The sequence below is a fragment of the Geminisphaera colitermitum TAV2 genome (assembly GCF_000171235.2).
Taxonomy (GTDB): Bacteria; Verrucomicrobiota; Verrucomicrobiia; order Opitutales; family Opitutaceae; genus Geminisphaera; species Geminisphaera colitermitum.
In genome coordinates, this window is record NZ_ABEA03000080.1 from 1 (window position 1) to 52,983 (window position 52,983).

At 61.3% G+C, this 52,983-nt stretch carries 43 protein-coding genes; 23 read left to right on the forward strand and 20 right to left on the reverse strand.

Annotation, left to right across the window (positions count from 1 at the left end; all coding sequences use genetic code 11):
* The 4 genes from OBACDRAFT_RS30640 to OBACDRAFT_RS25120 all read right to left on the reverse strand — a co-directional run.
* Positions 1–2,574, reverse strand: a 2,574-nt coding sequence (locus OBACDRAFT_RS30640) for an extracellular solute-binding protein (RefSeq protein ID WP_043584583.1), incomplete at its 3' end; no start/stop codon positions are given.
* 61 nt (positions 2,575–2,635) lie between these two features.
* The gene (locus OBACDRAFT_RS08080; RefSeq protein WP_232766843.1) at positions 2,636–5,437 is read right to left on the reverse strand and encodes an endo-1,3-alpha-glucanase family glycosylhydrolase; all 2,802 of its coding nucleotides are present in this window, start codon (positions 5,435–5,437) and stop codon (positions 2,636–2,638) included.
* Positions 5,438–5,439: 2 nt separating this feature from the next.
* Positions 5,440–6,189 (reverse strand): hypothetical protein, encoded by a 750-nt coding sequence (locus OBACDRAFT_RS08085; protein ID WP_043584551.1) that lies wholly within the window; start codon positions 6,187–6,189, stop codon positions 5,440–5,442.
* A 106-nt stretch (positions 6,190–6,295) separates the two neighbouring features.
* Positions 6,296–6,994 (reverse strand): prepilin-type N-terminal cleavage/methylation domain-containing protein, encoded by a 699-nt coding sequence (locus OBACDRAFT_RS25120; protein ID WP_052361467.1) that lies wholly within the window; start codon positions 6,992–6,994, stop codon positions 6,296–6,298.
* Between the two features lie 139 nt (positions 6,995–7,133).
* Between OBACDRAFT_RS25120 and OBACDRAFT_RS08095 the strand changes: the two genes are divergently transcribed.
* The 4 genes from OBACDRAFT_RS08095 to OBACDRAFT_RS08110 all read left to right on the forward strand — a co-directional run bounded on the left by OBACDRAFT_RS08095 (position 7,134) and on the right by OBACDRAFT_RS08110 (position 9,692).
* On the forward strand, positions 7,134–7,367 hold the full coding sequence (locus tag OBACDRAFT_RS08095; protein WP_081721898.1) for a helix-turn-helix domain-containing protein: 234 nt from the start codon (positions 7,134–7,136) through the stop codon (positions 7,365–7,367).
* Positions 7,368–7,474: 107 nt separating this feature from the next.
* Positions 7,475–8,557, forward strand: coding sequence for a LacI family DNA-binding transcriptional regulator (locus tag OBACDRAFT_RS08100; RefSeq protein ID WP_043584553.1), 1,083 nt, complete (start codon positions 7,475–7,477; stop codon positions 8,555–8,557).
* 25 nt (positions 8,558–8,582) lie between these two features.
* Positions 8,583–8,918: a DUF167 domain-containing protein gene (locus OBACDRAFT_RS08105; protein ID WP_052361475.1), complete on the forward strand. Its 336-nt coding sequence runs from the start codon at positions 8,583–8,585 to the stop codon at positions 8,916–8,918.
* A 75-nt stretch (positions 8,919–8,993) separates the two neighbouring features.
* On the forward strand, positions 8,994–9,692 hold the full coding sequence (locus tag OBACDRAFT_RS08110) for a type II secretion system protein (protein WP_052361477.1): 699 nt from the start codon (positions 8,994–8,996) through the stop codon (positions 9,690–9,692).
* A gap of 55 nt (positions 9,693–9,747) precedes the next feature.
* Here the strand turns inward: OBACDRAFT_RS08110 and OBACDRAFT_RS08115 are convergent, their stop codons facing one another.
* Together OBACDRAFT_RS08115 and OBACDRAFT_RS08120 are read right to left on the reverse strand one after the other, a co-directional pair.
* A complete protein-coding gene (locus OBACDRAFT_RS08115; protein ID WP_232766858.1) occupies positions 9,748–10,848 on the reverse strand; it encodes a lactonase family protein in 1,101 nt (366 codons plus the stop codon).
* A 201-nt stretch (positions 10,849–11,049) separates the two neighbouring features.
* Positions 11,050–11,937, reverse strand: coding sequence for a LysR family transcriptional regulator (locus OBACDRAFT_RS08120; RefSeq protein WP_043584594.1), 888 nt, complete (start codon positions 11,935–11,937; stop codon positions 11,050–11,052).
* An 85-nt stretch (positions 11,938–12,022) separates the two neighbouring features.
* On the opposite strand from OBACDRAFT_RS08120, the gene OBACDRAFT_RS25125 reads away from it, so the two are divergent.
* From OBACDRAFT_RS25125 to wrbA, 3 genes are read left to right on the forward strand one after another with little or no spacing between them, the layout of a single operon-like run.
* Positions 12,023–12,340 carry a hypothetical protein gene (locus OBACDRAFT_RS25125; protein WP_052361481.1) on the forward strand — a complete coding sequence of 106 codons (318 nt, stop codon included), beginning with the start codon at positions 12,023–12,025 and terminating at the stop codon, positions 12,338–12,340.
* Positions 12,341–12,366: 26 nt separating this feature from the next.
* Positions 12,367–13,050, forward strand: coding sequence for a YceI family protein (locus OBACDRAFT_RS08125; protein WP_052361487.1), 684 nt, complete (start codon positions 12,367–12,369; stop codon positions 13,048–13,050).
* Between the two features lie 32 nt (positions 13,051–13,082).
* Entirely contained in the window at positions 13,083–13,703 is a 621-nt protein-coding gene (gene wrbA, locus OBACDRAFT_RS08130) for an NAD(P)H:quinone oxidoreductase (RefSeq protein WP_043584555.1), read from the forward strand.
* A 173-nt stretch (positions 13,704–13,876) separates the two neighbouring features.
* Here the strand turns inward: wrbA and OBACDRAFT_RS08135 are convergent, their stop codons facing one another.
* On the reverse strand, positions 13,877–14,449 hold the full coding sequence (locus OBACDRAFT_RS08135) for a peptidylprolyl isomerase (protein ID WP_232766860.1): 573 nt from the start codon (positions 14,447–14,449) through the stop codon (positions 13,877–13,879).
* A gap of 132 nt (positions 14,450–14,581) precedes the next feature.
* Here OBACDRAFT_RS08135 and OBACDRAFT_RS08145 point away from each other — a divergent pair, with 132 nt between their 5' ends.
* Positions 14,582–16,033: a dicarboxylate/amino acid:cation symporter gene (locus tag OBACDRAFT_RS08145; protein WP_232766862.1), complete on the forward strand. Its 1,452-nt coding sequence runs from the start codon at positions 14,582–14,584 to the stop codon at positions 16,031–16,033.
* A 177-nt stretch (positions 16,034–16,210) separates the two neighbouring features.
* On the opposite strand, the gene OBACDRAFT_RS08150 is transcribed toward OBACDRAFT_RS08145, so the two are convergent.
* Both OBACDRAFT_RS08150 and OBACDRAFT_RS08155 read right to left on the reverse strand, forming a co-directional pair.
* Positions 16,211–17,161, reverse strand: a complete 951-nt coding sequence (locus OBACDRAFT_RS08150; protein ID WP_157836912.1) for an IS110 family RNA-guided transposase — start codon at positions 17,159–17,161, stop codon at positions 16,211–16,213.
* 541 nt (positions 17,162–17,702) lie between these two features.
* Complete coding sequence (locus OBACDRAFT_RS08155) at positions 17,703–18,977, reverse strand: ATP-binding protein (protein ID WP_198529863.1); 1,275 nt, start codon at positions 18,975–18,977, stop codon at positions 17,703–17,705.
* A 309-nt stretch (positions 18,978–19,286) separates the two neighbouring features.
* On the opposite strand from OBACDRAFT_RS08155, the gene OBACDRAFT_RS08160 reads away from it, so the two are divergent.
* Positions 19,287–20,369: a hypothetical protein gene (locus OBACDRAFT_RS08160; RefSeq protein WP_043584558.1), complete on the forward strand. Its 1,083-nt coding sequence runs from the start codon at positions 19,287–19,289 to the stop codon at positions 20,367–20,369.
* A gap of 255 nt (positions 20,370–20,624) precedes the next feature.
* Here the strand turns inward: OBACDRAFT_RS08160 and OBACDRAFT_RS26355 are convergent.
* From OBACDRAFT_RS26355 to alr, 4 genes are all read right to left on the reverse strand, one after another.
* Positions 20,625–21,388 (reverse strand): IS5 family transposase gene (locus OBACDRAFT_RS26355; protein ID WP_088179262.1). Its coding sequence is split into 2 segments (ribosomal slippage): positions 20,625–21,016 and positions 21,016–21,388, totalling 765 coding nucleotides; the frame shifts between segments, so codons are not numbered across the junction.
* Positions 21,389–22,114: 726 nt separating this feature from the next.
* Positions 22,115–23,395: a DUF1501 domain-containing protein gene (locus OBACDRAFT_RS08175; protein ID WP_043584560.1), complete on the reverse strand. Its 1,281-nt coding sequence runs from the start codon at positions 23,393–23,395 to the stop codon at positions 22,115–22,117.
* 157 nt (positions 23,396–23,552) lie between these two features.
* Entirely contained in the window at positions 23,553–25,052 is a 1,500-nt protein-coding gene (locus OBACDRAFT_RS08180) for a DUF1800 domain-containing protein (protein WP_043584561.1), read from the reverse strand.
* A gap of 103 nt (positions 25,053–25,155) precedes the next feature.
* Positions 25,156–26,283 carry an alanine racemase gene (alr, locus tag OBACDRAFT_RS08185; protein WP_232766864.1) on the reverse strand — a complete coding sequence of 376 codons (1,128 nt, stop codon included), beginning with the start codon at positions 26,281–26,283 and terminating at the stop codon, positions 25,156–25,158.
* A 179-nt stretch (positions 26,284–26,462) separates the two neighbouring features.
* Here alr and hisH point away from each other — a divergent pair, with 179 nt between their 5' ends.
* The gene (hisH, locus tag OBACDRAFT_RS08190) at positions 26,463–27,134 is read left to right on the forward strand and encodes an imidazole glycerol phosphate synthase subunit HisH (protein ID WP_043584565.1); all 672 of its coding nucleotides are present in this window, start codon (positions 26,463–26,465) and stop codon (positions 27,132–27,134) included.
* A gap of 214 nt (positions 27,135–27,348) precedes the next feature.
* Here hisH and OBACDRAFT_RS08195 read toward each other — a convergent pair whose 3' ends face one another.
* Complete coding sequence (locus tag OBACDRAFT_RS08195) at positions 27,349–28,530, reverse strand: XylR family transcriptional regulator (RefSeq protein ID WP_081721899.1); 1,182 nt, start codon at positions 28,528–28,530, stop codon at positions 27,349–27,351.
* 180 nt (positions 28,531–28,710) lie between these two features.
* On the opposite strand from OBACDRAFT_RS08195, the gene OBACDRAFT_RS08200 reads away from it, so the two are divergent.
* The 4 genes from OBACDRAFT_RS08200 (at position 28,711) to OBACDRAFT_RS27500 (ending at position 36,605) form a co-directional block, all read left to right on the forward strand.
* On the forward strand, positions 28,711–31,470 hold the full coding sequence (locus OBACDRAFT_RS08200) for a hypothetical protein (RefSeq protein WP_157836957.1): 2,760 nt from the start codon (positions 28,711–28,713) through the stop codon (positions 31,468–31,470).
* Positions 31,471–31,515: 45 nt separating this feature from the next.
* Positions 31,516–32,253: a type II secretion system protein gene (locus tag OBACDRAFT_RS08205; protein WP_052361492.1), complete on the forward strand. Its 738-nt coding sequence runs from the start codon at positions 31,516–31,518 to the stop codon at positions 32,251–32,253.
* Between the two features lie 11 nt (positions 32,254–32,264).
* A complete protein-coding gene (locus OBACDRAFT_RS08210; protein WP_043584566.1) occupies positions 32,265–35,744 on the forward strand; it encodes a sugar-binding protein in 3,480 nt (1,159 codons plus the stop codon).
* Positions 35,745–35,882: 138 nt separating this feature from the next.
* Positions 35,883–36,605: a PEP-CTERM sorting domain-containing protein gene (locus tag OBACDRAFT_RS27500; RefSeq protein WP_112787767.1), complete on the forward strand. Its 723-nt coding sequence runs from the start codon at positions 35,883–35,885 to the stop codon at positions 36,603–36,605.
* On the opposite strand, the gene OBACDRAFT_RS08215 is transcribed toward OBACDRAFT_RS27500, so the two are convergent.
* From OBACDRAFT_RS08215 to OBACDRAFT_RS08225, 3 genes are all read right to left on the reverse strand, one after another.
* Positions 36,541–37,113 carry a pre-peptidase C-terminal domain-containing protein gene (locus tag OBACDRAFT_RS08215; RefSeq protein WP_043584567.1) on the reverse strand — a complete coding sequence of 191 codons (573 nt, stop codon included), beginning with the start codon at positions 37,111–37,113 and terminating at the stop codon, positions 36,541–36,543. The two genes, OBACDRAFT_RS27500 and OBACDRAFT_RS08215, sit on opposite strands and share 65 nt — an antisense overlap.
* A 54-nt stretch (positions 37,114–37,167) precedes the next feature.
* Positions 37,168–38,214 carry a phospholipase C/P1 nuclease family protein gene (locus OBACDRAFT_RS08220; RefSeq protein WP_043584569.1) on the reverse strand — a complete coding sequence of 349 codons (1,047 nt, stop codon included), beginning with the start codon at positions 38,212–38,214 and terminating at the stop codon, positions 37,168–37,170.
* Positions 38,215–38,336: 122 nt separating this feature from the next.
* Positions 38,337–39,533 carry a M24 family metallopeptidase gene (locus OBACDRAFT_RS08225; protein ID WP_232766867.1) on the reverse strand — a complete coding sequence of 399 codons (1,197 nt, stop codon included), beginning with the start codon at positions 39,531–39,533 and terminating at the stop codon, positions 38,337–38,339.
* A gap of 83 nt (positions 39,534–39,616) precedes the next feature.
* Between OBACDRAFT_RS08225 and OBACDRAFT_RS08230 the strand changes: the two genes are divergently transcribed.
* The 3 genes from OBACDRAFT_RS08230 to OBACDRAFT_RS25130 all read left to right on the forward strand — a co-directional run bounded on the left by OBACDRAFT_RS08230 (position 39,617) and on the right by OBACDRAFT_RS25130 (position 41,466).
* Complete coding sequence (locus OBACDRAFT_RS08230) at positions 39,617–40,336, forward strand: DUF192 domain-containing protein (protein WP_081721901.1); 720 nt, start codon at positions 39,617–39,619, stop codon at positions 40,334–40,336.
* Complete coding sequence (locus OBACDRAFT_RS08235) at positions 40,311–41,138, forward strand: BRO-N domain-containing protein (protein ID WP_043584571.1); 828 nt, start codon at positions 40,311–40,313, stop codon at positions 41,136–41,138. The genes OBACDRAFT_RS08230 and OBACDRAFT_RS08235 overlap by 26 nt, the downstream gene beginning before the upstream one ends.
* An 88-nt stretch (positions 41,139–41,226) precedes the next feature.
* Positions 41,227–41,466 (forward strand): DUF192 domain-containing protein, encoded by a 240-nt coding sequence (locus OBACDRAFT_RS25130; RefSeq protein ID WP_052361493.1) that lies wholly within the window; start codon positions 41,227–41,229, stop codon positions 41,464–41,466.
* Between the two features lie 47 nt (positions 41,467–41,513).
* Here the strand turns inward: OBACDRAFT_RS25130 and OBACDRAFT_RS08245 are convergent, their stop codons facing one another.
* The gene (locus OBACDRAFT_RS08245) at positions 41,514–42,542 is read right to left on the reverse strand and encodes a PocR ligand-binding domain-containing protein (RefSeq protein WP_081721902.1); all 1,029 of its coding nucleotides are present in this window, start codon (positions 42,540–42,542) and stop codon (positions 41,514–41,516) included.
* 98 nt (positions 42,543–42,640) lie between these two features.
* Between OBACDRAFT_RS08245 and OBACDRAFT_RS25135 the strand changes: the two genes are divergently transcribed.
* The 5 genes from OBACDRAFT_RS25135 to OBACDRAFT_RS08270 are packed head-to-tail and all read left to right on the forward strand — an operon-like array spanning position 42,641 to position 49,073.
* Positions 42,641–43,306, forward strand: coding sequence for a type II secretion system protein (locus OBACDRAFT_RS25135; RefSeq protein WP_081721903.1), 666 nt, complete (start codon positions 42,641–42,643; stop codon positions 43,304–43,306).
* A gap of 55 nt (positions 43,307–43,361) precedes the next feature.
* Positions 43,362–45,242, forward strand: a complete 1,881-nt coding sequence (locus tag OBACDRAFT_RS08255; RefSeq protein ID WP_043584576.1) for a glycosyl hydrolase 115 family protein — start codon at positions 43,362–43,364, stop codon at positions 45,240–45,242.
* A gap of 59 nt (positions 45,243–45,301) precedes the next feature.
* Positions 45,302–47,443: a right-handed parallel beta-helix repeat-containing protein gene (locus OBACDRAFT_RS08260; RefSeq protein WP_043584578.1), complete on the forward strand. Its 2,142-nt coding sequence runs from the start codon at positions 45,302–45,304 to the stop codon at positions 47,441–47,443.
* 43 nt (positions 47,444–47,486) lie between these two features.
* Positions 47,487–48,212 (forward strand): hypothetical protein, encoded by a 726-nt coding sequence (locus tag OBACDRAFT_RS08265; protein WP_043584580.1) that lies wholly within the window; start codon positions 47,487–47,489, stop codon positions 48,210–48,212.
* Between the two features lie 42 nt (positions 48,213–48,254).
* On the forward strand, positions 48,255–49,073 hold the full coding sequence (locus OBACDRAFT_RS08270; RefSeq protein WP_043584582.1) for a hypothetical protein: 819 nt from the start codon (positions 48,255–48,257) through the stop codon (positions 49,071–49,073).
* Here OBACDRAFT_RS08270 and OBACDRAFT_RS08275 read toward each other — a convergent pair.
* Both OBACDRAFT_RS08275 and OBACDRAFT_RS08280 read right to left on the reverse strand, forming a co-directional pair.
* Positions 49,000–50,052, reverse strand: coding sequence for a glycoside hydrolase family 130 protein (locus OBACDRAFT_RS08275; RefSeq protein ID WP_052361499.1), 1,053 nt, complete (start codon positions 50,050–50,052; stop codon positions 49,000–49,002). The two genes, OBACDRAFT_RS08270 and OBACDRAFT_RS08275, sit on opposite strands and share 74 nt — an antisense overlap.
* 132 nt (positions 50,053–50,184) lie before the next feature.
* Positions 50,185–51,771 carry a DUF4034 domain-containing protein gene (locus OBACDRAFT_RS08280; protein ID WP_232766869.1) on the reverse strand — a complete coding sequence of 529 codons (1,587 nt, stop codon included), beginning with the start codon at positions 51,769–51,771 and terminating at the stop codon, positions 50,185–50,187.
* A 344-nt stretch (positions 51,772–52,115) separates the two neighbouring features.
* Here OBACDRAFT_RS08280 and OBACDRAFT_RS08285 point away from each other — a divergent pair.
* The coding region (locus tag OBACDRAFT_RS08285; RefSeq protein ID WP_043584619.1) for a LacI family DNA-binding transcriptional regulator at positions 52,116–52,983 on the forward strand (868 nt) is incomplete at its 3' end.

Genomic DNA, 52,983 nt, shown 5'->3' on the forward strand with positions numbered 1-52,983 from the left:
CCCGCTCCGCATCGCCCGCATCACCGCCGCGCTGCCCACCAGCACCAACGTAAACATGACGACCGCGATGGCCGTGGCCCGCCCGATCTGAAACTCCGTGAACATCGTCGAGACCATCAACGTCCCCAGCGTGTGCGAACCACTCGCCGGGTCCTGCGACGTGAGCAGCCACACCAGTTCAAACGCATTCAAACCGCCGATCACCAAAAACACCGCCGAGATGACCAGCACCTCGCGTATCAGCGGCAACGTTACAGAAAAAAACTGCCGCGCCGTCGAAGCCCCGTCCAGCGCCGCCGCCTCGTAAAGCTCCGCCGGGATCGACTCCATCGCCGCCAGGTAAAGCACCAGATTAAACCCGCACGCCATCCACAGGTAAATCGGGATCAACGCCCCGTACAAATGCCCCTGAGCCAGCCACGCGAAACCCTCGAAACCCAAAAACCACCCCGCCACCCCGTCCGGCGCGCCCGCCGCCGCCAGCCACCGCCCGCACGCCACCAACCCCGCGTTGACGATCCCTCCACGCGGATCGTAGGCCGCCATCCACAGCAACGTCGCCGCCACCCCGCCCAGCAGATTGGGAAACAAAAACACCACGCGAAACACCCCCGCCCCCCACACCCCGCGATGGATCAACACCGCAAAAAACAACGCCGCCGGCACCACCACCAGCGCCGGCACGATCATCAGGTAGAGATTGTTGCGTAGTGCGAACCAGAATACATCGCTCTCCAGCAGCAGCCATTTGAAATTAAAAAGCCCCGCCCACTCGCGCGCCCCAAACCCGTCCCACCGCGACAGCGCCCACCCAAACGACACGATTCCCGGAGCCAGCACAAAACCCGCGAACAACAAAAACGCCGGTCCCACGAACCCCGCCGCGAACCGCGGACGCAGCCGTCCCAGATACCCCGTGGCGCGGGCGTCCCGCCCGCTTCTGGAAAGACTGCGGGCGGGACGCCCGCGCCACCCCACCCACGCCACCAGCCCCGCCACCACCAATAAAAGCCCCGCCGCCGCCCAGCCATGCCGCACCACCACGCGCCCCGGCTCGGCCAGCCGCGCCCGCTCCGTCTCCGCCGCCGCTTCGAGCCGCCGCCCAAACTCCTCCGGCGAAATCCTCCCCGTCATCAACCGGTAACGCGCATCGGTCAGTGCCTGGTTGATCATCGCCTGAAACGCCGCGCTCGTGGCCGGCGCCGCGTCAAAACTCCCCGCGCCCGACTCCGCCGCCCGCCGGATCATCTCCGCCAAATCGCGCATCCACGGCGAATAGTCCTCCGCCCGCGCCGCCCGCAACGCCACCGGCGAATCCACCTCGCGCACAAACCGCCGCGCCACCTCGCGCGACGTCAGGTAACGGAAAAAATCCACCGCCGCCCGTTCCCGTGTCTCATCCCCCGTTTTAAACAAAAAATAATACCCGCTCTGCGCCTGCAACGTATCCGCGCGGTTCGAAAGTGGCGCGGGCGTCCCGCCCGCAGGTAGGGGCGTCGCTTGCGACGCCCGCGCACGCCATTCGATGCCACGTCCTGCATACGCGGGCTTCGCAAGCGAAGCCCCTGCGTGTGGCGCGGGCGTCCCGCCCGCTTTGAAAACGGATGCGGGCGGGACGCCCGCGCCACTTCCCGTATCACCGAACACCGGGAAATTCACCGCCCCCAGTTCGAACCCCGCCGGCAGCCGTCCGCGCATCTCGTTGACGAACCACGAAGCCGACACCGCCATTGCCGCCCGCCCCTCGATGAACTCAAGCTGCGCCGCCGTGTGAGACATCCCCTGCCAGCCGCGCACCAGATGTCGCGTTGCAATTCGCTGCACCACCTCCGCTGCCCGGACAAACCGCGGATCGCTCCGCATCCCCGGCTCCAGTTGCAGGTAATCGCGATACCCCTGCGGCCCCGCGAGATTGTAGTGCGCCGCGCGCAGGAACGCGTCGCCATAGCGCATCACCAACCCCGGCAACGCCACTGGCGCCACCGGCGCTGCGCCTCCTGCCGTCTCTGTCTCGATCCGTTCGCAGAGCGCAAAGAACTCATCCCACGTCCGCGCCGGCTCCCATCCGTGCTCTCGAAACATTCCCTTGTTGTAAAACAGCGTCCACACCGCATGGGCAAACGGCAGACCATAAACTGCTCCCTCCCCCCCCCCCCCCCCTGCCCTGCTCTGAGTCCAACGCTCCAGCACGCCCGGCAAAAACGTATCTCGCCACCGCGCATCGCCCTCCCAGTTGAGGCCATCGAGCCACGGACCGAGATCGAGGATGCGCCCTGCCTTGATCAAATTTGGATACAACAACACCGCATCCGTCGCATCGGGAAAATCGCCCGCCATGACGCGAATCCGCACCTTGTCATTGATCCGCGGATCGCCATGCAACCGCACGCGCACGCCGGGCCGCAACGCCTCAAACTCCCGCGCCACCTGCTCGAAAAACGTCGCACCATATCCAGCCACCAACACCGGAATATCGAGCATGACCTCCGCTTCAGCCTGCGCACGCTCCGCCGACGTGAGGCTCCCCCCCCACGCCAGCATTCCGCAAACGACAGCAACAACCCAACGCAACATGAACGCCGGTTGTGTGCGTTGTTGCCCGTCGCATCAATCACAAGGTGGAGATGATGACAGTTCAATGGCCGGGAAAATTCGCATCGCCGGGGGCAAACGCCGCGCCGCAGACCGTCAGGTCGTCGATTTTCCCCCGGTAATTCGCATAGCCCTCGTAGCGGCCCCCGATGGACCACGTCGAGTTGCCATAGCTGCGCGCAGGCGAAATCGCCTTCTCCGCGTCAAGCTTGCCATCGATGTAAATGCGCAGATGCCGGCTGTCATTGGTGACCCGCACGCGGCTCCATCCGCCAAAGGGCAGCCGGCCACGGGTCGTCAGCGTCTCAACCGGCACCTGTTTGTTCCCGTTGCGCACAACCTCAATCCGCCCATCCGGCAACAGGTTGATGTTGATGCCATCGCTCCATCCTGTCCGCCCGATCACGGATTGCGGCGACGTAACGCCCGGCTCCGGGTTGAGTTGGAAGTCAACCGTCGCATTGCCGATCGGCCAGGTGCGCAGACGCATCTTCAAGGGAGTTTCCCCGTTGAGACGCAAAACACTCCCCCCTCCCCCCCTGTCATCGGGTTCCAGCATGGATGGATCAATGACGACCGGCATGTCGCCAAGAGAGTCGCGTCCGGCATTGCCGGGCGTGTCGAAAGTCCAGCGCCCGGCTCGAATCGATTCCATCGGTATCCTCGCCTCAATTACGGACGGCGTCGCAAACGGGATGTCCTTGCCCAGATATTCGCTTCGGCCCGGCATGCCCGTGCGACCGGATGCTGTCTCCAGATTGACGGATGTTTGTATCAAATTTTTCGCTACAAACCGCTCTTTTGTGGCGAAGGGATAAACGACATCGGACAAGGCAACCCGTCCGCTGGCGGTCTCGTAACGGACGTAAAACGCGTCAGAAACGCGGGGCTCGCGTGTGAGAACCGAAAGTTTGAACGCGCCCTTTTTTGTGCCTGCCGGAAGCGGTTCGTGACTCTGCGCGGCAGGATCGAGAGGCGCCGCTTCGATGGTAAGGTTGCCGGCGCGGATCAGCCCGCGCTCGTTCAACTCGCGTGCGGTAAAGGCAAGCAGACCCTTGCCTGCCACCGTGAGCACCTGGAACCGGGTGTCGGGCGTGACCGCGCATAGCAAGCCGGCTGGCGTCCAGTCTCTCGCATTGCGCGAGACGACTTCCGATTTGCCCCACGTAAAGGCGTCCGAATTTTTCTCCGCGTGACGGCGCACCGCATTCAAGACCTCCCCCCCCTCCACGCGTAGCATCCTGTCCGCGCGCCCGCTGAGCACAAGATTGAGCAGGGTTTTGTTGTTGGTCGCTCCGTTGAACACGGCCAGCGGGCGATCGTTGCGGAACAGGGTGGCGCCCGTGATTTCTTCCCCGGCTTCAAAGGACACCGCAGCCTCTACAATCCCCTCCCCCCCCCCTCCCCGGAAAATCTCAAGTGTATTGGGAAATTCGATATGCGCGTTGACCGGGACTTTTACTGTCACCGCGTTTTGGTGCCAGCCGTTGACCAGAAAAACCGGTGGCAGCTTCGCTGTAGTTGAGAATCCACGACTGCTCACGGTGAGCCGGGGCGTGAGCACGGGCGAACGGGCAAGAGGCGTGGTCGGAATGAGCCATTCCATCCGGGCAAACTCATTCGCGGCCAGCGTCCGGGGTTCGAGCGGGGCGACCGGCTTCCCGTCCCTGTCGAGCAACTCGCCGCGCACGGTCACTGGTCCCTGGGCGAGCGAGGGCAGGTTGAGCGCCTCGATCCGCAGGAGCGTGCCGGGGATTTCCTCGCGGTGATAGGCGAGGCAGATTTCAGGCCGCGTCGCGGTGGGTGCGATGCCCTTGAACGCGTCGCTGTAGGCGCGGGTGATCAGGGGATTGGCCGGGGTGAAAAGCATCGGCAGCACGCTGGTTTCGTCGTGGTCGTTCCACGTTTTGAAATGCATCCAGCGGTCGCGTCCTTTGCGCACCATGAGGAAACAGTCGTGCAACTGGTCGAAACCGCGGTGCGGTTGGTAAAAATCGTTTCGTCCGTTCAACCACGCGCCGTAGTAACCGGGGGAAAAACCGGCCATGTAGTCCTTGCCGTGTCTGCCGGCGGCATCTGCAACGATGTCCGCAGTCTGTTGAAGAGGCACGCCGTCGATTCCCTCGAAGGCAAAACAGTAGGCCATGTCGAAATGCGGGGCGTAGGAATCAAGCCATTCACGATCCTGCTTCGTGTAGTTGCGGTTGAGGTTGGCGATCAGGTAAATGTCGTGCCCCGCTGCGCGGAGTCCGGCGCGGATGGACGCCCATTCCTCCGGTGTCCACGCGCCCCAAGTGTAGGTAGCCACCACGGGTTTTCCGCCGTGTTGCGGGTAGTTGGGATGTTTGCCGAAGAGCGTGAGCATCCGGTCGAGTTCGCGCACCTGACGTTCGACGGTGCTTTTCACGTCGAGACAGAGGGCGATTTGGAAATCGCTGCCTTCGGCGGCTCTCAACATCTGGTGCACGATCTCGGAGTAATTGGTCTGCCCGTTCGTCTTTCCGAACACCACATCGACCATAAAACCATCGAAGCCCTGCGCCTTCGCCTGACGAAACTCCTCCGCCCAGTCCGCCTGGTTATCGCCTGCGGAACGGAACAGCGGATAATTGTAATATTTGGCGGCGAGGATGGAGGCGTCAGTCGGCTTGAACCAGGGCACGTAATGCGCCCACACCATCGGCTTGTCAGCGACTTCGCCGGCCTGCGTCGTCACGGAAATGGCGCAGGCGGCCAGAGCAGCGAGCGTGATTTTTGCGAAGGTGTTTGTCCTCATGATTTGCTGAGATCCAATTTGGTTCGTGATCGAAGGGGGGGGGGGGGGGGGGAGGGGAGATTGTTTCAAGTTCAGCTTTGGTCGCGTGTGCGTGTGTTGGAACGGTGCCAGCGAAGCAGTGCGACAAAAGTCAGGATGCCGCCTGCCAGCGTCAAACCTGCCGTGGCCGGTTCGGGAACAGCGGGGACGGCGACAAGCGCGAAAGTAAAATCCCAGCCGGCACTGACCACCGTTGTCGGGTCGGTGTTGTATGAGGCCTGACTGCCACTTCCGTTGGGGAAGGGATCGTTGCCGCTGTTGGTGGCCACGAAAGACAGGCTGTTGGACGCCACCATGCTCGTCGCCGCGAGTTGGAATTGATAGGCGCGGTCTTTGATAAGCGTCAGTCCGTTGGGAATCGAAAGATACAGGTAATTGCCACCAACAATCGAGGCGGGCGACAGGCTGAATTGGTAAGTCTCCAGTTTTGAGTTCACGGCGCTGCCGTTTGTGACGGCGGCGATTTCAAAAATCCGGAGTTCGAAGTTCTGTGACTCGCTCAGGCTCGCGTCACTGGCGAGTTTTATGGCGATGCCGGCAAGCGCCTGCTCAGTGTTCCATTTGAACGACTGCACATCAGAGCGGATGTTGCCGGCGCTTTGGTAGCGAATCCCGACGGTCCTTTCGGCGATGTCCTGCCGCAGGGTGATCGAGCCGGCGGTGAACGAGTTGAGGTCAGGCAGCAATGCCGGCGTGATGCTGACGGCGGCTTGGAGTTGAGCGGCGGCGAGTCCGATGAGGAGTGCGGGAAGCGACAGCATGCAGTGTAGTTGTTTTTTCATGACGTGTTGAATTTTGGATTATTTCTGAACAGGCGGAGGCTTTCTCCCGGCGGGAATGCCGGGAAATAAATTGGGCGAATTGCGGCGGGGGGGGGGGGGGGAGAGGCTACTTGTTATTGCCCATTTTCACGGAGAACGGGACGACCTTGACGTGCCAGTCGAAGAAGAGGACGGCGCGACCGTCGTCGAAGATCGGTTTTTCGGGACTTTTGGTGCCCACCTGTCCACCAACGTCGGTGAGCAATTCCTGGTCGATTTCCATGATGGCGATGGCGCGCGTGGGGTTGTCCACGGTGTGGAGCGGTTTGGGCGTGCGCTTGTGTTCATCGCCCTTGTCCCAGCCCCAGGGTGACTCGTTCGCCACGCCGCCGCGGTAGACTTTGTGGTTGGTAACGTAGGCGGTGTAGTTCTCCAGATCGGTCCGGGTGCGGCCGTATTGGGAGAAGAAGCGGCTGTGGCCGAGAATCTGAATACGTTCGTTGGTTTTTATGGGGAAGCCCATGTGTTCGGCCAGCCAGTAGGAGAGCTGGGTTTGTTTGCCGTTGCGATAGGCGTATTGCGTGTTGTCCAGCGGGCCGGGCAGTTTGTCCTTGTTGTCGTTGGTGAACAGCGCGACGGCCATGCCAAGCGAACGGAGGTTGGCAATGCTGTCCATGCGTTGCGCCTTCAGGCGCACTTTGGATGTCACCGGAATAAGGATACCCGCCAGTATCCCGATGATGGCGATGACCGTCAGGAGTTCGACAAGGGTAAAAGCACCGCGAAGGGAGCCTCGAAGCGAGAAAGGGGGAAAGGGCGGGAACATGGGTTTCTGGGTTTCGGCTGAAGGTTGTCGTGGGACAGGGGAGCATCTTTTGCGATGTTTGGTCAAGAGAAAATACACATTATTTTGTGTATCATATAATGGGTATATTTTACAGGGCACCATTTGCTAACCTTCTCTTGTGCCTGTCGAACTGCCAGATGCTTTTGGTCAAGTGCTGCGTGATTACCGCACGCGCAAGGGTTGGAGCCAGATGAAGCTGGCGATGGAAGCGGGGATGCATCTGAACGCCCTCGGGAATCTGGAGCGCGGATTGCACAACCCCAGCCTGCAAACCATCTTCTTGCTCTGCCAGGCGCTCGAAGTCTCCATGACAAAGTTCATGGCCTCCGTGGAAGCTCGTATCAGACGTTGAATCTGTGGCGCGCCTGAATCGACGGGTAAAGCGGCGGGTAGTCATACGAGGACGCAATTTGGCAGACAGGCTTGCGGACGGAGAGCTTTTCGTTGTTTTAGCCTAAAATGAAAAAGTCCTCTGGCACGCCCTCCCGCGCCTCCTCGCGCACCACGATGGCCGCGGTGGCGGAGCGCGCCGGAGTCAGCCAGATGACCGTCTCGCTTTCGTTGCGTGACGATCCGCGGATTTCGCCGGGCACGCGGCAGCGCATCAAGCGTCTCGCCGCGCAACTCGGCTACCGCCCGGACCCGGCGGTGTCGCAGCTCATGAGCCGCCTGCGGCACAGTCGCGTTTCCGGCCCCGTCCCGGTGGCGTGGCTCACCACGTATCCGACACCGTCGGACTGGCGGGGGAACGCGGCCAATCGCGCCTTTTTCGAGGGAGCGACGCGGCGGGCGGAAGAACTCGGATTCCGGCTCGATGAATTTTGGTTGCACGAACCTGAAATGAACACGCACAGGCTGAGTGACATCCTGCTGGCGCGTGGCATTCACGGCGTATTGGTCGCGCCATTATTTGAACCGGGAATAATTTCCGGTCTCCAATGGGACCAACTGGCGGCGGTGGCGTGCGGCAGCTACTCTTTGACGGAACCCAATCTGCACCGCGCCTGCACGCACCATGCTCATGCGGTGAAGGTGGCGTGGGAGGGACTGACGCGACTCGGTTACCGGCGCATCGGTCTGGTGATCGCGGACCATCACAACCGGCGCACGGGGGGCCAATGGCTGGCGGGTTTGCTGTTGCAGCAACACACGCTCCCGCCGGGTTCGCCAGACCGGATCGAGCCCTTCATCGCGCAGGAAAACGAATACAATGCGGCGGCGATGATGCGCTGGTATCGGAAGCAGCGTCCCGACGTAGTGCTCTCGTTTGGACAGGCTAGGGAATGGTTGATGGAAAATGGAGTGTCGGTCCCTGAACAATGCGGTTTTGCGCGGCTGGACCGTGTGGAGCCAGGCATGGCGTGCGTGGACGAGCATCGCCCAACGGTGGGAGCGGCGGCATTCGACCTCGTGGTGGAACAGCTCAACAACCACCAGTTCGGATTACCCGTGCAGCCGAAAACCGTGTTGATCGAATGCAGTTGGCACGATGGCCCGACCGCACCGGGACCGCGCCAAACAAGAAAAACATCCAGACGCTGAATCTCATAACATCATAACAAAAAACATGCGCCAGCCACCCACCACCCGTTCCGCAACCACATCCGCCGCTGTCCCGGCCACCTGCATTTTGTCGATCAAGGCCATCCCCAACGCATCGCGCAACGCCATCGCCGGCTGGCTCGGCGACGCGCTCAAGGTCAAAGTCAGTGCCCCCGCGCTGGAAGGCCGCGCCAACGAGCAACTCTGCGATTTCTTAGCCGAAACCCTCGGCATCCCGCGCCGCGCCGTGACCGTGGCCGGCGGCGAAAAATCTCGTCAGAAACGCATTCAAATCATCGGCCTCGACCTCCCCGCCGTCCGCGCCCGTCTCAACGCCACCTTGGGAACGCCAATCTCCTGATCGGCTCCCCCCCCCCCCCCCCCGATTCTGCGCACTCGCCACACCGCCAAATCACGTTTCAATCACCGCCCTGTCATGACCCGCTCACGCCAATACCCGCGTCCCCGCGCCGCCTTCACCTTGGTCGAACTCCTCACCGTTATCGCCATCATCGGAGTGCTCTCCGCCCTTGTCATCGCCGGTATCAGCCATGTCCGCCACCAAGCGCGCATTACCGCCTGCCGCTCCAACCTCCGCCAGGCCGGCGTCGCCATGCTCAACTACGCCGCCGACTCCCGCGACCGACTCCCAGGCCCCCTCTGGCGTGGCCAGGGACCATTCTACAACTCCGACGGTACCGGCAATTTCAATACCAACAGCGGCAACCTCGCCGACTTTATCGTCCCTTATTTCGGTCTCCAGCCCCCGCCGCAATTACCCGACCCCGGCACCCGCGCCGACGCCCTTTCCTGCCCCGCATGGCTCAACTCCGAACGCGCGCCCAACACTTACATCTGTTATTATTCCACCGGCGAGATTGGTGCGGACGATGGCACCGGTTCGTTTCCCTTTGGCCGCTACAACAGCGACGCGCAAAGCGCCATCCCGCCCATGCAAATCTCCCAGCTTCCCGAGCCTGCCACCACCCTCGCGCTGCGCGAATTTGACCGCCGCCAGTTGCCCGAAGACTCCACCTCGCACTACGCCACCGACCCCCGCGTTCCCCCCGGCCCCGTCCACGGCGAAACGCGCAACGCCCTCTACTTCGACGGCCACGTCGGCGCCATCCCCTGACGCCGCGAGGCCGCGGTTCCGCCCCCCCCCCCCCCCCCGCCGCCTTGCCGTCGCGTCACCGGAACTTCACGCATACCGGCGCGCCCACCACTGCGTCCGCGCCGTCCAGCTTTGTCAGCGCGCCATCCGCGCCCACGCGAAACACCGCGAGGTTGTTGCTGTTCTGGTTGGCGGCCACCAGCCAGCGCGCATCGGGCGTCAACGTGAAATGGCGCGGCCCGCGGCCCCCGCTCGATACATGATCGACCGGCGACAACCGCCCGCTCTCCGGATCACGCCGAAAACGCGCCAGCGAATCGTGACCGCGGTTGGACCCGTAAAGCGTCAGCCCGTCCGGCGTCAACGCCAGTTCCGCCGTCGTGCTCTCACCCGTGAATGTGCCGGGTAGAGTCGTGATGTGCTCGATGGAAATAAACGTCCCCTCCGCCGCATTGTATCCAAAAACGCTGACCGTGTTGGCCAGTTCGTTGATCACATAAAAATGCCGGCCGTCCGGAGAAAACACCCCATGACGCGGCCCGCTGCCGCCCGGCAGTTCGATCCACGGCGCAGACTCGTGCGGTGTGAGAACGGACGTAGCCGCGTCATGCCGGAAAACATACACGCGGTCGCCGCCCAGGTCGGGCACGAGCAGCAGACGATTGTCCGGCGAGAATGTCACCCCGTGCGCATGCGGTGTCGCCTGACGCTTCGCATGGGCCTTGCTGGCATGTGTGTTTTGAAAAAACGCCGTCTCCGCCCCAACGCGCCCGTCGTCCTCAATACGCCACGCCGTAATGCTGCCGGCGGAGTAGTTGGCAACGGCGAGCGTGCGCCCCGTGACATCGACTGCCACATCGCACGGACCCGCCCCGCGCGTCGGTGCGTCGTTGAGCGCAACGAGCGCCCCCGTGTCCGCCTCCACCCCGGCAAACGCATGCACCGCCTGCGACGCCTCGCTCACCACATACAACGTCCGCCGGTCGGGCCGGATCGCGACAAACGACGGATTCGTCAACTCCGCCACCAACTCCGGTTGCGAAAACGCCCCGCTCGTAGTATCGAACCGGATACGATAAACCCCGCGACTGTCGGAGTTCCTGGTGTAAGTGCCGACGTAGGCGGTCAGCAAAGATTTGGCACTGGCGGAGGGAGCGGAGGTGTTGGAGGCGGACATGGTGATGGCAGTGGTGATGGAAAAAAAGGACGGCAGACAGGCGAACCGGCAAAAGCGTAGAAACATGCGGGGCATGGATGTGGGAAGATGCAAACAAGTGTGAATGAAAAACGCCGCGCACGCTGTCCCACCCGCCGCACCAGCGCAAGAAGCACGTTTTTCAAATGAGCGAAAAGGGAATGCCCTCCCCCCCCCCCCCCACTACCCCGGCACCGACGTCGGCAACGCATCCAGAAACGCCCGCAACGGCGCCGTTGCCCGCCCCCGTTGCCATGCCACGAACATTTCCCACACCGCCCCCTTGTCGCTCAACGGCACGAAAACCACACCCGGCGACCGCGTGTGCCTCACGTGGTCGGATTGCAACATCACCGCCCCCTCCGTGACGACCACCGCCAGCCCCTCGCCCAAGCTCTCTGACACCTCGGTGAAACGAGGCCGAAAACGCGCCCGCCGGCAAAGCTGCTCCACCCAACGATTGTAGCCCGGCATATCTTCCTCGTTCGCGCTCACGAACAACTCGCCCCGCAACTCCGCCATGCTCACCCCATCCCGCGCCGCCAGCGGATGCCCCGCCGCCAGCGCCGCCACCACCGGCAGCGACACGAGCCGGCGCGTGTGAAACTCCTTCGTCAAAAACGCCCCCGCCTGCCCCAGCAACGCCACGTCAATCTCCCCCTTGCGCAACGCCGCGATCTGCGCCCCCGGCGCCAAGTCCAGCAACCGGACCTTCACCTGCGGATACCCGCTCCGCAACGCCGCCAGCGCCGGGTTCAGGAAATCCACCGCCGACGACAAATACCCCACGCGCAACGACGCGCTCTGCCCCCGCGCCAGCCCGCGCACCTCCTGCCACACGCCATCCAGTTGCGCCAGCACCGGCCGCATCCCCTCGATCAACGCATGCCCTGCCGCCGTCGGTGCCACGCCGCCCGACGTGCGCTCCAGCAACCGCCCGCCCACCTCGCCCTCCAGCGCCTGCACCTGCCGCGTCAACGTCGATTGCGACACGCGCAACCGCTCCGCCGCCCGGTTGAGGCTGCCCATCTCCACCACCACGAAAAACGCGCGCAATACATCCAGATTCACCCCCCGAGGGTTATGCTCCGGGCGCATAGCCGCAAGCGCATCCTCGCATTAGTCAATCCGCGCAACCGGTGCTATTGTCTCACGCATGTCCACCAGTCCACGCCGCCTTCCCTCGATCCTGCGGATCACCGCCCTGGCCATTTTTCTCGTCACCCTCGGACTTTGGGCCGCCACCGGCGCACGTATCGGATGGACCATTACCAACATCGCCGAAATGCACCACGACGAGATCACCGGCATTGATTATCCCGTGCGCAAAAACACCTTCATCGCCGGCGTTGAAATCCCCCTCCTCGGCCTCTCCGCCGCCCTCGCCCTCGGCGGCCTCGGCTTCTTCCTCTCCCGCACATCCGCTCCCGCCAGCCCCGCCGCCACTTCCCGTCAGTCAACATCCAACAACTAACCACACACCCGCCGCATCACATCCGCATGAAAACAAACCTCCATTCCAGCACCCGCTCCCAACAACGCTCCGTCCGACTCCTCCTCAACCTGGCCGCACTTACCACTGCCGCTCTCCTCGCCGCAACCCTCGCGCCCGTCAGCAGCACCGCCGCGCCCCTCTCATTCGACTTCAAGGACCCGAAGGGCGTCAACAACGTGCAATTCAAACTCGACGCCCCGCTCGAATCCATCACCGGCACTGCCACCGGCATCAGCGGCCAGATCACCTTCGATCCCGATGCGCCCGCCGCCACCACCGGACGTATTGTACTTTCCACGACAACCCTCACCGTCGGCAATCCCATGATGGCCGAGCACCTCCACAGCGCCAACTGGCTCGACGTCGCCCAATATCCCGAGATCGTTTTCGAAGCCGTCAAACTCGACAGCGTCACCACCGACGGCGCCAAAACCACTGCCAACGTCTCCGGCAAACTCACCATTAAAGGCATCACCAAGGACATCGTTGTCCCCGTCACCCTCACCCACCTGCCCGACAAACTCGGCGCCCGCCTCGGCAACGCCAAGCTCAAGGGCGACCTCCTCGTCCTGCGCGCCAATTTCGAAATCAACCGCAGCGACTACAACATCCAGCCCGGCCAGAACACCGACAAAGTCGCCGAGACCATCCACCTCTCCCTCAGCATCGCCGGTGCCGCGCAAAAATAACCACACCCTCAATCCATAAACCCGCACCCACCATGAGCACCAAAATCAAAATCATCTTCCACAGCCTTTACGGTCACGTCTATCGCCTCGCCGAAGCCATTGCCGAGGGCGCCCGCTCCGTGCCCGGCACCGAGGTCGAACTCCTGCAAGTCCGTGAAACCCTGCCCGACACCGTCCTCGAAAAAATGGGCGCGCTCGAAGCCAAAAAAACCTTTGCGCACATCCCCATTGCCGACCCGCGCACGATCAACGAAGCCGACGCCCTCCTCTTTGGCAGCGGCACCCGCTTCGGCAGCGCCTCCGCCCAGTTGCAGGCATTTTTCGACGCCACCGGCGGCCAGTGGGCCAAGGGCGCGCTCGTCGGCAAACCCGGCGGCGTGTTCACCTCGACCGGCACGCAGCACGGCGGACAGGAGACGACGCTCATCAGCATGCACACCTTCCTCCTGCACCACGGCATGGTGGTGGTCGGCGTGCCCTACGCGGCGGCGGGCCTTTCCAACACCGCCGAAATCACCGGCGGCACGCCCTATGGTTCCTCGACCATCGCAGGCTCCAGTGGCGAACGCACGCCAACCGAAAACGAACTCTCCGTCGCCCGTTTCCAAGGCAAACACACCGCCGAAATCGCCGCCAAACTCGCGTTGAAATAACAACGGAGGGCGGGTCTCCTGACCCGCCAGACGCGGCGCAGCCGCGCCCATCCGTATCGTTAATTCTGTATTCGGATGGGCGAGGCTCGCTGATGCGAGCCTCGTCGGCGGGTCAGGAGACCCGCCCTCCGCCACTAGCACTGTCCCTCCCCCCCCCCCCGCCACGAGGAAACTTACTTCTGCTCCACGATCTTGACGCTCTTCACCTCGACGCGCTCGCGCGGGGTGCTGCGCTCCGGTCCGCTGGTTGGGACATTGGCGATCTTGTCGAGCACATCATCGCCCGCGATCAATTGGCCGAAAGCCGTGTACTGGCGGTCGAGGAATTTCGCATCGCCATGACAGATGAAAAACTGGCTGCCCGCCGAATTCGGATCGCTGCTGCGCGCCATCGAAATCACTCCGCGCACATGCGAACGCGAATTGAACTCCGCCTTGATCTTGTAACCCGCGTCGCCCGTGCCGGGGATGCCGGGCGCGTCTTTCTTCGAGTTGGGACAACCACCCTGAATCATGAAGCCCTTGATGATGCGGTGAAACGCCGTGCCATCATAAAAACCCTCGCGGGCTAATTGTTTAAAATTCTCCACCGTCTTCGGTGCCACCTCCGGCCAGAACGCGATGGTCATGTCGCCCACCGTGGTCGAGATGATGGCCACCTCCTTGCCTGCGGCGGTCGCGGCATCCTTGGACGGCGCAGCGCCGCCAGACGCTTGCGAAAACGCGATGCTGGCCGAAGCGAGCATCGCAAAAACAACAGTCAACAGTCGGGATTTTAGGTTCATGCGCCCCGCAACGTGGCAGAGGCGCGCGGCTGGCGACAGCGAAAAATTCGCGTGGTTTGGACGGGTTCGACTTCAAAACTTCAAAACTCCAAAATGCCCGAAAAACTTCCCGCGCGACTGGCCGGAAACGTGCTTCCCCTTCATCGTGCAAATCGCAATTCTGCCCGCAATCATCCTGCCCGCAACGTTCACCCTCCGTCCTCAGAAAAGCTGATGCGTTTTCGCCCGCCCTGGAAATGGCAGTCCGCCAACCAAATCATCACCGGCCTGGTTGTCGGTCTCGCCCTCGGCCTCGTTGCCGAATGGCTCCTCACCTCGCCCGCCGCCCTTGACCGCCTGCAATGGTGGCTCGCCCAAGTCATCCAGCCGGTCGGCAAGCTGTTTATCCGGATCATTTTCATGATCGTGATCCCGCTCATCTTTTCCGCGATTGTGCTCGGCATCGTGGAAATGGGCGACGTGCGCAAACTCGGGCGCGTCGGCGTCAAATGCGTGCTCTACACCTTCGTCCTTGCCGGCACCAGCGTCCTCCTCGGCCTCGTGCTGGTGAACACCCTCGCCCCCGGCCGTCATCTGGCGGAGGAGACGCGCGTGGAACTCGCCGCGCGCTACGGTGGCGACGCCGCCGCCAAAGTTGCGCAAGGCACGCAACAATCCCCCCCCCTCGCCGAGACCATCCTCAACCTCATCCCGCAAAACCCGCTGACCGAAGCCGTCAACGCCTTCACGCCCAACTACACCGGCGGCGGCCTCATCGCCGTGATGGTGTTCAGCCTCTTCTTCGGCGTGGCGCTGGCCATGATCCCCAAGGAAAAAAGCGCCGGGCTGACCACGCTCTTTCAAGGCATTTTCGAGGTCTGCATGATTATCATCGGCTTCGCCATGAAGCTCGCGCCGATCGGCGTGGCGTGCCTCGGCTTCAGCCTCACGGCCACGCTCGGCGCGGGCGTCGTCAAAAGCCTCGGCTTCTACGCGGGCGTCGTTGTATTGGGACTGGCGCTACACCAGTTCGGCACCTACTCGCTGTTCCTCGTGCTGGCGGGGCGGAAGTCGCCGCTGCGCTTTTTCCGCGAAATCCGCGAGGTGATGGTGACGGCGTTCAGCACCTCGTCGAGCAACGCGACGCTGCCCGTCTCGATCCGTGTGGCGGAGGAAAACCTGAAACTCCCGCGCCAGATCAGCCGTTTCGTGCTGACCGTGGGCGCGAGCGCCAACCAGAACGGCACGGCGCTTTACGAAGGAGTCACGGTGTTGTTTCTCGCGCAAGTCTTCGGCGTGGATCTCACGCTCGGCCAGCAGATCATCGTGGCGCTGATGTGCATCATGGCGGGTTTTGGCACGGCTGGCGTACCCGGAGGCTCACTACCATTGGTGGTCGGCGTGCTGGTGACGATAGGAGTGCCGGGCGAGGCGATTGCGATCATTCTGGGCATCGACCGCCTTCTCGACATGTGCCGCACCACGCTCAACGTCACCGGCGACCTCGTCTGCGCCGTCCTCGTCTCGCGCGGCGAGACGGACATGGCGGAGGGGAACTCCTCATAACAGCTGAAGTTACGCGACGGAGGATTGGCAAAAAAAGTGGCGCCGGGCGTCCCGCCCGCAGGTAGCAACTATCTTGGAGAGTGATTTTTTATGAGCTTGAGAAGTATGAGGGAGAGGCAAAGCAGTGGCATCGGAGGAAGGGGAGTCCACCGAGAGAGAAGAGCCTTGAACCGTCAATCAGGACGGGAGGGCAGCGGCGTAGGCCGGACGCAGCAGAGAGTTAAGGAAGATGAGGAGTTTTCTGGCGATGGCGACATAGGCTACGGTGGGAGGTTTGCCGCGAGCGCGCAGTTGTTGGTAGTGGAGACGGGAAGGCTCATGCCAGCGAGCGGCGACCATGGCGCACTGGTAGAGGACGCGGCGAGCGGGAGCGCGGCCACCTTGGATGATGCGAAGACCCTTGAGTTTGCCGGAGTCCCAGGGAAGGGGGGCAAGGCCGGCGAGCTTGGCGATCTGTCTGCGGTTCAGGGAGCCGAGTTCGGGCAGGTAGGCGATAAGGGAAAGGGCGCTGAGGATGCCCACACCCGGAGCGAAGCACAGGGTGTGGATACGCTCGAGCCAAGGCGCCGCCTGTTCGCTGTAGAGCCAAGCCTGCAGATCAAGTTCGAGAGCGAGGCGGTGGGAGCGCAGGGCGCGCACAACGCGCTTGAGTTGAAGAGCGCTCCGAGCACTGAGCAGGTTGTTGCGCATGTCGAAGGCGCTGATCTGTTCGACGATGGCATGGCGAGCCATGAGCAGGTCGCCCAGACGCCGCAGGGCGTCCGAGGGCACGGGCGAGGGCGCGGGGTGACCTTCGATGCCCAAACGCAAGAGAACACGAGCATCGATCGGATCGGTTTTTTCGAGTGTGCCGAGCGACTTGGCGAAGGCGCGGACTTGTGCCGGGTTCAGGCAGGTCAGGGCAATGGCGTTGAGGGCGCAGCGTTGTTGCAACAAACGGTGATGACGTCCGGTGGCCTCGCAGAGCAAATGGACGCCGGCTGGCAGGCCGGCCAGCCAGGAGTCCATCGCTTGCGGGCAATTGGGGACGTTGACGACTTTGGCAGCAAGAGTGCTGCAGACCGCGAGCGAGTCTTTGGCGACATCGACACCGACGTAATCAGTTGCGGGCAGAGGATACATGCTCATCCTTGTTTTGTCGGACTCGCCGGAGCAATTGCTTCGGTGGTCCATTCAACGGTTCGAGCGATTAACCAAAAGGTCGCCTGCGGTTCATGCTACCAGCGCTCTGATCCGAACGGATCAAGCAGGGGCGTCGACGAACTCGCAGGCGGCCGAGCCGTGAGGGCCTGCAGGCCCTCACGGCTCATCCGCCCGAGGCCTCCCCCCGTCGAACCAACTTGCGGGGGCAGTCCTCGACTGAACTCCCTCATCTTACCACATCTCCAAACAACAAGGGGCGTCGCTTGCGACGCCCGCGCACGCCATCCGATGCCACATCCTGCAAACGCGGGCTTCGCAAGCGAAGCCCCTACGCGTGGCGTGGGCGTCCCGCCCGCTTCTGCTGGAGGTGCCTCTCAGCCTTGTCTCAGGGCGACGCTCCGCGTAACATCAGATAACAGGCACAATCATCCGACTATTGGAGACAAACCACATTCCTTCCGGCGAATAGGCGGTTTGCGAAAAGAGCATCACGATGTCTTTTCTTCAAAGATGCCCCTCTCTTTGATCAACATTCCAGCAACCATGCCGCCGCGGTCTGCCACCCGATCCCCGTCGGCAAACCCGGCGGTCGCTGTGTGTCCATGCTGACAAGCAGCGGCGTGGCCCGCGGATATTCCGCAGCGGCCTCTTCCAAGGCTCGCGCCTCGCGGCCCAGTGTTTCCGGCGATCCTGTATCCGTGCACACCTGGATCAACCACACCTCCCCGTCAGGCAGACGCGCGTGGAAATCCACCTCGTTACCACCGGACGTTTTCAGATACCCGATTTCCGCTCCCCGCCGTTCCAGTTCCACGAACACGGCGGTTTCGAGCGCATGGCCCAGGTTTTCCCTCCCCGTCCGCTCGTAGAACGGGATAAACCCGGGATCCACCGGATACGCCTTGCGCGGATTGGCCATGCGTTGGCGCTCCGATGCCGTGTGCAAGGTCAGCGTGCGAATGATGAATGCGTCCTCCACATACCCCAGATACGCATGCACGGTATCTTTCGCGACGGGAATTCCTTGCGAACGCAAGGCATCGCTAAACTTGTTCACGCTGAAAGGCGCGGCGGGATTCGCCAGAAAATGACGCAACATCCAGCGCAACGCCGCGGGATTTGACACGCCATGACGCTCGATCACATCGCGCAACAAGGCCACGTCAGCGTAACTCCTCAGCACATCGCGCCGATCGCGCGCGTCGCGCGACTGCGCCTCCGGAAATCCTCCCTCCGCCAAATACGCGCGCAACTGTTTCTCGATGCCCGAGCGGATTCCCTTTGGCAGAGCATTCCACGATTTGCCTCTCGCAGGTTCGGAGCCGTTGTGCCGCAACGCCTCGCGGAAACTGAAAGGATGCACCAGCACCTCAAGCGCCCGTCCGCGCATGCTCGTCGCCACCTCCCTGCTCAACAACCGGGCCGACGAACCCGAGATAAAAATCTGCACGCGCTCGGTATCCATGAGACGCCGCAAGAACACCTCCCATCCGCTTACCAGTTGGATCTCGTCAAAGAAAAACGTAACCCCGTGCCCCCCCCCCCCCCCCCCCTGTTGATCGCGCCACTCCGGATGCCTCCGGAAATACTCCTCGACCACCAAGTGCAGGCGGGAGGCATCAAGCCCGTCGAGCCGCTCGTCCTCGAAATTGAAATACAACAACGCTTCACGCGGAATCCCCGCCGCCACCCGGTCGGCGAGACACTGCCAGAGAAACGATGTTTTGCCCGCGCGCCTCATGCCGATCACCGCCAGCGCCTTTCCCGGCACCGCAGGCAAGCGGACATCCCGGCGGGTCAAGGCGGGAACGGAAAACGTGAGTCCATCCGTGATTTTTCGTGCGATTATCTCCTCAATCTGTCCTTCCATGAAGGACAGATTGACCAAATCTTGTCCTTTTTAGAAGGACAGAATTTCCAAAATCCCAACCGGGGGACAAAGTCATCGCACGCGTTATGTGCCGCCACATTCTCAATCCGGCCAGCCCATCAATTCATTGGGTGTCGTTTTGAGCACCGTGCAAATTCGGGAGGACCAGACAGATCTTGACCCAGGAGAGAGGCAAGGAAGAGAGAGGGCAAAACCCACGCCAACAGCATCCCCCTCTACTTGGCCCCCGATTCCTCCCAAAAGGAAACAGAGCAGCAAAAACAAACCATCGTCCGCGATTTCTGGAAAAACTTCACGAAAGCCAACCCCAGCCTCTCAATCCCGTTGGGCGACGATGGATTGCCTCGCAACGACAGCGCCACCATCGAAGCCGCCTACCAGGCGGTTTTTAATACTCGCAACACGGGTGCTCTCAATACCCCCGCCCTCGCCCGCGCCTACCTCCGCTCCATCATGCCAAAAGGCGACACCATCCAGCTCAACGGCGCCCACTTTTACCTCGCCTCCCTCCTCTCCCTCCAACACTCCACGGCCACCACCACCGACGGCAAACCTCACTACACTGGCAAATGCCCCTTCGCCCAAACCATCTTCACCACCAATTTCGACCCCATCCTTCAAATTTCCCTCCAGCTCTTCAACGTCCTCTATTACATGACCGACATGCCCGGAGGGCTTCCTCCCGACATTTTTAACGGTATAGACGACACCAGCCTTCATCTCTTCTACGCCCACGGCAGTTTCTATCGCGCCTTTCAAGCCAACAGCACGGGAGATATTGAGAAAATCCGCAAAAAAAACGCCGACATCATTCGCCCCGAACTAAAAAAACGCGGTGTCATTGTCCTCGGCCATTCCGGCTGGAACGACTGCCTCATTAGTGCCCTTTCAGACATAGAAACATTTGACGGCAACCCCTACTGGCTCGCCCGTGACGAAACCCGCATTTCACAAGCCACACGCAACATCCTCGACACGTGCTCAAACGCCTACTTCGTCCAAATCACCGACGCCAACAACTGGATGGCCAAGCTCCATAGACACCTCTGCCCCGGAATGCCCTTCACCCGACTCCTGCAAGAGCCGATTCCCCTCCTCCGCGAACAAATCAAAGAAATCAACCTGCAAGACATCACGCGCTCCAAAGACGAATCCGAAGCCACCGCATCCTCGGCAAAAGAACCCTCTGTCAATACAATCCCCCCCGACTCCATCCTTCCCGAGAACTTTAAAAAAACACCCTCATCCAACTCGACGAAGCCGAAGTCGCCTTTAACAAATCCGAAACGCTCGCTTCCCTGAAAAATCGTGCTTCCACTGCCTACAAAAAAGACAACTGGCCTGAGGCAATAGCCCTCTACTCAGAAATAATCAGCCACCCAAAAGCATCATCCTTCGATAAAACTGAAGCCCACTTCCAACGCGGCGTCGCCCACGGCAAATCCGGTAACACCGATGCCGCAATCGCCGATTTCTCCGCCGTCATCGCCATGCCGGACGCCCCTCCTAAACTAAAAGCAAAGGCCCAGAAATTTCTGGATAAACTAGAGCGTGTAGTCACGAGATTGAAGCCCAGAGGATGGCACACCTGAATTGGACGGCAGCGAGGAAAGAGGAGGCTCGTTTTGCGTATCGGGTTGCGATGCCGCGCCATTGCTTGAGTCGTAGGAATGCATTTTCTACCAGATGCCTGATCCGATAAAGATAAGGGTCATATTCGCGTTGTTCTATGCGATTGGTCTTTGGAGGAATCTGCGGGCAGATGCCTGCGGCCTGCGCCATTTCGATGATGGCGTTGGTGTCATATCCCTTGTCGGCGATCAGATGGTCTGCGGCAATGCCTTCAATCAACCTGCCAGCCTGTGTGCAATCAGCCGTGGAACCCGCTGTAACAATGACTCGCACCGGCATACCATGCGCATCCACGGCCAAATGTAGTTTGGTGTTTCGCCCCCTTTTGTCAGACCGATCGCCTCGTTTCCACCTCTGGCTCCCGCCGCATGCGGATGGATTTTGACATGACTGGCATCAATCATCAGCCACTCAAAATCGGGCTCGTTCATCAGTTCCGACAACAGGCGCTCCCAATGCCCCTTGTCTCTCCAGCGACAAAAACGCCTGTGCGTGTTGCTCCACCCTCCGTAATCCTCTGGAAGATCCCTCCAAGGCGCACCAGTGCGTAAAATCCACAGAACCGCGTTGAGGAACTTGCGGTTGTCCTCCGCCACCCCTCCCCACGCTCCTTTCCTTCCAGGTAGCAGCGGCTCCAGAACGCTCCAAACTCGGTCCGAAATGTCGTGACGGTGTTGATCTTTCGCCATGCTGACATTCTCCATCACGAAAAAAAACAGTCAACCTTATCTCGTGACTACACGCTCTAGAAAATAAATAACCTTACCCAGATGATGTTACGCAGAGTGGGAAGAGGGTGCTGTTTTGAAGCACTGTTCATTTTTATTTTTTTAGACAGAATTTACAGAATTACCGAAAATTAGGAGAGAAACATCTTTTTCTAAATTCCGTTAATTCAGCAAATTCCGTTAATTCTGTCTAAAAAACTGCTGTTCCATGGTTGGCTGCGTAACATCAGTTACCCAGCATTATCCACTTGGAAAAGCTGCTGGTCACTGGCTACTGGCAACATCTGCCTCAGGAAAGACATAGGCCAAATTAGAGCAGTTTCATTTAAACTGTAGCCATTTGATACCTGGTAGGGAGGCCTCTCCGAGGCCTCCGCCGTGCGTAGTGTGAGAATGCGAAATTCATAGGTAATTGGAGCGTGGTTTCGGAGGCCTCGGAGAGGCCTCCCTACCGCCAAGACAACGGACACAACTCAACTGAAAATGCTCTAGAAACCTCACGCGGAGGCGCGGGGGGGGGGGGGGAGAAGTTCGGACGCCCCAAGCATTCCGATTTACGAGCAATACGCGCAAGACCCGGCGCGCTTCGACTGGGTGCCCAATCCCGAAATAAGCGCCACGCGCTGGACTCATTTTTCTCCCTGACCAACACACCACGAAATTGAGCCGGCAAGGTTGCCTGATGCACTATACAAATGCCATCGGTTCGTAGTCGGCGCCGAGAATGGACTTGGCGGGACAGGCGAGCCAGCGGTCAAGAACCGTGGCGTAAATCTGGCGGAAATCGGTGCTGAACTTGAGATCGTCGCGGCGCTCGATGTCGAGCGAGGCCGCCGTGCCGTGCATCGTTCCCTGTAGTTTGGAACCCATGACAAAAAGCGGGGCGGCGGTGCCGTGATCGGTGCCCTTGCTTTCGTTTTCGGCGGGACGCCGTCCGAATTCGGAGAAGGTCATGGTGAGGACTTGGTCGGCAAGCCCCTTGGATTCGAGGTCCTTCTGGAAGGCGGCCAGACCTTCGGAGAGGTTGCGCAGAAGGTTGGCGTGCTGCGGAGCCTGATTGTTGTGGGTGTCGAATCCTCCGAGCGAAACGAAATAAACGCGGGTCGAGAAACCGGATGCAATGAGCGCGGCGACGTTGCGCAGGGAATTGGCGAATCCGTTTCCCGGATACGTGGAGCCGGCTTTATAGGCGCCGAGGACGCGCTGCACTTTTTTTTCCGTAACGAGGGCATCCATCATGGTGGCCTGGAGAAAAGAGCCGTTGGAGTGATCGTGGCCGGGATCATCATGGCCGCTGTGGCTGATGAGGTTTTCGAGAAGCTGCACGGAGGATTTGTTATCGCGCCCTCCACGCCCGGCCAGACTGAGGCCGAAGGTCGAGTGCGGGTTTTGGGAGCCAAAGGATTGCGGCACCTCGGCGCTCATGTGCACAGCCTCGGGGTCGCGTTCGGTAACGGCGGTGGCGGCGGGCGCGGGTGCGCCGGCGCAAGCGTTGTCGAGGAAGCGACCGATCCAGCCGGTGGCGAGCGACTGGTCGCTGCCGGAGGCGGTCTCCCAAATTTCCATCGAGCGGAAGTGGCTGCGATTGGGGTTGGGGTAGCCGACGTTTTGAATGACACCGAGTTTTCCGTCTTTGAACATCTCGTGCATGGCGGCGCACGAAGGGTGCAGGCCAACGCTGCCGTCGAGGTCGAGGAGTGTATCTTTTTTCAGGGAAATGGTGGGACGGAGTTTGTAGTAGTTGTCGTTCTGATACGGGACGACGGTGTTGAGTCCGTCGTTGCCACCGGCGAGTTGCACGAGGACGAGGATGGTGCGGTCCCTTTCGGGCGCGGGCGTCTGCGCAAGGGTGGATTGGACGAGAAAGGAGGGTGCAAAGCGGGCAAAGGCGAGCAGTCCGATGCCTTGCGCGCTGTAGCGCAGAAATTCGCGCCGGGTGGTGGGGAGAATCGGATGCGGATTGTTCATTTTAGAGCAGTTTCATTTAAGCTGTAACCATTTGTTACCTGGTAGGGAGGCCTCTCCGAGGCCTCCGCCGTGCGTAGTGTGAGAATGCGAAATTCATAGGTGGTTGGAGCGTGGTTTCGGAGGCCTCGGAGAGGCCTCCCTACCGTTAAGGCAATGTTTAGCAGAGTTGGTATTCGGGGGTTTGGAGGACAACGATGGCGGCTTGGCGGACACGACCAAGGTTGAGTTTTTCTTTGCCGGCGGGTGCGTCGCCCTGGAGAAATTCACGGAGCGCGGCGCGATAGTCGGCATTGACGGGAACAGGCAGAAAATAGTCCACAAAACGCTCCACGATCCTGTCTGCGCCCAAGGTGGAAAATTCGCGGAGGCGTTCGTCATCGACGGCAAATTTTTTCGCGCCGGATGTACGCGCGATTTCGAGCGCGACTTTGTCGTCGGCGTTGAGTTTGGCTTCGTTGAAGGGAGTGAAAAGCGTGGCGGCGAGCTGGCGGCGGGCGGCGAGTGTGGAGGCGTTGATCCAGGTGCGGCCACCGACCCAGCCACGGACATTGGGTGGGTTGAAAATCATCTGTCCCATCTGGCGCAGGGGGATGAGCGTGGTGCGGGGGAAGGGCGTGACATCAAGTTGCAGGTCTTGCAGGAGACCAAGGTAGTATTGGACGGGGCTCTTGATGTAGTTGGCTCGAAATTGCGCATGATAAAACACCTGCGAGCCGAAGAAGCGGTGGCAGAGTTTTTGGAGGTTGAAGTCGGTGGTGCGCCACCAGGCGCCGAGCGGTTCGAAATAGGCGGTGTCAATGGGCTGCTCGGTGAGATAAAATTTTGCCATTTCGCACGGCAGAAAGGTGGCGGCGGCGGGCTGCCGGTAAATAAGGTCAATGACGTCGTCGCCGTCATAGCGGCCGGTCTGGCCGAAGATAGTTTTCGGCGTGGCGTCGTGCTGGCGGCGGACGAAGCGGAACTCGCCGTCGGTGTGACGGTAGCCGGTAAAGGCGCGCGCGGCCTCCTTGATGTCGGCCTCGGTGTAATGGCCTTCGCCGAGCGTGAAGAGTTCCATCAACTCGCGGGCGAAGTTTTCATTGGGCGACTTCAACTGACTGCCCTGAAGGTCGAGGTAGATGAGCATCGCGGGGGAGCGTGACACGGCCTTGGTCAGCGCGGGGGCGGTGCCTGCGGAACCCTGGCGCAGAACCGCCCAATGCAGAAAAATGAGTCCTGGGTTTTCAACTTTGTCGGTGGCGGTGACGTAGGTGTTGGAAAGAAAGAGTATCCATTTTTCGGATGCAGAGACTTCGGGCCGGGCTGCCTGCTGGAGCCAGCGGATGGCGAGTTCGTTGCGGTATTGCGCCTGGAGTTCGCGCGCGTCGCGTTCGAACTGGCGGCGTTGTTCGACATCGGGTGCTTCGCGGGCGCGCTGGCGAAGTTCCTGCACGCGACGCATTCCGTCGGCGAGGAGGGGCGGCGGGGTGAAGGGGGGCGGGTTGGGGGGAAAGAGGCGGGTGAGCGTGGCGGACAGGCCGTCTTTCGTGGCGCGCTCGACTTCGGGCGGGGTGGCCGTCCAGCCGGCGCGGCGCAGCAGATGGCGGGCGTGGTCGGGGGTCCATTGGCCGGCAGGCAAGGGCTGCCAGGCTTGGTCGGGTGAAAGCGTGGGCGTCATGGCGAAAATCGGGTCGGTCGGCGACGGAAGTCGTTTGCGGCAGCGCCGGTGGATACTGAGGACGCCGCCGCAGACCGTGAGTTTCGCCAGTTTTCGGCAAAAATCAAAACCCGAGCGGAGTTCGATAAATGCGGGCGACGCGCTTGGTCACGGAACAGAGGGTTTCCCAGGGAATCGTGTCGCCCCAGCGACTGAATTCGGTGAGGGCGATTTCAGCGCCGTTTTGGCGCCCCACGAGCACGACTTCCTCGCCGGGGCCGGTGTCGGCGGGCAGGTCGGTGACGTCGATGATGGTCTGGTCCATCGTCACGCGGCCCAGGACCGGGCAACGGCGTCCACGCACGAGGACGCAGGCGCGGTTGCTGGCATGACGCGGGATGCCGTCGCCGTAACCGCCGGTGAGGATGGCCACGCGCGAGTCGCGGCTTAGCGTATGGGTGCGCCCGTAGCTGATGTCGGTGCCGGCCGGCAGTGGTTTGACGAGGCCGATGCGTGTCCGAAAACTGAATACAGGCTCGGTACGCACTTGCGCGAGGAGGGAGCCGGCGTGGGGCAGCACGCCGAATTGCAGGAGGCCGATGCGCGCGGCGTTAAAGGGGCCGGCGGTCTCGATGGTTTCGAGGCCGGCGCTGTTGTCCGCATGAACGAAGATTTTTGCAGGGTCGAGTCCGCGGCAGCGTCCGATCGCGGCCACGAAGCGACGGCGTTGCTCGGCGGTGAAGGCGGCGTCTTCGTCGGGCGAGGAGAAGTGGGTGAACACGCCTTCGAGGCGCAAGCCGGGCGCGTCGCGAAGGTTTTGGTAAATGGTTTCCGCCTGCTCGTGCCACACACCGAGGCGGCCCATGCCGGTGTCGATCTTGAGGTGGACGGCGATGGGGCGTCCGGCGGCGCGTGCGGCGGCGGAGAAGCGCGCGACTTCGTCGGTCGTGGAAACGGTGACGGCGACGTTGTAGTCAGCGATATGGCGGTCTTCCTCGGGGAGCACGGGACCAAGGGAGAGGACGGGCCAGTCGGGTCCGATCTCGCGGAGCGCGGCGGCCTCCGCGATGCTCGCCACGGCAAAGAGGTCGGCGCCCGCGTGCATGAGCCGGGCGGCGGTTTGCGGGAGGCCGTGCCCGTAGGCGTCGGCCTTGACGACGGCGACGTAGCGGATGTGCGCGGGCAGCGAGGCACGAATGAGGCGGAGGTTGCGTTCGAGCGCGGCGAGATCGATCTCGGCCCAGCAACGCATGGGAAGTGAGGAGGCGGACGGCATCGCGCATAAAAAATCCCAAAAGAACAAACGATCAAATCCCAAAGGACGCTGGGGCACGGGAGCACGGAGGCACAGGGGCACGGAGGCACGGGATTCCCCAATCTGTTCTTTTTGGGATTTGATCGTTTGTTCTTTTGGGATTTTCCCTTTGAGCCATGCCAATCATCGCCGTCATCGACAACGGAATCTGCAACCTGCGCAGCGTCACCAAGGCGCTCGAAGCCGTGGGGGCCGACGTGCGCGTGATTCATACGCCCGTCGAACTGCGCGCCGCACACGCCTCCGGGCTGGTGCTGCCGGGCGTGGGCGCGCTGGGCGATTGCGTGGCGTCGCTGCGCGCCTCCGGCATCGACGATGCCGTGCGCGGCTGGATCGGCGAAAACCGCCCGTTCCTCGGCGTGTGCCTGGGAATGCAGGCCTTGTTCGAACACTCGGAGGAAGGGGGGGGGGGGGGAGGCAACGCCAGTCGTGGCGGTGGTGTGAACGGGCTGGGTGTGTTTCCGGGCCGCGTGGTGCGCTTTGCCCACACGCCCGAATCGGGCCTTAAAATTCCGCACATGGGCTGGAACACCATTCGCTTCACGCAACCCAACTCACCCTTGCAGACAGGGCTGCGCGAGGAGGGCGAATCGGTGTATTTCGTGCATAGCTACCACTGCGTGCCCGCCGACCCTGCGCTGGTGCTGGCGACTTGCAACTACGGTGGCGACTTCACGGCGGCAATCGCGCGCGGACGCTGTTTCGCCACGCAGTTTCACCCGGAAAAAAGCCAGGAGCGCGGCCTGCAAATCTATCGCAATTTCGCCAGCGTCGCGGCGGCGGCGTAAGAATGGCGGCAACGGGAAACGTCCTCGCCGGTGGCGTCTGACACCCTTTTCCAGTCAGAAATGTCTCACGCGGAGCAACGGTGTCATTGAGCAAGCTGGAAGTTTGGATATTTAAAATCGCCCGTTGCTGTGTCCGCCACGCGTTTGGACGGCTCACGCTCACGTAAACCAACGCCGCCCGACTCCGCATCACGCACGCCACGGCCAGCCACCCTTACCCGCGTTTCCGGTTTTGCTGGCGGTATTCCATCGGCGTGACGCCGAGCACTCGCTTGAAAACGCGGCCCATGCGATCGTCATTGGGAAAACCGCATTCGAGCGCGATGTCGTAGGCCTTCTTCGCTGTTCCCGCCAGCAACTCGCGCGCCTTCTCCATGCGCTTGTGCGTAATTTCGTTGGCGATGGTGCGGCCCACGTTTTTCAAAAACGCCGCGTGCAACCGCTGATAGGACAATGGCACCAACGCCGCCACCGTCTTCGCGTTGATCGCCCGCGTGTAGTTCTGCCAGATATGGTGCAGCACCGTGGCCACGTGCGGATGCTTGATCGCCATCATGTCGGTGCTCAACCGCGTCACCACGCCTGCCGGCGGGATGAGCACCGGCTCCGCGGGCGGCGTCTCCCCGTGCAGTATCCTGTCCAGCAATACAGCCGCTTCGTAGCCCATCACCTCATGGTTGCTGTCGATGCTCGACAACGGCACCGGCGCGAACTCGCAGCGCAGCGGATCGTTGTTCACGCCGAGCACCGCCACCTGCTCCGGGATTGGAATTGAAAACTGGATGCACGCATGGATCACCTCGATTGCGTGCTCGTCGTGCTCCGCCATGATCGCCAGCGGCTTGGGCAGCGCCGTCACCGACTCGCCCAGCCATTCGACCAACGCCGCCTCCGAATACTGCACGCGCCCCCCGCTGTGCCTGAGCCAGTTCATCAAATGCGCCCGCGCCCCCAATTCCTCCGCCCGTGCCCGAAACGCCCGCCACCGCTCGCGCGCCGCCGGCGCATGCGATTTCAGAAAAAACGCCATGTCGCGAAAACCCCGCTCGAAAAAATAGTCCGCCGCCATGACTCCGATCTTGCGCACATCCGGCTTCACCGTCGGCACCCCCGGCTGCTTGCCGTTGCCGATGTTCACGACTGGCTTGTCCGTTTTTTTGATGAACTCATACAGCGCCGAATCCGCGTGCAGATAGGAAATGATTCCGTCCTCCCGCCACAGCGGAAAGTGGTTTTTGTAACGCTCCACCGCCGCGTCCAGAATCCACCCCGCCTCCCGCGCATGGCGGATGATCCCGCGATGCACCGCCGGTGAATACCACGCCAGCGCCAGCAGGATGCTCGTGCGTTTTTGCGAATACGATTTGGACAAGCGGGATGGGGAAACGGAAGTCATGGCGGGAAACGAAAACCGGCGGCGGGGAACAACCACGCGAACCAGCACCCCCCAAGCGAAACAACCCACCCCCGTCACCACGCAAGCCCTGAAGCGCGCACCGTTAGTTTTCGACGAAAGAAAGATGATTAAAACCGCTTTAAACACGCCTGCATCTGCGTCCCATTTTGGATCACGCCCATGTCGTCTGCCACGCTCTCACCGCCACCACCCGCCCCCGTCGTCCGTCCGCCATCCCGTGGCATGGGCGTCCCTCTTGGGAACCCCGTTCTCCTGAATGGCTCCTCCCGGGAAAAGTCGATCAGGCGACCGGCGTTCCCACATAACGCGGTCGTCCCGCCCGTCATCCGCAACCTCACTTTCGAAATCTCCCTCAAACCCTTCTATGCCCTCGATGACGACGCCACCCTTGCCACCTGCGCCGCCGCCATCCGCCAGTGGGAACACCTCGCGCGCCACGCCACCACCCTCTCGATTCTCCTCTGGGCCTCCGACGGCTCCGAAATCCTTGAATACACTGGCGACCTCGACGCCCCCATGGAATGGGCCCGCTATCTCGGCAACAGCAACCCTCACAGCGAAGTCCCCAACGACCCCGAAAAACGCAGCCTCCACTCCCGCAACTACCTCTACCGCCCCGACGCCCGCCCCATCACCTACCGACGCCTCGCCGACATCGTCCGTGCCTGGCGCCTGGCCGCCGCCGACAACCCCGCCACCAAAAACAAAACCCTCCGCATCGGCCTGCCCTTCGACCCCGGCGGCGAATTCGCCCCCTCCGATTTCAAATACAAACGCCACCGCGAAATCTGCCTCGCCAACACCATGGGCGCCGCCAGCTTTGTCTGCTGCTATGGTATCCTAAATTCAGATACGCACCGCTACGCTGCTTATCCGCGCGGCATCCCGCAAAACACCGGCATCGGCACCTTTATCGGACGCCAATTCCGCCACCTCGCCGCCGACATCGGCCTCGACTACCTCTGGCTCTCCAACGGTTTCGGTTTCGGCCTGGAAACCTGGCATACCACCGGTCCCCTCTTCGAGGGCCAAACCTTTTCGCCGGAAAACGCCCCCGCCCTCCGCGACCGCATCCTCGGCTTCTGGCGCGACCTCCGTGCCGAACTCCCGCCCGCCATCGGCATCGAGACCCGCGGCACCAACCTCGGCACCGCCACCGACCTCGCCAGCGACGCCACCCCGCTGCGCGAGCTTTACGAAGGCGGCTTCGACTTCGCCCCGCCCGTCAATTCCCCCTGGGCCGCCCTCGACGGCGACTTCGGCATCGAGCTCGCCGGTTACATGACCCGCATCGCCGAGCTCCCGCCCGGCCGCGGCATCCCGTTTCGTTATTACCTGCACGACCCCTGGTGGTACAACTCCCCCTGGCTCGACCGCTACGAAGGCCAGCCCCACGACATTTATCTGCCCCTCGCCACCGCCAGCATCGACGCCGCCGGCAACACCCGCGCCGCCGAAACCCTCAGCCTTCTCACTCTCGACGACTCCTACGGGCGCATGCCCGACACCGTTCCCAGCCAGGCCACCCCGCATCTCCTCCGCGCCTGGACCGAACGCCCCGATGCCGCCGGCCCCCTCGTGTGGCTTTATCCCTTCGATGAAGTCCACGACGCCATGTTTGGCCCCGCGCCCGCCCCCGAGCGCCTCTTCCACACCGACTGGTTTGCGCGCGAAATCATCAACGACGGCCTCCCCCTCAACACCGTCGTCAGCACCCGTGCCTTCGCCGCGCTCCTCGATTCCGGGCGCGCCCAAGACGTCCTCGGCGGCCGCGTCCTCATCACCCCCGCGCCCTTCGACGCCGCCACCGAACGACGCCTCCTCGCCTGGGCCGACGCCGGCGGCGCGCTCCTCGTTTACGGCCCCCTCGGCACCGCCCCCGCCCTTCGCGGCCGCCTCGGCCTCGCCGCCGCCGCCCCGCTTTCCGGTAGCATGATCGTGGATACGGCTCCGCCGGCCATCGACGCCCACGAAGACGGTCCTCCCCGCCCGGCCATTTTCGAGCACAGCCCCATCATGTCCGGCGGCGCGCTTTGCGAAGCCCCCTCCCCTCTCCCCCGCCATGCCGCGCACATCGCCGCCTGCGTTCCCGGTGGCGCGGGCGTCCCGCCCGCATGGAGCGGCGACGTCCTCGTCGCCGGACGGGACGACAGTCCCGCCAAAACCGGGCGCGCTGACGCGCGTCGGGCGACGGGGACGTCGCCCCTCCATGCCGCGGGCGTCCCGCCTGCCACAACCCCTCTCCTCCGCGTCCTCGCCGCCCATTGCGCGACCTCCGCCGGCGGACGCATCGCCTGGCTTCGCGCCCCGCTGACCATGCGCATGATTCCCAGACAAAAACTTCCCGTCCCCGACGCGTCCGACACCACCTGGTCCCTGGCGCAGCTCGTTCGTCACGTCCTCTCCGAAGCGCACGGCTGGCACTTTTCCTTCAACACCACAACCTCCACCGGACGCCACCCCGTCCTCACGCTCCACCGTCACGCCAACGCGTGGTTGTTTTCCGGATACATTCCCGACACCACCGCCGAAATCCATCTCCACACCCCGTTGGGCGCGCCCATTTTTCTCGGAACAGAAACCCGCCTCCGCGACGGCCACGCCACCCACCGACTGCCCCGCGCCTGCCGCCACGAATGCCGGATATTCCTCCACGGCCAGACCGACGGCGTCATTGGCTGCATCGAACGTCATCCCGCCCAAATTGGCGTCACCCGCCGCATCCTTGTTAGCGGACTGCGCGAAGCCACTCTCCGCTTTTTCCCTCCACACGACGCCGGTCCCGTGACAGCTTGGCACAACATGCCCTGGCCCCATATCACCGGCGACACCATCGCCCTGCGCGAACACCACACCCCGCACGGCCTCATGCTCGAAACCACCTCACCCGTCACCGGAGAAATCCGCCTCTCTTGGTAACGTCCCCCCCCCCTCCCCCCGACCACACCCGTATCCAAAAACACCATGCATTCGCCCACCTCAAACTTCCGCCCGGCCCTCGTCGTCCATGTCAGCTCCGCCGCCTTCACGCTTATCGAGTTGCTCACGGTCATCGCCATCATCGGCATCCTTGCCGCCATCATCATACCCACAGCAGGCCGCGTCCGGGAATCCGCCCGCGACGCCCAATGCAAAAGCAACCTCCGGCAAATCGGCGTCGCCGTCACGCTCTACGTCAACGACAACCGCGTCTGGCCCTACGGCAACAGTCCGACACTCGTTCAGGAACTCGCCCCCTATCTCAATCCCAACGCAACGACACCATGGAGCGGCACCAAAATCGATGAATGCCCCTCCCGCAAAATCATCGTCAACGACGGCACTATCAACCGCTCCTACGGTGCCAACCCCTTCGTCTTTGTGGATGGCGGCACCGCCACCCCCAAAAAAACTCGTACGCCACCCGGAAAAGTCACCCGCCACTCTGAGACCATTCTCTGCATGGACGCCTGCCAGCGTGACACCGGCAGCGCCCACAGCCGCATGGCCAACCTCGAACCGTCATCCGTAGTCAGCCAGAACCCCTCCGATGCCGACAACCTCGTCCCCCCCGTCTCCGGCGAAGACGTGGACGGCACCAGCATCGCCATCTACCGCTTCCGCCATTCCGGCCAGAAAACCAATGCCGTCCGCGCCGACGCCTCCATTGCCACCTACGCCAAAGGCACCCTGAAAAACCGCCATTTCGCCATCGAATACTGATCTACGCTCCCATGCCTTTGCGCACTCTTCACCTTCCGCTTGCCGTTCTACTGCTCCCGCTGCTTGCCGCGCTGGCTCCCACGCCTGTCGTCGCCGCTACAATCTCGCACACCGAGCCCACTTACAAAGAAAGCCGGATCACTATGGACCCGATCCCGCCCGGACCGTATTCGGAAAATAATACAATCGCGATCACACTCCGTTACCACCTCTCCCCCCGCGACGCCGCCGCCGGCGACACCCGCCTCGTCCTTGTCCCGCTTGGTCCCCGAAACGCACCCGGTGCCACTCCCTTGCACCGCTCTTATCCCGGAATGGTTGCGCAATCCATTCCCGTTTCCCCCGGCATCGGCACGCACACCTTCCGCTTTTGCGTGACGAAAATCTTCCCCCGCAACGACCTCAACTTCGCCGCCCACTTCACGACCAACGGACGCCGCTGGCCACTCAACTGGTCCTACGACGCACGCAGCGACGAACCCCTTCGCGACTCCATTCGACTCGAACCACAGCATCCATTTTACACCATCGACACCGACCGCCCCGCCAACCTCTTCACCTACGACGAACCCGTGCGCCTCCGCGTCACCTTCCGCAAAAACGTCACCCCCGGCCAACGCCGCCTCCTCCACTACCGACTCCACGACGCCCGCGGCGACACCCTCACCGGCGCCCTCACCGTCACCACCGCCGCGTCCGGCCAACACACCACACTCACACTCCCTATCCCTCCCGAACGCCGCGGCATCTTCGCCCTCGAAACCAACATCGCCGAATGGGGCGAACGCGAACTCGTCTTCGCTCGCATCCCTGACGTCCGCGCCCTCACCCGCGACGCCCTCACGCCCTTCGGCGGAACCGAAATCCAGACCGAAGCCCAAAACATCATCGCCCGCCAACTCGGCCTCACCCACACCCGACACCACAACTTCCACTGGGCCAAAGCCCAGCCCGCGCCCGGCCAATGGGAAACCGCGACTTGGGATCGCATCCTCGACACCAACCACCGCCACGGCATCCAAGCCTCCATCATCGTGGTCAACCCACCTCTCTGGATCATGCCCGATGGAACCCACGGCGCAGGATTCCAACCCTTCCCTTTCGATCACGAAGCATGGCGCGAAAGTATCCGGCACTTGACTACACGCTGGAAAAACAAACTCCACTCCATCGAATGGCTCAACGAAATCACCCCCGGCGTCCAAACCCCCGACCCCGTTGGCGACTATCTCGCTTTTTGTCGCATCGGCACCGAAACCGTGCGTGAAATCGCCCCCCGCCTCCAAACTCAACTCGCCGGCGGACTCTGGCCGCGCAACTTCCGCCAAGACGTTCTCCGCGCTGGCATCGCCCGCCAAATCGACATTCTCCCCGTCCACTACGGCGACGAAAACAGTGTGCTCGACGCACGCGACGACCTCCTCGCTGCCGGAGAGACCATAGCGCCCCAAGGCCGGGTCATCCTCTGGGACAACGAATCCGCCCATCCCGTCTGGGTGCCCCTCGACATGCCTTGGAGCGAAGCCATTCGCGACCGCAGCCAGTCCGAATGGGTGCTTCGCCGCTGGCCCGGCGAACTCGTGGCAGGCGCGCAACGCATCCTCTATTTCGGCGGTTTTCGCAGCCTCGCCGCTGGCGGGTGGAACTACCTCATCGACGCCGACAAACCCCGCCCCGTTGCCGTCACCCTCGCCGTGCAATCTGCCAAACTCGGCACCGCTCGCCCCCTAGGCCGCATCCCTCTGGGCGAACTCGGCATCGCTTACCTCTTTGAAAACGCCGGAAAACCCATCGCCATCCTCTCCACGCAAAATACAAACGGCGAAACCATCACCCTCGACCTTGGCCCTGCAAACGCCTCCGTAACACCCCCTCCCCCCACTGCTCTCATCACCGACTACCAAGGCAACGAAACCCGCCTCCCCCTGACCCCCTCCGGCCAGCTCACTCTGAAACTCGATACCCTTCCTGTCTTTGTCGAAGCCGGTTCGCTCGACGCTTGGCGCAGTCACGCCGGCCTGCGCGTGGGCGATGGACGCGGTCAAGCACGCTTCGTCCGACCGCGTGGTGCCAACCTGCACGCGCCCGTTGAAATCACAAACTCGTTTGAGTACCCCCTCTCCGTCACGCTCGCCCTACGCGTCCCCTATGGATGGCCCCAGCCCGCCCCTATTCCGGTAACGATTCCCGTCGGAGAAACCCGCCGCCTCACCCTCCCCCTTGTCATCCCGCCAACAGCCCCGACAGGACGTATCTCTCTTGAAGCCACGGCCACGTTTTCCACCACGAAGATCACCGCCCACCAGCAAGTCACGCTCGATGTCATCGACCCGTCCATGCTCGGCAATCTCCTCCAAAATCCTGGCTTCGAAAACCCCGGCAATCGCTCCGAACGCGCCGCCCACTGGAGCACCGATCCACAAACCCGGCGCGAAACCGCGCCCCCCTCCTCCCTCATCCCCGGCCTAGGCAACCATCTGCTCTCCATCAGCGGAGTATCCAAAAAATGGGGACACGCCAGCCAGCAACTTCCGGTGCTTCCTGGGCAATCCTACCTGTATTCCCTCTGGGTGCGCACAGAGGACATTGCCGCCGGTAGCAACGTCTCGCTGTGTCTCAAGGACGGCAGCACGCGCACCCTTCACATCAACCGCATATTCCGCGCTCCGCGCACCTCGCCATGGTGCTTCAAACACGTCCGCCTCGACATGCCGCCCGACGTGGAAACCATCACCGTCACGCCCGTTGCCAACGGTCCCGGCAATGCCTCCTTTGACAACATCAGCGTCACACTCCACGAAGGCACACCTTGGGCTGCCCTCGCCAGCCGTGCCGCCCGCTCCCCCCAAGTGGACGGCCACTTCGACGACTGGCCCCTCGCCCGACTCCATCCCCTCCCTCTCCTCGCCGACAACCAACTCACCATAACCGACACAGCCTGGCGCTGGTCACCCGAAAACCTCAGTGCAGCCGCCTGGCTGCAATGGGACACCTCCGGCCTCTACCTCGCCCTCCGCGTGCGCGACGACCAGCACCATACCATCGCCGACGACGCCCGCCTAACCGAAGGCGATAGCCTTCAACTCGCCCTGCATCCGCTCAACCGCGCATTCGGCGAAGACCACCGCGCCTTTGCCTACACCGTGAGCGACGCCCGTCCCGGTACCGGCGGAGGAATGCACACGCTGTATCGTGATAAAAAATACGCCGGAGGACTCACCTCCGGCCACCTCGCCCGCGACTCCTCCGTTTACAAACTCGCCATCCGCCGCGACGACTCCGCCCGCGTCACCGATTATGAACTCTTCATGCCCTGGACAGAACTCGGCGGCATCGTTCCCGAACCCGGCGTAAAATTCGGACTCTCGCTCCAACTCAACGACAACGACGGCGACAAGCGCGCCGCAGTAATGACATGGGGCGACGGACTGTATCCGCGATGGGAGCCTCTCCGTTTCGGCATTCTCACCCTCGTCAATGATACAGAGTAAATCCTCACCCACTCGTTTCTCACGCTCTTAATCTTCTCCATTTTCCTTTCGGTATCGAATTTTAGGCACGGCATTCGATACCGGATCGTTCCCGGAATGCCGTCAGCCATCTAACACAACAATACCAAGGTCATCACCATGAATACATACCACATGAAGAAACTGCTCCATCGCGGCCTGTCCGTTGCGCTGCTCGGCACCATCATTTCGGCAGCCAATGCCGAGACGCTTGTTCAATACAACATAGGAAGCACAGGAGGAGTATTCACCGATGCATCAACTAATGCCAACCCTGTCGCGATTGATCTCACCAGCATCACTGCACACAACCTTAGTAAATTCGCAAATGTTGGCAACCAACTCAACGTGACAACCTCCGCCACAAGTGCGACCTGGGATGTAAATGCCGCCTTGCAATCGGAAAATTACGTCACCTTCACCGTCAGTGCCAAAGACGGCTACAATCTTGCATTAGACAGCTTCAGCATCAGGGCAAATGGAGGAGTGAATCGGGGCTTTTACATTTTATCCTCTACGGGAGGATGGACATCGGACAAGTTATTGGAGAGCGCACATTCCTATTCTGGAAGCACGACACTGACTGGCAGTTATGCAACTTATTCCGTATCGTTGACAGGGATCACCATCCAAGCTGGTGATTCAATTACGTTCCGCATCTATGTTCAGGCGGCAGCGACAAGCAGTAACTTTTACTTCGATGACATCACGCTGAACGGAACGATTGTTTCCTCACCCAACATTCCCGAACCCTCGACAGTCACTTTACTGGCCGGCATCATCGGGCTCCTTGTGTTTGTTGCCTCCCGGCGAAACCGTCGCGGAGCGAACGACGGCCAATAAAAACAGCCAATAATCCAAATATCCCGAGAATAAATACACACATTGCTGGCTCCGGGATCACGCCGGAGACGACGGCACTCCGCCACGCCACGGCGTAGTCGGCAGCGAGATCTTTGGACGTCACCAAAAAATAGTAGTCGCCCGCCGACAGTCCGACAATCGACAAGTATTCCAGATTGCCCGTGGCGTAATCGCTGAACGCAATCAAAGTGCCGCTCGTTGCGTCGAACAACGAAACACCCAAGTCCGCCAGCGTGAGTTGCATGTTGTTATAGTCGCCCGCAGTCGGTTCGTAGATCGCGTTCCATGTGAGGCACAGGTTAAAATCGGAAGCCGCAGCCAGACTGAACTGATACGTGACGTTCTCGCTGGCGGTCACGCTGCCAAAATCCCAGCCCGTGTTGGCCACATCCGCCACGCCGCCAGAGGCCACATTCTGCTCACCCGCCGCCAGAATGTTGTAACTGTTATATTGGGATATGTCTGCGCAATGTGACCACTCCTTCAAAACACGACAATAGAGTTTTTGGAAATGGCGCAGACGTCCCGCCCGCTTCTGTCGTTACTCCTCCACGGTGCGGCGTTTTTTGAGTTGGTTGGTCAGATAAAAATCCTGCCCTGCCTCGCGCCATGCCGTGATCCACAGGCAGGCGAGCATCCGCCCACCTTCCTGCAAACGCTGTTCGATAAACGCCCGGCCCTTGCGCGTCGCGGGCGGCGCGTTCAACTCGCCAGCTTTCTCCAATTCGTAGAGCGGAATCACTTGTTCGTGCTGACGAACCAAATACGCCAGCGCCGCCTCAAACACCGGATCGCGCCGGGCGTCATTCCCCCCCCTCCCCTCCCCGGACAACGTCAACGGATCAGCCTTAAATGCACGCGGCAGCAAATCCGCCACCGTGATCCGCGCGGCGGCGATGTAACCGCCATCAATCCACGAATGCAGTGTGCGCCGCGTGGTGAAACCGCGCGGATTGGCCGCGCTTCCCGCCTCGCCCGCCCAGCCGTTGAAGTGTTTTGTGGTGTGCAACGGCTGCGCGCCATCGCCCACGTAATGGCCGAGCAAACCCATCTGGTAAACGACGTTGGCGCGCGCATTGGCGACCTCCTCCGGCGTGCCCAGCGCCTCGTAGGCCTTCAGATAGGTGAAGGCGGATTTGACGCGCCCGTAGTTTTCCGTGATCGCCCACGGCAGGAAACCCACGAGGTCACGCGTGCGATCCTTGTCCTTCGATCCAGATTTCGGATACGCCGACGGGCGCGCGGCCCGGGCTTCCGCCAGTTGCACGGCAAAGACCTGCCGAAACTCGCTCAACTTCGCCAGCGGCAGACCACCCTCGACCAGGTATTCGATGTCGAAAAAATGATCCGGTGTCTGCGCATGACGTAGCGGACCGTCCTCGACATTGCGCCAGCGATCCGGCTCACCCGACAAAAACGCGATTCGTTCCGCATTGGCCGCTTCGCGCACAAACGCCGGAAACTCCGGAGGCAATGCCGCCAGCGCAAGCTGGTTGACGATCCGGTGCCCCTCGTAATCCCACGCCCGCAGCGACGACAGCGAACCTGCAAGGCACCAACATATCAGAAAAATGAACCTGTTTTTCATCACATTTTTTCAACCACTAATTCACACTAATGGACACTAATAATCCTACCTTGAAATTGTATCGGGAAAGCGGATTCACTTCTACTTCATTAGTGTCCATTAGTGTGAATTAGTGGTTAACCTCATTTCAATTCCCACTCGTAGTGGTAGTCCGACAACATCAGCGGCGGCGCGCCTTCCGTGACCTGCACCACGTCTTCGATCCGACAACCACCAAGACCCGCGCCCGGATAATAAAGCCCCGGCTCCACCGTGACCACCGAACCCGCCTTGAGCGTGTAATCAACCGTGGACACGCGTGGAGCCTCGTGCACCGCCAGCCCCAAGCCGTGCCCCGTGCCGTGGAAAAAGCCCACCGATCCCTTCGCCGAGCGCTTCGTTTTGAACCCACGCGTATTAAAAACATGGATACACTCACCATGCACATCCTTGCCGTTGACCCCGGCCCGGATCGCACCCAGCGCGGCCGCCTGCGCCTCGCGCACCGCCGCAACCAGCGCCCGTTGCGCCTCGCTCGCGCGCCCTTTCAGAAACGTGCGCGTCATATCTCCATGATAACCGGACGTCATCACACGCGGGAACACATCGACCACGATCAACTCACCCGCGCGCAACGGACCGTGCCCGCGCTCATGCGGGTCGCACGCCTGGTCGCCGCCAGCCGCGATGGTTCCGATGGAAAGCGCCCCGGCCTCCAGACACGCCACCTCAATCGCGGTGCGCAGCCGCTCCGACGTGAGCACCGCGCCATCATAGCGCAGCACGCCGCCGCGCACTTTGGCGGCGCGCAACACTCGCTCCGCCGCCGCGATGCCGATGGCGCTGGCCCGGTTGCCCTCTCGGATCGCCTCCGCCTCGGCAGCCGTCTTGATCTCCCGCTCCGGGAAAAGCACATCCGCCGGACGCACACCGACGCCACGTTCGCGCAACCGGTCGGCCAGCCCTGCCGGAAAATCATCCGCCACCCCGAACTCCCTCACCTCGTAACGCGCGGCCAGCAACGCGATGACATCCGCCGGCCCGGGCCGCTTGTCCTTGGGCAGCGCGAACACGCGTCTGGCCCGGTTGAGCAACGGTTCCAGAGCCAGCACCACGTCAAAGCCCGACGCTCGTTTGGCGCGCCCGAATTCGAGCGCGTTGAGAACGGCGATTTTGCGCCCTCCCACTCGCACCGCGATGAACGGATCGGGAGCATGAAATCCTCCGAAGTAAAGCATGTCGGCGCTTCGTTCGGTATCCGCATAAAGCAAAACCGGCGGAGGCGGCTGGGGAGCGAATTCAGTCTGGGAGGAACGGGAGGAGCGGGAAAAATGTGCCACGTTGACGTTGTGTTTGTAGGAGCGCTCATTACCCAGACCCACACACGAAACGCAAATCCGGTTTTGAAACCCGAAGACATGAAATGAAAACCACCCTCGCTCGAAAAACCTCCCGCTGGCTGCCATTTCTGGCATCAACCGTCCTGCTGCTGGGCACCGGTCTGGCCGGTTGCAATGACGAAGCCCCCCCCCCCCCCCTGCCAGCGTCTGCCGTCAAAGGCGCTGGGGAGTTTTTCACCATCAAGGTGGGTGCGGCCACTGCGCGCATCCAGCTTGCCGTGACCGAGGCAGAGCAACGCCACGGCCTCATGGGCCGCACCGATCTGGGCAACGACGACGGCATGATTTTCATCTACACCCTGCCGCAGCGAATGAGTTTCTGGATGCGCGACACGCCCACGCCCCTCGACATCGGTTTTTTCGACAAGGACGGCATCCTTCGCGAAGTGTATCCACTTCATCCCTACGACGAAACCCCGGTTTTTTCCAAAAGCCGCGCCCTGCTCTACGCGCTGGAGATGAAGCAAGGCTGGTATGCCGCGCGCGGCGTGCGCCCCGGTGACAAGCTCGATCTGACCGCCCTCGCCGCCGCATTGAAAGCGCGCGGATTTACCCGGCATCAGGCTGATCTTGTTCATATACCACGGCATGGGCTGCCGGTTCCTCAACCCGGCAGGGGTTCACAAACGGCGATACGGTCGTCAACGTCTGCGCTCGGCATCACGGAAAAATCATGGTTTGAAGGAACCCAGTTGGTCGCCTCACATCCGCACAATCATGAAAAGTCACATCAAACTTTTTGAGGACAAAAAAGTCCGCTCTGTCTGGAATGAAACCGAAGAAAAATGGTATTTCTCCGTTACCGACGTCATTGAAGTTCTGACCGGAACCGACCGCCCTCGAAAATATTGGAACGACCTGAAAACAAAGCTGAAAAAAGAAGGTTCCCAGTTGTCCGATTTTATCGGACAACTGAAATTAACATCCTCTGATGGAAAAAGTTATCTTACTGACGTTGCTGATGCCAAGCAACTCCTCCGGCTCATTCAATCGGTGCCCTCGCCCAAGGCCGAACCGTTCAAACTCTGGCTTGCTCAAGTCGGCTCCGACCGCCTGGACGAAATCGAAAATCCCGAACTCGCCGTCCAGCGCACCCGCGAAGTTTATAAATCCAAGGGTTATCCCGATGACTGGATCGAAAAACGCCTGCGCAGCATCGCCATCCGCGAAGAGCTAACCAGCGAATGGAAAAACAGGGACGTCCAGGAAAGCCGCGATTACGCCATCCTGACCGCTGAAATATCCAAGGCTACCTTCGGCCTCACCCCCTCGCAATACAAGCAACTCAAAGGCCTGAAACGTGAAAACCTGCGCGATCACATGACCGACCTTGAGCTTATTTTTTCCATGCTCGGCGAAGCTTCCACCACTGAGATTGTGCGCACCCAAAACCCGATCGGATTTGAACAAAACAAGGCGGTTGCGAAGGAAGGCGGTAAAATCGCCGGGGACGCCCTCAATGCCCTCGAAACCAAAACAGGCAAACGCATCGTCTCCCGCAAAAATTATCTCCAAAATCCATCTGCCCCCTCCGCCCTGACCTGATCCCCCCCCCCCCGCGTCTGCCGTCAAAGGTGCCGGGGAGTTTTTCACCATCAAGGTAGGTGGGGCCACCGCGCGCATCCAGCTTGCCGTGACCGAGGCGGAACAACGCCACGGCCTCATGGGCCGCACCGATCTGGGCAACGACGACGGCACGATTTTCATCTACACCCTGCCGCAGCGAATGAGTTTCTGGATGCGCGACACGCCCACGCCCCTCGACATCGGTTTTTTCGACAAGGACGGCATCCTTCGCGAAGTGTATCCACTTCATCCCTACGACGAAACCCCGGTTTTCTCCAAAAGCCGCGCGCGGTGTGCGCCCCGGTGACAAGCTCGACCTGGCCGCTCTCGCCGCCGCATTGAAAGCGCGCGGATTTACCCCGGCATCAGGCTGATCTTGTTCATATACCACGGCATGGGCTGCCGGTTCCTCAACCCGCGCGGCGTAACGCCGGCGTGGATACGCAGTGCCCGCAACAACGACGACGTGTCGCGGTAATTCAATAAATCGGCGATCTCCTTGACCTTTAGATCCGTCTTCTTTGCCAGCCACGCCCCCGCGCTCAACCGCGCCTCCACTAGGCACCGCCGGAACGTCATCCCGGTGGCACGGCGAAACGTCCTGGAAAAATGAGATTCCGACACCCGCACCTGCGCGGCCACCTTCGGCAGCGCGATGTCGCGCCAGTAATTATTTCTCAAATACGCCAAGGACTCCTTCACCACGCCCGGTCCCACCGACAACCGATCCAGGAAATAATTCGGCACCTTTTCCATCACGATCCGCCCCTGCGCGTCGCGTGCCACCTGCGCATCCGCCAGACTCTCCGTCACCGCCATGCCCAGCGTCTGCCGGATGTAATCCGCGATCAACCGTGCCGAATCCTCAAACTCCGCCAACCCCCGTATCACTCGTGTCCCCCCTCCCCCCCCCCGCCTCCTTGTCGTCGGCAAAGCCGGCAGCTTTGCCATTTCCTCCCGCAGTCGCCCTTCCGGCAGCCCCCACGCCGCCGCCGTCCTCCGCGCACACGCCTCTCCGGTCTCCGCCGACGCCGGCCCCGCCTGCCCGATAAACACCGCTCCCAGCACCCGCGTGCCAACCCGAATCGGTACCACCAAATCCGATACGCCCGCATGACACCGATGCACGAACGCCCGCGTCGCCCTGCCCGCCTGCTCCGCCCGCCACGTCTCCGTCTTGATGCACCGCGCCTCCGCCCCCGGATCTGTTTTTACCAGCGCGCAATACCCCGAACAATGCGTGCGCCGCTCGTAAGGCATCCCCAGCCGGTCGCTCTCCATCGAAAAGTAGCCGAAATCGTAAATGCACACGCGCAGCCCCGTGACCCTCTCCCAATGGGCACAGAAGCGTTCAAGCAACGAGACGGATGTTGGATGACTCATTTTAAACGAAGGCAGATAATGCCGATTATTGAGCAGAAACAGCCATTTACCCGCAACCAATAACTTGGCACACTAACGCATCCAGTCCCCGCCTCCCCATGACACCAAGACATCCTTCCAATCACCAGCCTCCAGCCCTCCCGCCGGGCTTCACCTTGATCGAACTCCTGACCGTCATTGCCATCATCGGCATTCTTGCCGGCATTCTCATCCCCACCGTTGGAAAAGTCCGAGCCACTGCCAAACAAACCGTTTGCACCTCCAATCTTCGCCAACTCCATCTCGCAGCCGAAATGTTTGCGAACGACAACAAAGGCCGGCTCCCCTCCGTCCTCGACAAATCAGGAAAATCCTGGGCCAAAATCCTCCAGACCGGCTACCTCCAGAACATCAACATCCTGCAATGTCCCGCCGCCACCTCGAAAATTGATCCGGTAACGGTGAGCGGGGTCCTGCAAGCCAGAGACCACAGCATTTCGTATGGATACAACCGATACATCCCCGGCCTGAATACGGACCCCAAAACCATCCGACATTCGCTTTCTTACCCCAAGCGACTGCTGCTTTTTTCCGATTCCTGCGACGACGGCACCGCCAACCAGTATTATGTGGGCACCGACCTCAAAATGAACTTCGAGCGACACGGCGGTCCCGGAGGTGCGGTGAACATCATCCATGTTGACGGCAGTCTTGCCCGCATGACCAAAGCCCAATTCGAGGCTCTCGACGCCACCGCCGTAAAACAAACGTGGAACCCTCTTTAACCCGACCTTCCCAACACACCACAACCTACATCACATCGCCCCCCCCCGAACCCGCATGTCCATTCCGATCAAGACCACGCTCAGCAGTCCGGCCATCACCGCCGCGCTCGACGACCTCCATCGAGATCTCACCACCGTGCTGCCAAACACCCCGGACCTTGAACGTTGGACAATGAACATTGAGCGCACCGATACCCTTGCGCCGGAAACCTTCATTCTCGAAGTCACCACCGACAACCGCATCTCCATCACCGCCAGCGACGACCTTGGTACGATCTACGGCATCTACGAATTTTCCCACCGCATCCTCGGCATTGATCCCCTCTGGTTTTGGAAAGCAATCACGCCCCCCCCGCTCGCCAGCTTCGCACCCGCCCCGCAACGCATCGAATCCCTTGCGCCCGCCTTCCGCTACCGCGGCTGGTTCATCAACGACGAAGACCTCCTCTGTCGCTGGAAAGAAAGCGGAAACTCCCGCTTCACCGACTGGCCCAAACGTGAGCAAACATTAAAACTCCCCCTCGTCGAAGAGCACAACGAACGACGCCTCTTGGATTGTTACACACCCGTGGTTGCCCCCGAAGTCATGGAAAAAGTCTTCGAGACACTCCTGCGTTTGGGCGGCAATCTCATCATCCCCGGCTCCTTCATAGACGTCTTTAACGAACCCGAAGCCGCGATCATTCGCGCGGCCGCCCGGCGCGGACTTTTCGTTTCGCAACACCATGTGGAGCCGCTCGGTGTCAGCCATTTTGGATACGAAACGTGGTGGGGACGACGTGGAAAATCCCCCACCTTTTCCTACCGCGAAGATCCGCAGTCCATGCACGAATGCTGGAAAGCTTACGCCGAACGCTGGAACGCGTTGGCCGGGGACCGCATCATCTGGCAAACAGGTCTGCGCGGACGTGGCGACCGTCCCCTGTGGCATCATGATCCCCACGCGCGGGAACGCGCCGGAGAATTCATCTCCTCGGCGCTTGCCGACCAGATGAACATCATTCGCACCGTGGACCCGCGACCCGCTCCTCCGGCCACACTGACATTGTGGCTTGAGGGGGCCGAACTCATGAAAGACGGAAAACTGGATGTGCCCGCGGAAGTGATTTACGTGTTCACGGATCACCCTCTCACCCAGGAAATGCAGGAGGATTTCCAAAAAGTCCCCCGCACACCCGAACGCCGGCGCGGATTTTATTATCATGTGGCCGTCTGGTGCGCTGGGCCGCACCTGGCGCAAGGACCGACACCGGGGAAAATCAGTCGGACCGTGAATGAAGTCCGGGCCAAAGGCGACACGGCCTATGCGATTTTGAACGTCTCAAATGTGCGCGAGCATCTGATGGGCATCGCTGTCTGGATGCGACAAGTGTGGAACCCCTCGCCTGTCTCCACAGATTATTTTCTGTCCGAATGGTGTCCCAACGGCACCACACCGCTGTATCGACGATTGCTTGACGCCATCCCCGTGCGCGAGGACTGGAGTCTTTATGACGGCAGTGCTCGCCTTCTGATCGAACGGTTGCTATCAGCCTCGGAAACCGGACGTCCGCCGGACGATATTTTTAAGCTCTTTGCTATTTTTGAGCCTTTCGAGAAAGAGCGGCAGCGAACGCAGTCCGTATTGCGCACCGCCTGTGTCGCGCTGGAAGGCATATTGCAAGAAGCCCCCGACATCATTGCGTCTCTGCCGCCCGACGAGGCGAATTTCGTGACAGCCAATCTCGTTGTCCACGCGACCATTTTGCGCGGCCTTTACGCGGCGGTTGACGCACTTTTGGAATCCGCCCCCCGGTATCCCGAAGCTGCCACGGCCCTCCAATCGATCCTTGACGCTTATCCCGGAGCCGAGACCGGACGCTGGAAACACTGGTATCGCGGCGACACCAAAATGGGCATCGCCCGCCTTTTGACCCGCATCCACGCACTCCACTAGCAACGAACGCCGCACCGTCCCCCCCGCACATACACACACTCTCTTCACACCCGACACTCATGCCCTCCTTTCGCCACACGCCCACCACCCTTTTCTTTCTTGTTGCGGCCACCTGTATCCAAGCCGCCACGACATACATCGTGGACAACCGCCACCCCGCCGCCACCGACACCAACCCCGGCACCACAACCGAAAAACCACTCCTCACGATCAACGCCGCCGCGCAACTCGCTCAACCCGGCGACACCATTGAAATCGCCCCCGGCATCTACCGCGAACGCGTCATTCCCACGCGCGGTGGCGAGACCGGACAACCCATCACCTATCGCGCCCGCAAACCCGGCACCGTCACCATCAAAGGCTCCGACGAATGGCATCCCGACTGGTCACCGCTTACCCCGCTCCTTCCGGTTTCCGAAAACCTGCGAACACAGCTTTACCGCGCCCCCCTCGACCTCGCCCTGTTCGCCGATTGGCGTCCCCATCGTGACCCGCGCCTCGCCGTCACGCCCAGCCCCTTTCACGAAGAAAACATCCCCTCCAACGGACAGGACAAACTCGCCAAAGCCGACAAACTCGTCGGCCCTCCGCTCACCGTCCTCGCCCGCCCCACAACCCTCCCCGGCCACTGGCCCCTCGTCATCGGCCAGCTCTACGCCAACGGCCAGCCCCTCGCCCAAACTCGCGATCCCGACGAACTGGCCCGCCTGCCCGGCAGCTTCACCGTTGATGCAGACGGCGCGCACATCCTCGTCCACCTACCCACCTCCGCCACCCGCCCTGACGAACTCGCATGGGAAATCACCACCCGCGAAAGCATCTTCGCCCCGGCCAAACGCAGACTCGGTCACATCATCCTTGAAGACCTCATCTTCGAACACGCCGCCAACCAGTCCCCCTGGCCCAGCGTAGGCGCGGTCAGCGTTCGCAACGGTCATGACTGGATCATCCGCCGCTGCACCATCCGCCACGCCGCCTCCGTCGGACTCGATATCGGCGGCGAATGGTTCGACGGCACCCGCCTCTTTGGCGATGCTCCTGATTCCCGAAGTCACCTCATCGAAGACTGCACCATTCACGACAACGGACTCACCGGCATCTACGGCTACGAAGTCCGCGACGTCACGATCCGCCGCAACGAAATCCACTCCAACAACCGTCTCGGTTTTATCAACGGACTCAACGCCCGCTGGGAAGAATACGCCGGCATCAAACTCCTCCACGCCCGCCGCATTCGCATCGAAGACAACTACGTTCACGACAACCACGCCTTCGGCATCTGGTTCGACAACCAATGGCAAGGCTCCCGCATCTCCCGAAACCTCGTCGTTGGAAACCAGTTTGGCGGCATTTTTATTGAATTCGGAACTGCCCCCACTGCTCCGCTTCTCATCGACAACAACATCGTCCTCTTCACCGACGAAGGCTCCGGCATCTACTGCCACGACGCCAGCAACGTCATCATCGCCAGCAACCTCTTGTATCAGAACAAAGACTACGGACTCTGGATGTGGTCCGTGAGTCCCCGAGGCGGCACCAGCGACAACCACGCAACCGCCAACATTTTTTACGGCAACGGAGCTGGCAACATCGGCTATCCCGGCCTCGGCGAGATCAACAAAAACAACACCTCCGACTACAACCTCTTCGCCAACAAAACCTGGGCGCGCAGCGCCGACGCCCCGACATTCTCCCTTCACGAAAGCAACTCCAAGCCCTCCGTCACGCGCCCGCAAGTTGCCCACCAGATCACCGACGCCCTGAACGCCTCCGGAGGACCGGATGCCACCTTGCCCTACGAACACTGGCGCGCCCAACCCGCCCGCGCCCTTACCCTCGGCCAATGGCAAACCATCACCGGCAACGACCGCCACAGCCTTTCCGGCGGCGGCTTCGCCAAAGCCCTCTACCGCCCCGCGCTCCGCCAGCTTGAAATCATCCCCCACGCCAACCTCGGCCAACTCAAGGCTCCTGTGACCAAGGACGCCGAACGCGACTACTTCGGACGCCTCCGCCCCGCAAACGGCACCGCGCCCGCCGGCCCCTTTTTCTTCAGCCAGGACGAACTCACACGCGTCACCACCTTTGCCAGCTACGGACGGAACAAAGAAAAACAACTCATTCGGAAAGACAACGAACGCCACGGCCTCCAAAACCTCATCCTCTGGCCCAAGCCCCCCCTGACTACACCCGCAAACTAAACCACCCGCGTCCTCCCCCCCCCCGATCTCAAATTCAACCACCATGAAACACCACCTCTGCTCTGCCACGCTGCTGCTCATCCTCGGTGCGCTTACCGGCACTGCGGCTGCCATTGCTGCCAGCGCTGACAATGACCTCATCCATTCGACGACCTTTGCTGCGCCCGCCGACTTCACCGACAACTTCGAAACCACAACCCCCGCCCAAGGTGTTTCCGAGATGAAACACGATCAGCACTCCGATGGTCACGGGATCCGCAAAACTGGCCCCGGCCTGCAATCCTCCCTCCTCAGCCGCCCTGCGAAAACAGTCTCCATTGAAAACGCCAGCATCACCGCCCGCTTCCGTTTTGCCACGCTCCTGAAAGGACCAAGTTTCGGCTTTTGGGCGCGGGTGGATACGCACACCACCACCGGCTACCTCGGCATCATTTCCTTCGACGACCCGCAAAACGTCCGCCTCCGCATCTTCGACAGCGACTCCAACCCCGGCAAACAGTCCGCCGGCACGCTGCTCAAGGACGAACACATCAAAATCACCACAGCCCTCTCCACCAAAGTTTTTTACCGGGGCGCCTTTCGCGTCATCACCACCCCGGCAGGCGAAGCAAGCCTCTCACTTCAACTGTCCGCGGACGACGGCACGCCACTCACGAACACCCTCGCCACCGACACGACCAACCCCCGCCTCGCGTCCGGACGCACTGGCGTTCGCATCGCAGGCCAGACCATCGTTTGGGACGATTTTACCCTTTCTCGCGTTAAATAACCACGCTCCACAACCAAACCACTCCACAAAAACATCCAAAAAATGAATACAAAAACACGGCATCTCACCATTATTGCCACGCTCGCCACCCTGGCCGCGCTGGCCGTCTTCCCGCTCGTCGTCCGCGCTGCGGATTTCTCCACGGACTTCACCAACACCAGCAATTTCACCAACAACTTCGTTTTCCAGACGGCATCTGGGGCCGCCACGTTCGACAGTTACACCCTCTCCGGTGCAACGGCTCCGATTCTTCGCAAAAAAGGAACAGGCAGTCAGTCCGCCATCCTTAAAACAGGCGAGTCGCCGGACCTTTTCGATGATGTCACCATTACCGCCGATGTAAGATTCAGCGGCAGCGGCCCCAGCATAGGTCTCTACTCACGTGTGGGAACCGACGGCAAAGGCTATGTCGGACTCATTGACATCAAGAGCGCCACCAGCGTCCAGTTCCGCATCTACGACAGCGATTCGAATGCTGCATCCAGCGGAGTAGGAACTGCGCGCCTCACCGAAACAGTCACTTTGGATGGGGTGACATTGAGTTATGCTTCCTTCTACACCATTTCCTTCACCACCATCACCATGGACAGCAATACAGTGAAATTGACACTGACGCTATCCAGCCTGAGCGGCGATGAGATTGCCTCACGGTCATACAGTGACACCACAAGTCCGGTTCTCACGCCGGGACAGGTTGGTTTCCGCACTGCTTCCGAAACACTCTATATCAACAACTTCTCCGCCACCACCGTCAGCACCGTTCCCGAACCCGCCACGACTCCGGTCCTTATCGCTGCCGCCGCTCTTGCGTTCCTCGCCTGCACCCGTCCGCGCCGGGCAACGGTTCGCAAGCGGCGATGAGATCGTCCACGTGAGCACTCGCCATTGCGACCACCGTGTCGGCGGCGCCGTAGTAAAGACGCGCCTCGCCGTTGTCCTCGAGGATGAGGCCGCACGGGAAAATCACGCTGCCGCGGAAACCATCGAGTTCGTAGTCGGCCTCGGGCGTCAGAAGCGGCTTGCGACACAGACCGATAACCTTTGTCGGGTCCTCCAAATCGAGCAGCATCAACCCCGCGTCGTAACGTTTGATCCACGGCGATTTTTCCCAGCCTTTTAACGGATGTAGCTCATCTTTGAATACACTATGGATCGGCGTCAGCCAGCCGGCGCGTGTGCGCACCGGCGGGGCGGCAGGGCCGATCTTGCTGTTGGCAAACGGCACCTCCTCGCTCCCCAAGACCAAGCGCGTGTCGCCCCAGTAACACAAATCAGGAGAACGGCTCGCCCAGATTTCAAACGCCTCCGGCTTGCCGCGACCATAGATCGGAAACGGACGCTCCAAACGCACATATTCGCCGCCGATTTTCTCAGGAAACACGACCATGTTGCGATTGTCGGGCGTCGAAAGACTGAGAAATTTGAACGACGAAAAATCCTCCGTCGTTGCCACGCCACCCAGCACGCCGTGAGCCGTGTCCACTGCGAAACAAAGGATCAGACGCCCGTCCACCACCGTGATGCGCGGATCATACACACGACGAATTTCCTGCGGACCAAAGCGCTTCACGTTGTAAAGCCCGGCCAGCGCAACACGCGCACGCTCCTCGTCAAACACGGGCTCCTTGGTGACCGTCCACTTGATGCCATCATCGCTCCACGCGAGTCCCAGATTGGTGCCCTCAAACGGCGGCGGCTGTCCCCAAGTGCCGTAGTCGTTGCGAAACAACATGACATAGCGTCCCTGATATTTGGCGACGCCGGCATTAAACACCGTCGTGGCCTTGAAGGGACAGTCGGTGTGCTTGAGGACAGGATTGGCGGGATGACGAGTGAGCATGGCGTCGGAAAATAAAACCGGAAAACAGAACTGACCCGCCGCGCACAACCCGGCAACCCACCCGGACATGAACACGTTCATATTCGCCGATGTCGCCCCTCCCCCCCCCCCTCCTGTCCTTTTCTCGACTGCCTATAGGGCCGGAGGCAAAGGACTTGGCGGATGCAATATCAATGCGCGCAACCGTCCCGCTTCTTCCAGATAGCCACTCTCGCGGCGCAACGCGGCGTCAAGCAAAGCACCAGCAGCCTCCGAATCGCCAATCTCGTAAAAACGCAACGCGCACGCCGTGGCACCCTGCGAGGCATACAAATCGTTGTCCCAATCGAAATCGCCCGGCCTCACATCGGATGCCGCACGCATTCCAGAAAGCACTGCTTGTGCGATTTGGTAAGCCTTGCGATTCGTCTTCAATGCAATGATCGCCTCGCGCGCACGCACCGCCGCGACGGAATCCCCCTCGTGCAAAGCGGCCTCATAAAGCGTGATTTTCCCGATCAAATTATGCGGACGGCTCCGATCAAACTTTGTGGCAAGGGCACGGGCGCGTGGCAAATCCCGCAACGCAATGCTGACCCGGCATTGCTCGGCCACCTCGTCGAGCGACCGGATTGACGCCACCGGCGTCGAAATATCACGCGCGCCAAAACCCGCCGCATAGTTGCGCGCCCGACCATGCCCCAGGTAAAATAACGTCAGCCAGCGATTCATCGTCCGGTCCCCCGTCAATTCCGCGCACCGTTTCTCCGCATCATCCGTGCGCCCCTGCCGCTCGATAATCTCGATCGAAGCGAGCTCTTGGCGCAGCCCCGACTTTGCCATCCATGCGTTGTAATTTTCCCGTCCATTCCAGTTGCCAAAATTGACGACGGGGCCGATCTCACCAAGAAGCTGGCGCACCCGCCTCCAGTCTCCGGTCAGGCCCGCCGCATAACAAAACCGGGACTGGATCAGAAACCGTTTTGCCGCTGGCGTCCGCCCCAGCCATGTCTCGTAACCACGCACCATCCGGGCGTAATCTGGATGGTGCAAAACCACGAACTTGTCCTCCTCCCGGTTTGCCGCCGAGCCAAGAAGCCGTGCATAAAGAATGTCACCCTCAGCCCCCCCCAGCCGCTCCGCTACGCCGGCGGCATAATATTCCAATTCACCCGGTTTCCCAAACCAGCGCGGCAGCAAATAATTTCCCATCAAATTGTAGGCCGGGAAAAAACCCGGCTCACGTTCTGTCACTTCATCCAGCAAGCGGCGCGCCTCTTCGAAATCTCCCGGAGCCCGAATGCCAGCCGCCAGATAGACACCATAAAGCGATGTTGTGACCGACACTGGCGACGCCGCCAGCACCTCCAACGCCCTGCCGCGGCGCTCCTTGAAAAGTTTCCGCCCCTCCGGGGAAACACTGCTGGCAAACCCCGTCCCGCGCGCCTTCCACGCGTAATCCATGTAAAAAGTCGCCTGCATCAAGCGGGCGGGCGTCGAATCGGGATGCGACTCCACCCATTTTTTAATCATTTCCTCCCGCGCCTTCCACTCGGCGTCTCCTTTTTTTGAATACGGACCAAAGCCCTCGAAATATCCACACAAGTCGCTCCAGGAATCGGTAATCGCAAACGGTCCCTCCGCGACCTTCGCATAAAGCGCCTCAAGCTCGTTATATTTGGCAGCAGCAAGCAGCCTGCCCACCTGTTGCCCGACCGATTGCGCGGAAACCGCGCTCACCAGACACGCCCAAAACAGCAAGATCATCATAACCGGACGAAGGCAGTTCATGGACGCATGAAACTCGCATGGCTCACTCGTTCAGCAATGACAAAATCCCCTCCCCCCCCCCCCCCCGTTCCCACCCTGCTTCATCCTGAATGATGAGGATGAGAGCATGATGGAGAAAATAGAGCAGTTTCATTTAAACTGTAGCCATTTGATACCTGGTAGGGAGGCCTCGGAGAGGCCTCCCTACCGTTAAGACGACGGCTATATCTCAACTTAAAATGCTCTAATTGGCGGGAGAAAAAACCGGAAAACAGAACTGGCCCCACCTCTCCGAACCGGCAACCTGCCCGGATATGAACACGTTCATATCCGATGCCCGCGAATCCCGTCCGCCGACCCTGCGCGACGTCGCGCGCGCCGCCGGAGTAAGCCTCGCCTCCGCATCGTATGCCCTGCGCGGACACCCCACCGTGTCGGCCTCCACCCAGGCAAACGTCGCCGCCATCGCCGCGCGCCTCGGCTACCGTGCCAACCCGCAACTCTCCGCCTTCATGCAGGCCCGGCGGACGGGCCGCGCCATGCGCACCGACGCGGCCGTCGCCCTCATTTACGGCGGTCCCAGCCTGCCCGCCGAGGGCGCAAGCTACTTCGGCCTCTGCCTGCGTGGTATCCATACTGTCGCTACAGAACACGGCTACACCGTGGATCCCATCCGTTGGGATGCCGCCCGTGACCCCGGCGCGGCCCGCCTTCAGCGCATCCTCGATCAGCGCGGCCTGCGCGGACTCCTGCTCATGCCCGCCGACAAGACCAGTCGCTGGACACTGCCGCTCGACTGGTCGCGGTTTTTCGGCGTCGCCCTTGACCACTCCATCGGCGGGGTTCCCGTCCATCGCGTCACCGACCATCACTCGGCCGACATGATGACCGCGTTGACCCACATCAAAGCCGCCGGATGGCGACGCCCCGGCCTCGTGCTCGATCCGCTCAACAACGAACGCACCTGCGAAATGCGACTCGGCGCGTATCTCGCACGCACACACCACGATTTTTCCAAAGCCCCCCCTCCCCTGCTCCTCGCGCCGGGCAACAAGCGCATTGCCACGCTCCACGCCTGGCTGCGCCGTCACCGTCCCGATGTCGTCCTCTCGCCGCACCCTGGCATCGCAGACGAAATCACCTCCCTCCCCCCCCCCCCCCGGCCGGGCTCCGGGCCCGCCT

Excerpts from the sequence above, each read along its gene's own strand:
- OBACDRAFT_RS08085 (WP_043584551.1), bottom strand. The coding sequence starts at position 6,189 with ATGAAAAAACAACTACACTGCATGCTGTCGCTTCCCGCACTCCTCATC.
- OBACDRAFT_RS25120 (WP_052361467.1), bottom strand. The coding sequence starts at position 6,994 with ATGTTCCCGCCCTTTCCCCCTTTCTCGCTTCGAGGCTCCCTTCGCGGT.
- OBACDRAFT_RS08100 (WP_043584553.1), top strand. The coding sequence starts at position 7,475 with ATGAAAAAGTCCTCTGGCACGCCCTCCCGCGCCTCCTCGCGCACCACG.
- OBACDRAFT_RS08105 (WP_052361475.1), top strand. The coding sequence starts at position 8,583 with ATGCGCCAGCCACCCACCACCCGTTCCGCAACCACATCCGCCGCTGTC.
- OBACDRAFT_RS08110 (WP_052361477.1), top strand. The coding sequence starts at position 8,994 with ATGACCCGCTCACGCCAATACCCGCGTCCCCGCGCCGCCTTCACCTTG.
- OBACDRAFT_RS08115 (WP_232766858.1), bottom strand. The coding sequence starts at position 10,848 with ATGTCCGCCTCCAACACCTCCGCTCCCTCCGCCAGTGCCAAATCTTTG.
- OBACDRAFT_RS25125 (WP_052361481.1), top strand. The coding sequence starts at position 12,023 with ATGTCCACCAGTCCACGCCGCCTTCCCTCGATCCTGCGGATCACCGCC.
- OBACDRAFT_RS08125 (WP_052361487.1), top strand. The coding sequence starts at position 12,367 with ATGAAAACAAACCTCCATTCCAGCACCCGCTCCCAACAACGCTCCGTC.
- wrbA (WP_043584555.1), top strand. The coding sequence starts at position 13,083 with ATGAGCACCAAAATCAAAATCATCTTCCACAGCCTTTACGGTCACGTC.
- OBACDRAFT_RS08135 (WP_232766860.1), bottom strand. The coding sequence starts at position 14,449 with ATGCTCGCTTCGGCCAGCATCGCGTTTTCGCAAGCGTCTGGCGGCGCT.
- OBACDRAFT_RS08145 (WP_232766862.1), top strand. The coding sequence starts at position 14,582 with ATGCCCGAAAAACTTCCCGCGCGACTGGCCGGAAACGTGCTTCCCCTT.
- OBACDRAFT_RS08150 (WP_157836912.1), bottom strand. The coding sequence starts at position 17,161 with ATGAGCATGTATCCTCTGCCCGCAACTGATTACGTCGGTGTCGATGTC.
- OBACDRAFT_RS08175 (WP_043584560.1), bottom strand. The coding sequence starts at position 23,395 with ATGAACAATCCGCATCCGATTCTCCCCACCACCCGGCGCGAATTTCTG.
- OBACDRAFT_RS08180 (WP_043584561.1), bottom strand. The coding sequence starts at position 25,052 with ATGACGCCCACGCTTTCACCCGACCAAGCCTGGCAGCCCTTGCCTGCC.
- alr (WP_232766864.1), bottom strand. The coding sequence starts at position 26,283 with ATGCGTTGCTGGGCCGAGATCGATCTCGCCGCGCTCGAACGCAACCTC.
- hisH (WP_043584565.1), top strand. The coding sequence starts at position 26,463 with ATGCCAATCATCGCCGTCATCGACAACGGAATCTGCAACCTGCGCAGC.
- OBACDRAFT_RS08195 (WP_081721899.1), bottom strand. The coding sequence starts at position 28,530 with ATGACTTCCGTTTCCCCATCCCGCTTGTCCAAATCGTATTCGCAAAAA.
- OBACDRAFT_RS08200 (WP_157836957.1), top strand. The coding sequence starts at position 28,711 with ATGTCGTCTGCCACGCTCTCACCGCCACCACCCGCCCCCGTCGTCCGT.
- OBACDRAFT_RS08205 (WP_052361492.1), top strand. The coding sequence starts at position 31,516 with ATGCATTCGCCCACCTCAAACTTCCGCCCGGCCCTCGTCGTCCATGTC.
- OBACDRAFT_RS08210 (WP_043584566.1), top strand. The coding sequence starts at position 32,265 with ATGCCTTTGCGCACTCTTCACCTTCCGCTTGCCGTTCTACTGCTCCCG.
- OBACDRAFT_RS27500 (WP_112787767.1), top strand. The coding sequence starts at position 35,883 with ATGAATACATACCACATGAAGAAACTGCTCCATCGCGGCCTGTCCGTT.
- OBACDRAFT_RS08220 (WP_043584569.1), bottom strand. The coding sequence starts at position 38,214 with ATGAAAAACAGGTTCATTTTTCTGATATGTTGGTGCCTTGCAGGTTCG.
- OBACDRAFT_RS08230 (WP_081721901.1), top strand. The coding sequence starts at position 39,617 with ATGAAAACCACCCTCGCTCGAAAAACCTCCCGCTGGCTGCCATTTCTG.
- OBACDRAFT_RS08235 (WP_043584571.1), top strand. The coding sequence starts at position 40,311 with ATGAAAAGTCACATCAAACTTTTTGAGGACAAAAAAGTCCGCTCTGTC.
- OBACDRAFT_RS08245 (WP_081721902.1), bottom strand. The coding sequence starts at position 42,542 with ATGAGTCATCCAACATCCGTCTCGTTGCTTGAACGCTTCTGTGCCCAT.
- OBACDRAFT_RS25135 (WP_081721903.1), top strand. The coding sequence starts at position 42,641 with ATGACACCAAGACATCCTTCCAATCACCAGCCTCCAGCCCTCCCGCCG.
- OBACDRAFT_RS08255 (WP_043584576.1), top strand. The coding sequence starts at position 43,362 with ATGTCCATTCCGATCAAGACCACGCTCAGCAGTCCGGCCATCACCGCC.
- OBACDRAFT_RS08260 (WP_043584578.1), top strand. The coding sequence starts at position 45,302 with ATGCCCTCCTTTCGCCACACGCCCACCACCCTTTTCTTTCTTGTTGCG.
- OBACDRAFT_RS08265 (WP_043584580.1), top strand. The coding sequence starts at position 47,487 with ATGAAACACCACCTCTGCTCTGCCACGCTGCTGCTCATCCTCGGTGCG.
- OBACDRAFT_RS08270 (WP_043584582.1), top strand. The coding sequence starts at position 48,255 with ATGAATACAAAAACACGGCATCTCACCATTATTGCCACGCTCGCCACC.
- OBACDRAFT_RS08275 (WP_052361499.1), bottom strand. The coding sequence starts at position 50,052 with ATGCTCACTCGTCATCCCGCCAATCCTGTCCTCAAGCACACCGACTGT.